The 55915-nt window shown below is 69.6% G+C and carries 51 protein-coding genes; 22 read left to right on the top strand and 29 right to left on the bottom strand.

Going from position 1 to position 55915, the window contains the following annotated elements:
* Positions 1–115: 115 nt before the first annotated feature.
* From Q0R13_RS01190 to Q0R13_RS01205, 4 genes are all read right to left on the bottom strand, one after another.
* Positions 116–1702, bottom strand: a complete 1587-nt coding sequence (locus Q0R13_RS01190; protein WP_293898227.1) for an AMP-binding protein — start codon at positions 1700–1702, stop codon at positions 116–118.
* A 145-nt stretch (positions 1703–1847) separates the two neighbouring features.
* Positions 1848–2258 (bottom strand): DUF2177 family protein, encoded by a 411-nt coding sequence (locus tag Q0R13_RS01195; RefSeq protein WP_293898230.1) that lies wholly within the window; start codon positions 2256–2258, stop codon positions 1848–1850.
* Between the two features lie 175 nt (positions 2259–2433).
* The gene (locus Q0R13_RS01200; protein ID WP_293898233.1) at positions 2434–3474 is read right to left on the bottom strand and encodes a cyclopropane-fatty-acyl-phospholipid synthase family protein; all 1041 of its coding nucleotides are present in this window, start codon (positions 3472–3474) and stop codon (positions 2434–2436) included.
* Positions 3475–3483: 9 nt separating this feature from the next.
* Positions 3484–4299, bottom strand: a complete 816-nt coding sequence (locus Q0R13_RS01205; RefSeq protein ID WP_293898236.1) for a DUF1295 domain-containing protein — start codon at positions 4297–4299, stop codon at positions 3484–3486.
* A gap of 135 nt (positions 4300–4434) precedes the next feature.
* Between Q0R13_RS01205 and Q0R13_RS01210 the strand changes: the two genes are divergently transcribed.
* From Q0R13_RS01210 to Q0R13_RS22575, 9 genes are all read left to right on the top strand, one after another.
* Complete coding sequence (locus Q0R13_RS01210; protein WP_293898239.1) at positions 4435–5781, top strand: FAD-dependent oxidoreductase; 1347 nt, start codon at positions 4435–4437, stop codon at positions 5779–5781.
* Entirely contained in the window at positions 5781–6575 is a 795-nt protein-coding gene (locus tag Q0R13_RS01215) for a DUF1365 family protein (RefSeq protein WP_293898241.1), read from the top strand. Before Q0R13_RS01210 ends, Q0R13_RS01215 begins: the two co-directional genes overlap by 1 nt.
* 133 nt (positions 6576–6708) lie before the next feature.
* Positions 6709–7350: a LemA family protein gene (locus Q0R13_RS01220; RefSeq protein WP_293898244.1), complete on the top strand. Its 642-nt coding sequence runs from the start codon at positions 6709–6711 to the stop codon at positions 7348–7350.
* A 4-nt stretch (positions 7351–7354) separates the two neighbouring features.
* Positions 7355–8143, top strand: coding sequence for a YgcG family protein (locus Q0R13_RS01225; RefSeq protein ID WP_293898247.1), 789 nt, complete (start codon positions 7355–7357; stop codon positions 8141–8143).
* A gap of 1 nt (position 8144) precedes the next feature.
* Complete coding sequence (locus Q0R13_RS01230; RefSeq protein WP_293898250.1) at positions 8145–8858, top strand: TPM domain-containing protein; 714 nt, start codon at positions 8145–8147, stop codon at positions 8856–8858.
* 374 nt (positions 8859–9232) lie between these two features.
* Positions 9233–9700: a (2Fe-2S)-binding protein gene (locus Q0R13_RS01235; RefSeq protein ID WP_293898253.1), complete on the top strand. Its 468-nt coding sequence runs from the start codon at positions 9233–9235 to the stop codon at positions 9698–9700.
* A 2-nt stretch (positions 9701–9702) separates the two neighbouring features.
* On the top strand, positions 9703–11910 hold the full coding sequence (locus Q0R13_RS01240) for a xanthine dehydrogenase family protein molybdopterin-binding subunit (protein ID WP_293898256.1): 2208 nt from the start codon (positions 9703–9705) through the stop codon (positions 11908–11910).
* 133 nt (positions 11911–12043) lie between these two features.
* Positions 12044–12286, top strand: a complete 243-nt coding sequence (locus tag Q0R13_RS01245) for a DUF2442 domain-containing protein (RefSeq protein WP_293898259.1) — start codon at positions 12044–12046, stop codon at positions 12284–12286.
* Positions 12287–12405: 119 nt separating this feature from the next.
* On the top strand, positions 12406–12828 hold the full coding sequence (locus tag Q0R13_RS22575) for a biotin carboxylase N-terminal domain-containing protein (protein ID WP_366852183.1): 423 nt from the start codon (positions 12406–12408) through the stop codon (positions 12826–12828).
* 15 nt (positions 12829–12843) lie between these two features.
* On the opposite strand, the gene Q0R13_RS01255 is transcribed toward Q0R13_RS22575, so the two are convergent.
* A complete protein-coding gene (locus Q0R13_RS01255; RefSeq protein WP_293898262.1) occupies positions 12844–13377 on the bottom strand; it encodes a carboxymuconolactone decarboxylase family protein in 534 nt (177 codons plus the stop codon).
* 180 nt (positions 13378–13557) lie between these two features.
* On the opposite strand from Q0R13_RS01255, the gene Q0R13_RS01260 reads away from it, so the two are divergent.
* Together Q0R13_RS01260 and Q0R13_RS01265 are read left to right on the top strand one after the other, a co-directional pair.
* Positions 13558–14331, top strand: coding sequence for an EthD domain-containing protein (locus tag Q0R13_RS01260; protein ID WP_293898265.1), 774 nt, complete (start codon positions 13558–13560; stop codon positions 14329–14331).
* 91 nt (positions 14332–14422) lie between these two features.
* The gene (locus Q0R13_RS01265; protein ID WP_293898268.1) at positions 14423–15484 is read left to right on the top strand and encodes an NAD-dependent epimerase/dehydratase family protein; all 1062 of its coding nucleotides are present in this window, start codon (positions 14423–14425) and stop codon (positions 15482–15484) included.
* A gap of 194 nt (positions 15485–15678) precedes the next feature.
* On the opposite strand, the gene Q0R13_RS01270 is transcribed toward Q0R13_RS01265, so the two are convergent.
* Entirely contained in the window at positions 15679–16833 is a 1155-nt protein-coding gene (locus tag Q0R13_RS01270) for a hypothetical protein (protein ID WP_293898271.1), read from the bottom strand.
* 153 nt (positions 16834–16986) lie between these two features.
* On the opposite strand from Q0R13_RS01270, the gene Q0R13_RS01275 reads away from it, so the two are divergent.
* The 3 genes from Q0R13_RS01275 (at position 16987) to Q0R13_RS01285 (ending at position 21136) form a co-directional block, all read left to right on the top strand.
* The gene (locus Q0R13_RS01275) at positions 16987–17916 is read left to right on the top strand and encodes a proline iminopeptidase-family hydrolase (protein WP_293898274.1); all 930 of its coding nucleotides are present in this window, start codon (positions 16987–16989) and stop codon (positions 17914–17916) included.
* A gap of 140 nt (positions 17917–18056) precedes the next feature.
* Entirely contained in the window at positions 18057–19547 is a 1491-nt protein-coding gene (locus tag Q0R13_RS01280) for an MFS transporter (protein WP_293898277.1), read from the top strand.
* 95 nt (positions 19548–19642) lie between these two features.
* Entirely contained in the window at positions 19643–21136 is a 1494-nt protein-coding gene (locus tag Q0R13_RS01285; RefSeq protein WP_293898280.1) for an MFS transporter, read from the top strand.
* On the opposite strand, the gene Q0R13_RS01290 is transcribed toward Q0R13_RS01285, so the two are convergent.
* The 4 genes from Q0R13_RS01290 to Q0R13_RS01305 all read right to left on the bottom strand — a co-directional run bounded on the left by Q0R13_RS01290 (position 21133) and on the right by Q0R13_RS01305 (position 26569).
* Positions 21133–22497, bottom strand: a complete 1365-nt coding sequence (locus Q0R13_RS01290; RefSeq protein WP_293898283.1) for a VWA domain-containing protein — start codon at positions 22495–22497, stop codon at positions 21133–21135. The two genes, Q0R13_RS01285 and Q0R13_RS01290, sit on opposite strands and share 4 nt — an antisense overlap.
* 226 nt (positions 22498–22723) lie before the next feature.
* Positions 22724–23671, bottom strand: coding sequence for a MoxR family ATPase (locus Q0R13_RS01295; protein ID WP_293898286.1), 948 nt, complete (start codon positions 23669–23671; stop codon positions 22724–22726).
* Between the two features lie 249 nt (positions 23672–23920).
* Positions 23921–25444 carry an aldehyde dehydrogenase family protein gene (locus Q0R13_RS01300; protein ID WP_293898289.1) on the bottom strand — a complete coding sequence of 508 codons (1524 nt, stop codon included), beginning with the start codon at positions 25442–25444 and terminating at the stop codon, positions 23921–23923.
* Between the two features lie 18 nt (positions 25445–25462).
* Positions 25463–26569, bottom strand: a complete 1107-nt coding sequence (locus Q0R13_RS01305; RefSeq protein ID WP_293898291.1) for a saccharopine dehydrogenase family protein — start codon at positions 26567–26569, stop codon at positions 25463–25465.
* A gap of 121 nt (positions 26570–26690) precedes the next feature.
* On the opposite strand from Q0R13_RS01305, the gene Q0R13_RS01310 reads away from it, so the two are divergent.
* Complete coding sequence (locus Q0R13_RS01310) at positions 26691–27116, top strand: Lrp/AsnC family transcriptional regulator (RefSeq protein ID WP_293898294.1); 426 nt, start codon at positions 26691–26693, stop codon at positions 27114–27116.
* A gap of 170 nt (positions 27117–27286) precedes the next feature.
* On the top strand, positions 27287–29791 hold the full coding sequence (locus Q0R13_RS01315; RefSeq protein WP_293898297.1) for an ATP-binding protein: 2505 nt from the start codon (positions 27287–27289) through the stop codon (positions 29789–29791).
* 7 nt (positions 29792–29798) lie between these two features.
* On the opposite strand, the gene Q0R13_RS01320 is transcribed toward Q0R13_RS01315, so the two are convergent.
* From Q0R13_RS01320 to Q0R13_RS01330, 3 genes are all read right to left on the bottom strand, one after another.
* On the bottom strand, positions 29799–31166 hold the full coding sequence (locus tag Q0R13_RS01320; protein ID WP_293898300.1) for a CehA/McbA family metallohydrolase: 1368 nt from the start codon (positions 31164–31166) through the stop codon (positions 29799–29801).
* Between the two features lie 194 nt (positions 31167–31360).
* Positions 31361–32503, bottom strand: a complete 1143-nt coding sequence (locus Q0R13_RS01325; RefSeq protein ID WP_293898303.1) for a thiolase domain-containing protein — start codon at positions 32501–32503, stop codon at positions 31361–31363.
* A 4-nt stretch (positions 32504–32507) separates the two neighbouring features.
* On the bottom strand, positions 32508–32903 hold the full coding sequence (locus Q0R13_RS01330) for an OB-fold domain-containing protein (RefSeq protein WP_293898306.1): 396 nt from the start codon (positions 32901–32903) through the stop codon (positions 32508–32510).
* Positions 32904–33019: 116 nt separating this feature from the next.
* Between Q0R13_RS01330 and Q0R13_RS01335 the strand changes: the two genes are divergently transcribed.
* Positions 33020–33475: a DUF1810 domain-containing protein gene (locus tag Q0R13_RS01335; protein ID WP_293898309.1), complete on the top strand. Its 456-nt coding sequence runs from the start codon at positions 33020–33022 to the stop codon at positions 33473–33475.
* Here the strand turns inward: Q0R13_RS01335 and Q0R13_RS01340 are convergent.
* A complete protein-coding gene (locus tag Q0R13_RS01340) occupies positions 33472–33867 on the bottom strand; it encodes a hypothetical protein (protein ID WP_293898312.1) in 396 nt (131 codons plus the stop codon). The two genes, Q0R13_RS01335 and Q0R13_RS01340, sit on opposite strands and share 4 nt — an antisense overlap.
* A 105-nt stretch (positions 33868–33972) precedes the next feature.
* Here Q0R13_RS01340 and Q0R13_RS01345 point away from each other — a divergent pair, with 105 nt between their 5' ends.
* Positions 33973–34287: a hypothetical protein gene (locus Q0R13_RS01345; RefSeq protein ID WP_293898315.1), complete on the top strand. Its 315-nt coding sequence runs from the start codon at positions 33973–33975 to the stop codon at positions 34285–34287.
* Between the two features lie 68 nt (positions 34288–34355).
* Here Q0R13_RS01345 and Q0R13_RS01350 read toward each other — a convergent pair whose 3' ends face one another.
* Positions 34356–35051, bottom strand: coding sequence for a helix-turn-helix transcriptional regulator (locus Q0R13_RS01350; RefSeq protein WP_293898318.1), 696 nt, complete (start codon positions 35049–35051; stop codon positions 34356–34358).
* Positions 35052–35265: 214 nt separating this feature from the next.
* Here Q0R13_RS01350 and Q0R13_RS01355 point away from each other — a divergent pair, with 214 nt between their 5' ends.
* On the top strand, positions 35266–35571 hold the full coding sequence (locus tag Q0R13_RS01355; protein WP_293898321.1) for an NIPSNAP family protein: 306 nt from the start codon (positions 35266–35268) through the stop codon (positions 35569–35571).
* Here Q0R13_RS01355 and Q0R13_RS01360 read toward each other — a convergent pair.
* The 4 genes from Q0R13_RS01360 to Q0R13_RS01375 form a co-directional block, all read right to left on the bottom strand.
* Positions 35568–35735, bottom strand: coding sequence for a hypothetical protein (locus Q0R13_RS01360; protein ID WP_293898324.1), 168 nt, complete (start codon positions 35733–35735; stop codon positions 35568–35570). The genes Q0R13_RS01355 and Q0R13_RS01360 overlap by 4 nt on opposite strands.
* 109 nt (positions 35736–35844) lie before the next feature.
* On the bottom strand, positions 35845–36228 hold the full coding sequence (locus Q0R13_RS01365; protein WP_293898327.1) for a hypothetical protein: 384 nt from the start codon (positions 36226–36228) through the stop codon (positions 35845–35847).
* Entirely contained in the window at positions 36225–37247 is a 1023-nt protein-coding gene (locus Q0R13_RS01370) for a phosphotransferase family protein (RefSeq protein ID WP_293898330.1), read from the bottom strand. The genes Q0R13_RS01365 and Q0R13_RS01370 overlap by 4 nt, the downstream gene beginning before the upstream one ends.
* Positions 37248–37254: 7 nt before the next feature.
* Positions 37255–38544 carry a cytochrome P450 gene (locus Q0R13_RS01375; RefSeq protein WP_293898333.1) on the bottom strand — a complete coding sequence of 430 codons (1290 nt, stop codon included), beginning with the start codon at positions 38542–38544 and terminating at the stop codon, positions 37255–37257.
* Between the two features lie 145 nt (positions 38545–38689).
* On the opposite strand from Q0R13_RS01375, the gene Q0R13_RS01380 reads away from it, so the two are divergent.
* Positions 38690–39763 (top strand): hypothetical protein, encoded by a 1074-nt coding sequence (locus Q0R13_RS01380; RefSeq protein WP_293898336.1) that lies wholly within the window; start codon positions 38690–38692, stop codon positions 39761–39763.
* A gap of 16 nt (positions 39764–39779) precedes the next feature.
* Here Q0R13_RS01380 and Q0R13_RS01385 read toward each other — a convergent pair whose 3' ends face one another.
* From Q0R13_RS01385 to cpaB, 7 genes are all read right to left on the bottom strand, one after another.
* Positions 39780–41078 (bottom strand): PLP-dependent transferase, encoded by a 1299-nt coding sequence (locus Q0R13_RS01385; protein ID WP_293898339.1) that lies wholly within the window; start codon positions 41076–41078, stop codon positions 39780–39782.
* Between the two features lie 138 nt (positions 41079–41216).
* Positions 41217–42179: a type II secretion system F family protein gene (locus tag Q0R13_RS01390; protein ID WP_293898342.1), complete on the bottom strand. Its 963-nt coding sequence runs from the start codon at positions 42177–42179 to the stop codon at positions 41217–41219.
* Between the two features lies 1 nt (position 42180).
* On the bottom strand, positions 42181–43149 hold the full coding sequence (locus tag Q0R13_RS01395) for a type II secretion system F family protein (protein WP_293898345.1): 969 nt from the start codon (positions 43147–43149) through the stop codon (positions 42181–42183).
* Positions 43149–44540 (bottom strand): CpaF family protein, encoded by a 1392-nt coding sequence (locus Q0R13_RS01400; protein WP_293898348.1) that lies wholly within the window; start codon positions 44538–44540, stop codon positions 43149–43151. Before Q0R13_RS01400 ends, Q0R13_RS01395 begins: the two co-directional genes overlap by 1 nt.
* Before the next feature lie 72 nt (positions 44541–44612).
* A complete protein-coding gene (locus Q0R13_RS01405) occupies positions 44613–45806 on the bottom strand; it encodes a cellulose synthase operon protein YhjQ/BcsQ (protein ID WP_293898351.1) in 1194 nt (397 codons plus the stop codon).
* 5 nt (positions 45807–45811) lie between these two features.
* Positions 45812–47158, bottom strand: coding sequence for a type II and III secretion system protein family protein (locus tag Q0R13_RS01410; RefSeq protein ID WP_293898354.1), 1347 nt, complete (start codon positions 47156–47158; stop codon positions 45812–45814).
* Between the two features lie 4 nt (positions 47159–47162).
* Positions 47163–48113, bottom strand: coding sequence for a Flp pilus assembly protein CpaB (cpaB, locus tag Q0R13_RS01415; protein WP_293898358.1), 951 nt, complete (start codon positions 48111–48113; stop codon positions 47163–47165).
* 182 nt (positions 48114–48295) lie between these two features.
* Here cpaB and Q0R13_RS01420 point away from each other — a divergent pair, with 182 nt between their 5' ends.
* A complete protein-coding gene (locus Q0R13_RS01420; RefSeq protein WP_293898361.1) occupies positions 48296–49225 on the top strand; it encodes an aldo/keto reductase in 930 nt (309 codons plus the stop codon).
* 154 nt (positions 49226–49379) lie between these two features.
* Positions 49380–50600 (top strand): CoA transferase, encoded by a 1221-nt coding sequence (locus Q0R13_RS01425; protein WP_293898364.1) that lies wholly within the window; start codon positions 49380–49382, stop codon positions 50598–50600.
* Here Q0R13_RS01425 and Q0R13_RS01430 read toward each other — a convergent pair.
* The 3 genes from Q0R13_RS01430 to Q0R13_RS01440 form a co-directional block, all read right to left on the bottom strand.
* Positions 50597–52474 carry an acetyl/propionyl/methylcrotonyl-CoA carboxylase subunit alpha gene (locus Q0R13_RS01430; protein WP_293898367.1) on the bottom strand — a complete coding sequence of 626 codons (1878 nt, stop codon included), beginning with the start codon at positions 52472–52474 and terminating at the stop codon, positions 50597–50599. The two genes, Q0R13_RS01425 and Q0R13_RS01430, sit on opposite strands and share 4 nt — an antisense overlap.
* A gap of 157 nt (positions 52475–52631) precedes the next feature.
* Positions 52632–54224 (bottom strand): carboxyl transferase domain-containing protein, encoded by a 1593-nt coding sequence (locus Q0R13_RS01435; RefSeq protein WP_293898370.1) that lies wholly within the window; start codon positions 54222–54224, stop codon positions 52632–52634.
* An 8-nt stretch (positions 54225–54232) separates the two neighbouring features.
* Complete coding sequence (locus tag Q0R13_RS01440) at positions 54233–55888, bottom strand: AMP-binding protein (protein WP_293898373.1); 1656 nt, start codon at positions 55886–55888, stop codon at positions 54233–54235.
* Positions 55889–55915: the final 27 nt, after the last annotated feature.

Here is a 55915-nt window from a genome sequence, read left to right on the forward strand (position 1 = left end):
GTCGTGCTTGCGCTGATTTGAGAGGTTCTTAGCCTCGTCCCACTCAAACCGGACGCCGGTCATGGCTTCAATGTAGTTATGAAATTGTAATTACACAACCTGGAATTCGAGGCCGCTAAATCTGCCGGGCCCGGCCTTCCCAGTAGGGGGCGCGGACCTTGTTGCGCTGGATCTTGCCGGCTTCGGAGCGGGGCAGGTCGGTGACGAAGTCGACGCTGCGCGGGACCTTGAAGGCCGGCAGGCTGGTCCGCGCATGGGCGAGGATTTCCTGGGCCAGGGCGTCCGAGGGCGCATAGCCTTCCTTCAGCAGGATCACCGCCTTCACCTGCTCGCCCCATTCATCGTGCGGGATGCCGACGGTGGAAGAGTCCGCCACGGCGTCGTGCTTGATCAGTTCGTTGTCGACTTCCTGCGGATAGATGTTCACCCCGCCGGAGATGATCGTCTCGGCGTTGCGGCCGGTGAGGAACAGGTAGCCGTCTTCGTCGAAGTAGCCGACGTCGCCCATGGTGAAATAGTCGCCGACCCGGTTGGCGTTGGTCTTGGCCTCGTCCTTGTAATAGGTGAAGCCGCCGCCGGGCGGCAGCTGGTGGTAGATGCCGCCGGGCACGCCGGTGGGCAGTTCGGCGCCCGCCTCGTCGAGGATCTTGGAGCCGAGCAGTGCGGGGCGCTTACCGACGCTGCCGGGCTTGGCGAGCCATTCCTCGGAGCTGATCACAAAGCCCGCGCCGCCCTCCGAGCCCGCGTAATATTCGCTGAGGACGGGGCCGAACCAGTCGATCATCGCGGCCTTCACCTCCGGCGGGCAGGGCGCGGCGCCGTGGACGATGTAGATGACGCTGGAGAGGTCGTACTTGGCCTTCACATCGTCCGGCAGGGCCAGCAGGCGCTGGAACATGATCGGCACCAGGTGCAGGTGACTGACCCGGCGGTCATGCATCAGGCGAAGGACGGTCTCGGAGTCCCACTTGTCCATGAACACCAGCTCGCAGCCGGCGCCCATGGCGCCGCGGACGTCGAAGGCCAGGGGGGCTGCGTGATAGGCCGGGCCCGCGCAGAGCTGGACGGAGGTCGCGTGATCGTAGCCGCGCATGGCGTAGAGGCCCTGCACCGCGACCACCGGCTGGGCGCGGTAGACGCCCTTGGGCCGCCCGGTCGTGCCGGAGGTGTACATCATGGCGTTGCCGAGGACCGGGTCGGCGATGTCGCCGCCATCCAGCGAGCCCAGCGCCGCGTCATAGTCCAGGAAGCCCGGGATCACGCCGCCGATGGCGACCTTGACCAGGACGTTCGGCGCCTGGGCGACCGCGGCGGCGGATGAGGCCACGCGCGCTTCGCAGAACACCGCCTTGGCCTCGCAGTCGTTGATGATGTAGGCGATCTCCTCGGCGTTCAGGTGCCAGTTGACCGGGGTGATCCGCAGGCCGGCGCGCTGGGTGGCGGCCAGCACCTCGACGAACTCGGACCGGTTGGAACAGACCAGGGCGACGGAGTCGCCGTCCTTCAGGCCGTTGGCCCGCAGCAGGCGGACGATCCGGTTGGCTGCGGCGTTGACCTCGCCGAAGCTGTGGGTCCTGCCGGAGGGGTCGTGGATGAACACCGCGTCGGGCTTCAGGTCGGCCCAGACGGCCAGGGTCATGCCGCTGACCGCCGCGGCTTCCAGCCGGTCGTCGAGGCTCACGCGGTCCTTCAGGTCGTCCATCAAATCCTCCCCGGCGCCTGACGCAAATCGGCGCGATCAATGACTATTGGAGGCCGCGGCGGGCGGGACGAAATGATCCCCGTCCCATGGTGTCGGCGGCCTCGCGGCCACCATCACATGAGACAAAGCGGGCGACAATTGGCAGCTATCCAAAGGTCTTTGAGGCCCAGCGCCAGGCCAGATACCCGGCGCTGGCGCCGAACGCGGTGAGCAAGGTTCCCCAAGAGATGTCGATCACGGTGATGCGGGTGGCCCAGACCTTCAGCGTCGCCTGGTTGGTCAGGTCGTAGGTGGCGTAGCACATGGCGCCGAGCAGAGCGCCGGCCAGCGCGGTCTTCGCCAGGCCGGCGTCGCGATTGGGCAGGACCGCCAGCAGAACGACGCCCAGCACATAGACCAGATAGAAGATCACCGCCGCGGGCAGGGCCGGCTTGTCGGCCAGGGCATAGTCCAGCGTCGGGCGATAGACCTTCTGGCCGGCCAGCGTCAGATAGACCGCGTCCAGCGCCGCGAACGCCAGGCCGGTCCCCAGGTAGGTGATCAGGTATTTGAGCATTTCGTGTTCCCTCCCCCATCCCTGTCATCCCGGCCGCAGCGAAGCCCCCGGGCTCGGCCGCAGGCCGACCCAAGGACAGGCTCCGATCCGGGACCCAGGAGGTTCATGCTGTGCGGTTGCTCCTGGGTCCCGGATCAGCCTGCGGCCGTCCGGGATGGCAGGATTGGTTGGGTCGCTACGCTGGTCTCAATCTGTAGTGGCTGACGCCCCACTCCTCGCCGCCACGGTGACCGAAGAGGCCGGCGGTAGCCAGGAAGAACAGCCGCCAGCGCCGGTGCCAAAGCACCGCCTGGTCGCCATAGACGGACTTCAGCACGGGGCGGATGGCGGCGACGTTGCGGTCGTAGTTGGCCAGCCAGTGCAGCGCGGTCTTGGCATAGTGGGCGCCGCTCCAGCGCCAGTCCTGCTCCACCGTAAACAGGTCGGGGAACTGGGCCATCAGGCCGTGGCTGGGCATCACGCCGCCGGCGAAGAAATGCTGGGCGATCCAGTCGGCCTCGTCCTCCACATCGAAGCGGTAGGGGCCGGTCTTGTGCGTGAAGATGTGAATGAACAGCCGGCCGTCGGGCTTCAGCCAGCCGCGCACGCGGGTGAGCAGGGCGCGCCAGTTGGCCATGTGCTCGAACATCTCCACGGAGACGACGCGGTCGAAGCCACCAGTCTTTAGCAAGGGGGCTGGCGGCTCGAAGTCGTTCATGTCGGCGGTCACGACGGTGAGGTTGGTCAGGCCCTCGGCGGCGGCGCGGCCGCGGATGAATTCGCCCTGGCTGGCGGAGTTGGACACCGACGTGATCTTCGCGTTCGGCAGGGTGCGGGCCATCCACAGCGACAGCGAGCCCCAGCCGCAGCCGAGCTCGAGGATCTGTTGCCCGTCCCGCAAGTCAGCGTGGGCGACGGTCTCGGTGAGCGCGCGGTCCTCGGCCTGGCCCAGGGTGTCGCCGGGCGCGTAGAGGCACGAGGAATATTTCAGGCGCGGGCCCAGGCAGTTGAGGAAGAACTCGGCGGGGACTTCGTAGTGCTGCTCGTTGGCCGCGTCGGTATGCTCGGCGATCGGCCGCTCGGCCATCTGGCGAGCGAAGGCGGCGTCGGCGTCGGGGCCGGCCTGGGCGGCCTGGCGGCGCGCGCCGGAGACCAGAATCTGGATCGCGGCCTTGCGGACCGGATCGGGCAGGGGCGCGCCTTCGAAGGCGGTCAGGGTGTTGGAGACGAGACTCATGCGGGTCCTTCAGGAGGCTTTTGGCGGGCCGGAGGTCTTGGGCGGAAACGGGAAGAAGGCGGAAACGCGCGCCTGATAGCGGCGATAGGCGTCGCCCTTGGAGGCGACCTGCGCGGTCTCCAGCGGCGGGATGCCGGAGATGCGGGTGAGCAACAGGTACATGACCACCGGGGCGGTCAGCGTCAGCAAGGTGATCGGCCGACCGGGATCGAGCCCGATCACCGGATAGGCCAGCCAGCTCAGCCATTCGAAGAAGTAGTTGGGGTGCCGCGACCAGCCCCAGAGGCCGATGTCGGCGACCTTGCCGGCATTGGCGGGGTCGGCCTTGAAACGCTTCATCTGAGCGTCGGCCAGGCCCTCGCCGAGGATCGCCAGCATCAGGACCGCGACGCCCAGCACATCGCGCAGCGCCAGATCATGGCCCGGCGTCCGCGCGGCAAGGAGCACCGACAGGCCGAGCAACGCCGCGGCCGGCGCCTGGGGCAGGCTGACGAACAGCATGTTGCGCGGGTAGTCCTTGCCCCACTCGGCGCGGAATTTGGCATAGCGCGCATCCTCGGCGTGGCGGCTGACGCGCGCGGCGATGTAGCCGCCCAGGCGCAGCGCCCAAAGCGCCACCAGGGCCGCCACCAGCCACTGGCGTGGCTGCGGTCCAGGGTAGGCTTCCAACGGGAACAGGGCCGCCGCCGCCAAGGTGGCGCCCGTGCCGAACGTCCAGAAGACGTCGGTCCAGCCACCGTTCCTGCGGGCCAGGCCAAACGCCCAGGCGCAGAGCATGACCAGCGTCATCGCCACGAGCACAACGAGACTCAGAACCCAGACCATGTTCGACGCACTTTCCACTGAAGCGATACGCAGTCATACCTTGGCTCGGATGCATCCGCTCGGGGAAGCCTTCCGTAGCTGCAAAGACGCCAAGCCGCCTTTCGCGGCCGGCGAGGAATTGACCAAGAGGTTGCGGTGTTCGATTCGGATGAGCGTCGTCTGCGGGTCGCGGTGGTCGGCGGCGGGATCGCGGGGCTCTCGGCGGCCTGGTTGCTGTCCAAACGCCATGACGTGGTGCTGTTCGAGGCCGACAACCGGCTAGGCGGCCACGCCAACACCACAGACGCGCCGCATCGCTCGGGCGGGGCGACGCCGGTCGATACCGGCTTCATCGTCTTCAACGAGCCCAACTATCCGAATTTCACGGCTCTGCTCGAGTACCTGCAGGTGCCCTCGATCCCCGCCGACATGTCGCTGTCGGTCAGCCTGGACGACGGCGGCTTCGAATATTCCAGCTTCGGCCTGGGCGGAGTGTTCGCCCAGAAGCGGAACATCTTCTCCGCGCGGTTCTGGGGAATGTTGCGCGACATCAGCCGCTTCTATCGCCACGGGCCGAAGGACCTGGCCGCGCTGGAAGCGCCGCTGACCTCGCTCGACGACTACCTGGCCCAGAAGGGCTACTGTCAGGCGTTCCGCGACGACCACCTGCTGCCGCAGGCCGCGGCCATCTGGTCGACGCCGCTGCAGGAGATCGGCCGCTACCCGGCGGCCTCGCTGATCCGCTTCTTCCTGAACCACGGGATGATGAGCATCGTCGGCCGCGGCCTGTGGCGCACCGTGGCGGGCGGCTCGCGGGCCTATGTGGAGAAGCTGTCGGCGGCCTACCGCGGCGAGGTCCGCAAGGGCGTCCGCGTGGCCGGCGTCCGCCGCGACGCCAATGGCGCGGAACTGCGCCTGGCCACCGGCGGCCGCGAACGCTTCGACGAGGTGGTGATCGCCACCCACGGCGACATGGCGCTAAGCCTGCTGGACGACGCCAGCCTCGAGGAGAAGCGCCTGCTGGGCTGCTTCCACTACAGCCGCAACCTGGTGGCCCTGCACACCGACACCTGCCTGATGCCCAAGCGTCGCCGCGCCTGGTGCAGTTGGAACCACATCGGCATGCGCGATGCGCCGGGCGAGGGCGCGGTCAGCTACTGGATGAACCGGCTGCAGAGCCTGAAGAACGCGCCCGACATCTTCGTCACGCTCAATCCCAACAAGGAGATCGCGGCGAACAAGCTGATCCGCACGGAGGTCTACGACCACCCGCTGTTCGACGCCGGCGCGGTCGCCGCCCAGCAGGAACTCTGGGATATCCAGGGCGTGCGGCGGACCTGGTTCTGCGGCTCCTATTTCGGCCACGGCTTCCACGAGGACGCCCTGCAGTCGGGCCTGGCGGTGGCCGAACAGCTGGGCGGCGTGCGCCGGCCCTGGACGGTCGACGGCGAGTCGAGCCGCATCCACGTGCGCGGCCCCGCGCTCACGGAGGTCGCCGCCTAGTGTTCGCGTCCGGGCTCTATCCCGGGGTGGTGACGCACACCCGGCTGAAGCCCCGGCGCCACGCGCTGCGCTACAACATCTTCATGCTGCTGCTGGACCTGGACGAGCTTCCCGCGCTCGACCGGGGCCTGAAGCTGTTCTCGCTGAAGGGCTTCAACCTGGTGGGCTTCGACCCCGCCCGGCACGGAGACGGGTCGGCCACGCCGCTGAAGGCCCAGGTGGAGGCCCAGCTCGCCGCCGCCGGCATCGCCCATGGTGGGCCGGTGCGCATCCTGGCCATGCCGCGCATCCTGGGCGCCGGCTTTAACCCGCTGACGGTGTTCTACTGCCACCGCCCGGACGGGGCGCTGAGCGCCATCCTGTACGAGGTCAACAACACCTTCGGCGAGCGGCACAGCTATCTCATCCCCGCGGACGACGCCCCGGTGCTGACGCAGGCCTGCGACAAGGGCTTCTACGTCTCGCCGTTCATGGACATGGACCTGAGCTACGCCTTCCGCATGCGGCCGCCGCGATCCCAGGCGGCGGGCGATCAGGTGCAGGTGCTCATCAACGTCGACGACGCCGAGGGCCGGGTGCTGGCGGCGGGATTCGCGGGCGGACGGCAGAACCTCTCCGACCGCAACCTGCTCCGCGCCTGGCTGACCCATCCCTGGATGACCGCCGGCGTGCTGGCGGCGATCCACTGGGAGGCGATCTTCATCTGGCTCAAGGGCGAGAAGATCCGTCAGCGCCCGCCGAAGCCGGCCTGCGCGGTCACGGTGGTGACGCCGGCGCTGCAGGCGGTGGCGTAGGCGCGAAACCGGCCGCCGGCCGCGCCCCGGCCGCCTGGGGTTCAATGAACCAAGCGGCGTCGTTGCGCCTTATCAAGGCGCACGCCACATTCCACGGCATCCTGGCCGTCGTGGTGCAAAGGACCCCTCTGAGATGAGCCCGATCCAACGCTTTTCGCGCCTGGCGCTGCTGCTGGTCATTCCGCTGGCCCTGGCCGCCTGTGGCGTCAACTCGATCCCGACCAAGGAAGAGCGGGCCAAGGCGCAATGGGCGGAGGTGCAGAACCAGTATCAGCGCCGCGCCGACCTGGTCCCCAACCTGGTGGCGACGGTGAAGGGCTATGCGGCCCAGGAGAGCTCGGTGCTGATCGGGGTCACTCAGGCCCGCGCCGGCGCCCTGCAGGTGAAATCCGACGCCAGCATCACCACCGACCCGGCGGCGTTCCAGCGCTATGCCGCCGCCCAGAACAGCCTGTCCCTGGCGCTGGCCCCGATGCGGGTGCTGCAGGAGAACTATCCGGACCTGAAGTCGAACGAGAACTTCATGGCCCTGCAGAGCCAGCTGGAAGGGACCGAGAACCGTATCGCGATCGCGCGCCGCGACTACAATGAGGCGGTGCGCGACTTCAACACCACGCTGCGGACCTTCCCGCAGGTGATCTGGGCCAAGACCCTGTACGGGTCGTCCAAGCCGATGGAACTGTTCCAGGCCACCGCCACCGCCCAGTCCGCCCCCACCGTGGACTTCGGCGCCCCGCCGGCCGGGGCGGCCCCCGGCTCCGCGCCGCCGAAGTAGTCGGGTGCGTATCTCCCGTTCATGGGCGGCGGCGCTCACCCTCCTCATCCTCCTCCCCGCCCTGGCCTTGGCCGCGCCGACGTTTCCGCCGCTGAGCGGACGGGTCGTCGACAACGCTCACCTGCTGTCGCCCCCGGCCCAGCAGAAACTGACCGAGGAACTGGCGGCGCTGGAGCAGCAAACCGGACATCAGGTGGTGGTGGCGACCCTGCCGGACCTCCAGGGCTACGAGATCGAGGGCTACGGCTACCAGCTGCTCCGCACCTGGGCCATCGGCCGCAAGGGCCAGAACGACGGCGTGATCCTGATCGTCGTCCCCAGCCTGAAGAAGGTGCGGATCGAGGTCGGCTACGGCCTGGAGCCGGTGATGACCGACGCGGTCTCCAGCCTGATCATCCAGCGCAAGATCCTGCCGGCCTTCAAGGCCGGCCGCTTCGATCAGGGCGTGGTCGAGGGGACCGAGGCGATCGTTCACCAGATCGGCCTGCCTGCGGACCAGGCCCAGGCCCAGGCCGCCCAGGCGGACCGACAATCCGCGCCCGCGCCATCCGGCGGCGGCTTTCCGATCCCGATCGTCTTTGTCGTCGTCATCGTGTTCTGGGTGCTGAGCGGCGTGCTGCGGATGTTCGGTGGGCGGCGGCGGTTCGGCGGCAGCGGCCTGTGGTGGCTGCTGCCCTTCTTCCTGTCGGGATCGAGCCGCGGCGGCGGCGGATGGGGCGGTGGTGGTGGCGGCGGCGGGTTCTCCGGCGGCGGCGGATCGGGCGGCGGCGGCGGCGCCTCGGGGAGCTGGTGAGATGAAGACGCCCCTGCTCAGTCCCGCCGACCTGGACGCCGTGGAGGCCGCGGTGCGCGCCGCCGAGGTCCGCACCACGGGCGAGATCTACTGCGTGGTGGCCGAGGAGAGCTCGGACTATCACGCCACGCCGCTGGCCTGGGCGGCGGGCGTGGCGCTGCTGGCGCCGGCGGTGCTGCTGCTGGCCGGGCTGCACGTCACCGCGCCGGACATGAGCCGCTTCGGCGGCTGGACGGCCGACCAGGTCGAGGGCATCGGCGAGGCCACGGCGCGGGCGGCCCTGGTCGGCACGCTGCTGCTGCAGGGTGTGCTGTTCGTGGTCACCCTGCTGGTGGTGTCCATCCACCCGATCCGGCGCGCCCTCACCCCACGCGGCATGAAGCGCGACCGCGTGCGGATGCGGGCCGAGGAGCAGTTCATCGCCAAGAACCTGCACGCCACCCGCGAGCGCACCGGGGTGCTGATCTACGTCTCGGCGGCCGAGCGGATGGCCGAGCTGATCGCCGACGAGGCCATCCACGCCCAGGCGCCGGACGGGACCTGGGACAAGGCGCTGGCAGCGCTCACCGCCGGCCTGCGGCGCGGCGAGGCGGCGGCCGGGTTCGCCGCGGCGATCGGCCAGTGCGCCGATGTCCTGGCCGAGCGCTTCCCCGCGCGGCCGGACGACAACCCCAACGAACTGCCCGACGCCGTGGTGGTCCTGCCGCGCCCCTGAGGCGGGTTGGGGCGCTCCTCCGCCTTTTCCCTACGGGTGTCATCCCGGTTTCGCCGCAGGCGAAGACCGGGACCCACGACCGGTCGCCGCGGCGGGACGGCCGCGGACTGCCGAGCCTGATCGTGGGTCCCGGTCTTTGGCGGCGCCAAAACCGGGACGACACAGTTGGGAGGAGTGGCGGCGGGCGTCTATGCGATGTCTGCCGCGCAGCGGCCGGCTGACCGACTGCCGTCTGCGTTATGTAGTGAAACTACTGCACGAAATCCGGGGCCGTCTCCGGACGCCGTTGGAATCCATGATGCTTTTCCGCCGCCCGTCGCTTTGCCGGATCGCCGCCACGGAGTAGCATACCGCAAAATCGGGAGACGCGGGCCATGGCCTATACCCTCAACGTCAATGGGCAGGCGCTGAACGCCGACGTGGACGGCGATACGCCGCTGCTGTGGACGCTGCGCGATACGCTGGGAATCGTCGGGCCGAAGTTCGGCTGCGGCGTCGCCGCCTGCGGGGCCTGCACCGTGCACATCGACGGTCAGCCGATGCGCTCGTGCCAGATCCCGACGGCCAGTGTGGGCGCCGCCAAGATCGCCACCATCGAGGGCATGGCGACCCACCCGGTGGGCAAGAAGGTGCAGGCGGCCTGGATGGAGCTGGACGTCGCCCAGTGCGGCTACTGCCAGCCCGGCCAGATCATGTCGGCCACCGCCCTGCTGGCCAAGACACCCAAGCCCAACGACGCCCAGATCGAGGCGGCGATGAGCGGCAACATCTGCCGCTGCGCCACCTACGTCCGCATCCGCGCCGCCATCAAGCACGCCTCCGGGCAGAAGGTGGAAGTCTAGCCATGACCTTCCAAGCCACCGGCGCGAACCGCCGCGAAATCCTGACCTCGGTCACCGCCGCCGGCCTGACCCTCAACTTCGCCCTGGCGCCCAAGGCCGGCGCGGCGGCGGCCGGGGTCGGCGCGCTGAACGCCTACGTCCGCGTCGCCCCCGACGGCATCGTCACCATCGTGGCCAAGAACCCGGAGATCTGTCAGGGCATCAAGACCAGCCTGCCGATGATGATCGCCGAGGAGCTGGACGTGGACTGGAAGAACGTCCGCATCGAGCAGGCCGACAACGATCCCAAGGCCTATGGCCGCCAGTTCGCCGGCGGTTCCATGGCGACGCCGCTGCACTGGGACGAGCTGCGCAAGGTGGGCGCGGTCGCCCGCCTGATGCTGATCCAGGCCGCCGCCCAGGCCTGGAACTGCGGTCCCGGCGACTGCACGACCACGCCGGGCACGGTGGTCAACACCAGGTCCGGCAAGAAGCGCACCTACGGGTCCCTGGCCCTGGCCTGCGCCAACATCCCGGCGCCGGACCCCAAGACGGTCGTCCTGAAGGACCCGATGGACTACCGGATCATCGGCAAGTCCATGCCGCAGTACGACACCGCCAGGATCGTCACCGGCCAGCCGCTGTTCGGCATCGACGTCCGGCGGCCGGGGATGCTGTACGCCACCTACGTCAAGGGCCCGGTGTTCGGGGCCAAGGTCGGCAGCGCCGACCTGGACGCCGCCCTGGCGGTGAAGGGCGTCAAGAAGGCCTTCGTGGTGCAGGGCGACTCCGCCGCCGTGATGCCGACCGGCGGCAATATCGGCTCCGGCCTCGTGCCGGGCGTCGCCGTGGTGGCCGACACCTGGTGGGCGGCGCGCAAGGGCCGGAATAAGCTGAAGGTGCAGTGGGCCGAGCACCCGACCTCGACACAGTCCAGCGCGGGCTTCGCGGCCAGGGCCAAGGAGTTGGCGGCCGGCCCGCCGCAGCGCAACGCCCGCAACGACGGCGACGTCGAGGCGGCGCTCAAGGGCGCGGCCAAGACGGTCGAGGCGGCCTACGCCTATCCCTTCCTGGCCCACTCCCCGCTGGAGCCGCAGAACTGCACCGCCGAGTACAAGGACGGCAAGCTGGAGATCTGGGCCCCGACCCAGTTCCCCGAGCCGGGCCGCCAGCTCTGCGCCAAGACCCTGGGCATCAAGCCCGAGGACATCACGGTCCACATGACCCGCTGCGGCGGCGGCTTCGGCCGGCGGCTGGGCAACGACTACATGGTCGAGGCGGCCTGGATCGCGCGGGAGACCGGCGCGCCGGTGAAGCTGCTGTGGAGCCGCGAGGACGATATCCAGCACGGCTTCTTCCGGCCCGGCGGCTTCCACTTCTTCCGCGGCGGCGTCGACGCAGCGGGGAACCTGAGCGCCTGGCATGACCACTTCGTCAGCTATGGCGAGGGCGCGGGCTTCGCGTCCAGCGCCGGCATGGCGACCACGGAATTCCCGTCGCGCTTCGTGCCGAACTACCGCCAGGACGTCAGCGTCATGCCGCTGGGCATGCCGACCGGGCCGATGCGGGCGCCGGGCTCGAATGCGCTGGCCTTCGTGCACCAGTCCTTCATCGACGAACTGGCCCACGCGGCCGGCGCCGATCCGCTGGCCTTCCAGATCAGGCTGCTGGGCGACAAGCCGGTGGTCGGCGAGGCGCCGGGCGCCTACGCCGCCGGGCGCATGGTGGGCGTTCTGAAGGCGGTGGGCGAGATGTCCGGCTGGGCGTCGCGGGGCAAGCTGCCCAAGGGCGAGGGCATGGGCGTGGCCTGCTACTACAGCCACATGGGCTATTTCGCCGAGGTGGCGCACGTGGCGGTCAGCCCGGTGGGCGAGGTGAAGGTGAAGAAGGTCTGGGTGGCCGCCGACGTGGGCCGCCAGATCGTCAATCCGATGGGCGCCATCAACCAGGTGCAGGGCTCGGTGCTGGAGGGCGTCAGCCACGCGCTGCACCAGCAGATCACCCTGGCGAACGGCCGCGTCGAGCAATCCAACTTCACCGACTATCCGCTGCTGCGCATCCACGAGGCGCCGGCCGTGGAGGTGAAGTTCGTGATTACCGACTACCCGCCCACCGGCCTGGGCGAACCCGCCCTGCCGCCCGCGATTCCCGCCGTGACCAACGCCATCTTCGCCGCGACCGGCAAGCGCGTCCGCACCCTGCCGATCACCAAGGACATGCTGAAGGCTTAGGGTCTGGCCCACGTCCGAAGTGGCGCCGATGGGGTTCGAGAGATCGGGAGAGGCCGCGCATGCCGACGGTGATGACGGTTTCGGGATCGCGCCTTGGTCATCGAACATCGCGTGGCGTTCAAGGAGGCCTGCAATGGGCATTTCGGTCCTGAAGCTCGATAGCGACGCCGTTGATGTTGAAACGACAGACCTGGCCCTACGCGTCGTGCTAGCCGACGGCCGCGAAGTGGCAGCGCCCCTGGAGTGGTTTCCGCGCCTCAGGGACGCCACACCCGGACAACGGAGCAATTGGCGGCTGATCGGCGGCGGACAGGGAATCCATTGGCCCGAAATCGACGAAGACATCGCTGTTGAGACGCTGCTTCGGTCAAGCTAGCGGCGCCGCCCGGACAGGCTGAAAGCATAGCAGCCCGGTAGACCGGTCCTTCAAGTCGCTTGGACTTGCCCACTGGGTTGGCATGATGCGTCCCAACAGATGTTTGAGGGACGCTCCACGTGAAGACGCTGCTGATCGCCAACCGGGGCGCGATCGCCGTGCGCATCGCGCGGACCGCCGCCGAGATGGGCCTGGCCACCGTGGCGGTGTTCTCGCGGGACGACGCCGCCTCGCTGCACACCCGCAAGACCGACCGGGCGGTGGGGCTGAAGGGCTCGGGTCCGGCGGCCTATCTGGACATCGACCAGGTGGTCGCCGCGGCCGTGGCGGCCGGCGCCGACGCGGTGCATCCGGGCTATGGCTTCCTGAGCGAGAACGCCGCCTTCGCCCGCGGCAAGGCGCTGAGCCAGGGGTCGAGCCCGGCCCTGGACGACGTCATCGACCCCGCCGACACCCGCCGCTGGATCCTGGGCGGCCTGGAGAGCATCCCGCCGATCCCGGTGCGCACCGGCAAGAAGCTGCGGTGGGTCGTCAGCCGGTAAAACAACGCGGCCAACCTAGATCGGGCAGCTCGCCACTTCGAGCTGCAGCATGGCCAGCACGCGGCCGAACCCGATGTACTGGCCCGTCATCATCGCCAGCTCCAGGAATTCGGCGTCGGTGAACAGGCAGCGCATGGCCTCGACGTCATCGTCGCCGATGTTGTGGTGGTCCAGCGCCATCTTCTCAGCGAAGTGGATCGCCGCCCGCTCGCGCGCCGAGAAGCCGGCGTCATCCGCGTGGTCGACGCCGGAGGCGGCTTCGTCCTCCGAGACGGTATCCGGCGCCATGCGGACGCTCTTGCAAAGGACACAGCCATTCAGCGTGGCGATGCGCAGGCGCACCAGTTCCTTCAGGCGCGGCTCGAGCACGCCGGCGGAGCCGGTGTGCCAGGGGTGGTAGAAGCTCTGGTAGGCCTGGACGAGCGCCTCGTTGGGCGCGAAGGCGCGGGCGAAGTGGCGGCCCAGCCAGTTTTCCTCCGGCGTCCCGTCATGGATCGCCTTCAGGTACGGCGGCAGGGCCTCGGGTTCGACGAGGGGCATGCGCGACATGGAGGCTTCTCCGTGATCCTGGGTTGGAGGGGTCTCAAATTGGACACGCGATGCCGCTGCGTCAGTCCACAAGATGGTCCGTCATGCGGCGTGAGGCGCGTGAGGTAGGGCTGGCCTTGCGGTGGCCGTGCATCGGGGGCTGTGTGATCCTGATCGCGAACGTCCATCGGGAGCCGCGCCATGATCAAGTTGGTCTATGTCATCGTCCGCCGGTCGGACCTCTCGAGCGAGGCGTTCACCGATCATTGGCTGACCCGCCACGGTCCGCTGGTGGCGTCCCACGCCGGCGCGCTGCGGCTCCGGAAATATGTCCAGAGCCATCTCTTCGACCACCCGTCCAACGAGGCCATGCGCGCGGCCCGCGGGATGCTGCCGCCCGTGGACGGCGTCACGGAGGTCTGGTGGGACTCGCTCGCCGACTTCCAGGCGGCCTATGCGACGCCGGAGGGCGCCGTCGCCGGCGCGGCCCTGGGGGCGGATGAGGCGACGTTCATCGACTTCGCTCGCTCGTGCGTCTTCCTCACCGAGGAGCATCCGATCTTCGACCGGACCGGTGGCGAAGGCCTGGGCGCGGAGGCGCTGAAGGTGACCTACCTGCTGGCGCGGCGGAACGATCTTGACCAGCCCGCCTGCCATGCCACCTGGCTCAAGGACCATGGGCCGCTGGTGACCGGCTTCGCGGAGGCGCTGCACATGGCGCGGTACGTGCAGAGCCACGCCATCGCCCCGGAGCTGAACGCCGGCTTCCAGGCCGGAAGGGGCTACGAGCCGCCCCTCGACGGGATCACCGAGGTCTGGGTCAGGTCGCTCGCCGACCTCGGGCGCGGTGGCGAAACCGAGGCAGGGCGCCGCGCCAGCGCCGCCCTGGTCGAGGACGAGCGGCGGTTCGTGCAGATGGACCGCTCGCGATGCTTCCTCACGCGAGAACACCTGATCTTCGACCACACCGGCTGATCCGCGGCGAAGGTCGCGGGGCCCCGACGCCCTGGGTTAGGGTGGCGCCGGACATGACCGGCCCAACGCGGCCCCACCGAGGAAACGATCCATGGCTCCCATCCCCAAGCGCGGCACGGTCGCGGTCACCGGCGCGGCCGGGTTCCTCGGGGGCTGGGTGGTGCGCGGCCTGCTGGACAAGGGCTATCGGGTGCGGGCCTGCGTGCGCAACGCCGAGGACCTGACGCGGACGGGGTTCCTTCAGGCGATGCCAGGGTTCGCCTCGGGCCGGCTGACCCTGCACAGCGCCGACCTGGACCAGGGCGGGGCGTTCGACGAGATCTTCAAGGGCTGCCATGGCGTCACGCACATCAGCCACGTCACCAACTATGACGACGCCGCCTACGTGAGCCGGGTCTGCGATCACATCATCGCCAGCGTGAACGGGTCAGGCTCCGTGAGCCGGGTGGTCGTCACCTCCAGCATCGCCGCGATCATCTCGGAGGCCGACATCCAGGAGGTGGCGCGCCGCCCGGTGTTCTACGAGGATCGCTATCCGGACGAGATGAGCCCCAAGCGTACGCCCGAACGCGGCCAGGGCTATTCCATCGGCAAGCTGATCGCCGAGCGGACCTTCGCCGAGGCCGCTCAGCTCAGCGGCGCGTGGGACGCCATCACCTGCTGTCCGGGCGACAACGTCGGCCCGATCCAGTCGGCGCACCAGAAGGACATGGGCCCCTGGCAGCACCTGATCGAGCTGATGCTGAAGGGCGAACTGGTCCAGACCGGCGCCTACCGCCCCTGGATGACGGTCGACGTCCGCGACGACGCCGAGGCCCACATCCGGCTCCTGGAAAGCGCCTCGGTTGCGAACGGCCAGCGCTACATCGCCTGGTCCACCGACGCCCGGAACGTCGAGGACATCTGTGCCGACATCGACCGGCTGCTGCCGGAACTGCGCCACGACACTCCGGCGGTGACCGACCCGTTTCCCGATCGCATCAAGGCCCGCGAGGCGGAACTGCGGGCCATCTGGGCGGGCGCCGACCTGCGCAACGACCGCATTCGCGCCGTCACCGGGATGAGCTTTCGGCCGCTGGATCAGTCCATCCGCGACTGCGTGGAGGCCCTGCTATCGGTGGCGAAGGTAGAGGTGAAGCGGCGGGCGCCATAGCGCTCCTCGCCCCCCGCGAAGCGGAGAGGGAGAGGATAAAGGAGAGGGCCGGCTGGGCCTCTCGGTTCGCGCCGGCGGTTCCGCGAGGATCAGCGGCGGCGACGGGCATGGGTCATGGCTGGACCAACGGCGGATCACCTCTGCCAGCGCCGGCCCTCTCCCTCTCGCTTCGCGGGGGAGAGGAAGGCTCTAGCTTAGTCCGCCCCACGCTTGCCCTTCGACGGCGCCGCGGTGGGTTCCGCCACGGGCGCGGCGGCCTTGGCGGCGGCGACTTCGGCGGCCTGCTGTTCCTGGTGGCGTGCGCCCGCCAGGATCGCCGGCAGGGCGTAGTTCCCTTCGTGGCACGCGTATTCGTAGATGATCCCCTTCAGCGGGGAGAAGTCGTACTCGCCGCCCCAGGGCTTGTCCCAGGTGTCGGCGTCGTCCAGCTGAAAGCGATAGTTGATCCGGGTGGGCGACACGCGGGTGAACCACTCGGTGACCTTCAGGGTCTTCCACGACCCCATGAAGCCCTCCCGCTGCGGGAAGTTGGTGGTCTCGACCACCAGGGTGTTCCCCTCGTAGTGGCCGACGCTGTCGCCCATCCAGGGGCGGACGCCGTCCGTGCGGTGTTGCGCGCCCAACCGGACGATCCGCGCCTCGTGGATCATCTCCACCTGGATGACGACCGAGTCCGGGGTCTGAACGATCTGGTAGTTGTTGTTGTAGAAGCCGTTGGGCAGCATCGGCGCGGTGGCGTTGCGGCCGAAGCCCATGATGCAGCGCTCGCCCAGCGCGCGGGTCTCATAGCTGTCGTAGAGGTCCCGGTACTGGCCATAGCTGCCCCCACCACTGCCGCTGCCCTTGCGGGCCGGGGGCTGGCCGTTGGGCGTGGTCAGGATCGAGGTCCGGAACTCGCCGTTGACCTCCATGATGTTGGCGCCCGGATCCAGCCAGAAGGCGTTGTAGCCGCCCACGTCGCCCCCGGCGGCCGCGAAGTCCGGCCGGATCGCCAGCAGCTTCGACTCGCTCGGCTTCTCCGCATAGGTCTGGGTGGACGCCTTTGGATCGGTGGGCGCGTCCGCCTCTTCCAGCGCCTTGGCCCAGCTCGCCGCCGTCGCGCGGGCCTCCGCGGGCGACAAGGTCACCTTGTCCGTCAGGCGCGGGTTGCGGGTGAGCGGCGTGAGGGTGGCGTTGCTCCAGTAGCCGGACAGGTCGGGCTGGCCCCAGGCCGTCTTCGGCGGCGCCCAGCCGGGCTGCGGGATCGTCGGGTCGACGATCGGCGGGCCGCCCTTGGCGGCGGGCCCGGCCTGCGCGAGGCCGGACGCCGCGAGGGTGGTTCCCAGGGCGAGAATGAGTGCGCGTCGCATGACAACACCTCCGATGGGCGCGAGCTGAACGTCGTGGCGTTCTATCACGAACTCGCGCTTCCGCCCGGTCAGTTCCGCTGCGGCGAGGCGGCGCTTGATCTGTGGCCACGGCGCGCGCCGTATCCTCGCCGCGAGATCGGGGAGGCGCCGCACATGGACTTCACGCGACGAGGCGCCATCGGCGCGGCGGCGGCGGCCGGGTTGGCCGGGTGCAGCAAGGCCGTGCCGGCGCCCAGCCAGGGCAAGGCCGCGGTCCCGGGCGGGGACATCTGGTGGAAGCGGGTGGGGACCGGCGGCAAGACGCCGATCCTGACCCTGCATGGCGGGCCCGGCGCGGCGCACAACTACCTGCATTCGCTCGAGGCGCTGGCCACCGACCGGCAGGTGATCTTCTACGACCAGCTCGGCTGCGGCCTGGCCGACAGCCCGGCCGACGAGAAGATCTATACGATCCAGCGCGCGGTCGACGAGGTTGACGCGGTCCGGAAGGCTCTGGGCCTGGAGAAGATCATCCTGTTCGGCCACTCCTGGGGTGGGATGCTGGCCATCGAGTATCTGTGCCAGGGCCGCGGCAAGGGCGTCGAGAAGCTGATCCTCGGCGGGGCGCTGGCCAGCGTGCCGCAGGCGGCGGCCGGGCAGCAGCGGCTGATCGACCAGCTGCCGGACGGCAAGGGCGCGCGGCTGCATGCGCTGGAAGCGGCGCACCAGGAGGCCAGCCCCGAGTACCAGGCGATCACCGAGCTCTTCTACAAGCTCCACGTCTGCCGCGTGCCGCCCGACCCGGAGGCGCAGACGTCGTTCGACGCCCTCGGCCGGTCGATCGCCTACCGGGTGATGAACGGGCTGAACGAGTTCACCATCACCGGGGTGATCAAGGACTGGGACCGCCGCGCCGACCTGGGGAAGATCAGGCTGCCGACCCTGATCACCACCGGCGAGTTCGACGAGGTCACCCTCGACTGCCACCAGACCATTCGCGACGCGATCCAGGGCTCGCGGCTGGAGGTGATGGCGGACTGCTCGCACATGACCATGGTGGAAAAGCCGGACGCCTATGCGGCGCTGCTGAAGGGCTTCGTCTGAACTTTCCCTGCCCTTCATGCGGTGGGACAGGATCGCCCCACCTGCATGTGCCTGGCGATGGCTGACGTTGGGTCATGGTTGCCAGGGTCTCCCCAGCGAATACCGTCCGTTCAAACAAGAACCGCTCGGGAGGAAACCAGTTGGCGGTCGCAGAGCAATTCACGGGCGCCGTGGCGCCTGAACTGTCGCCTGCCGCCGAGCTGAAGCCGCCTTGGGTGGTGAAGTTCCTCTACAGCTTCGGCCAGACCATCGAGTCCGGCTACATCGCCGTCGCCGCCTTCGTGTTCTTCTACTATACCGCCGTGCTCGGGCTTTCCGGCAGCCTGGTCGGCCTGGCCCTGGCGATCAGCATGGGCGTCGACGCCTTCGTCGACCCGCTGGTGGGCTCGCTCTCCGACAACGTGCGCTCGAAGTTCGGCCGGCGCCTGCCGCTGATGGTGATCGGCGCGCCGGTGATGGGGCTGTCGCTGGCCCTGCTGTTCGCGCCGCCGGCCGGATTGGCGGCCTTCGTGCTGTTCTTCTGGCTGACCCTGTCGAAGCTGGCGCTGCGCGGCTTCGCCTCGATGTTCAACCTGCCGTTCTTCGCGCTCGGGGCCGAGATGGCCGACGGCTATGTGGAGCGCTCCAGCGTCGTGGCCTACCGCACGGTGGCGGGCATCTTCACCGGCCTGGTGATCACCGTGCTGGCCTATTCGGTGTTCTTCGCCGGGACCGGCGGGCTGCAGAAGGCCGCGGCCTATCCGGCGTTCGGGGTCACCATGGGCGTGCTGTGCTTCGCCGGCGGGGCGGTCTGCTGCCTGAGCGTGTGGCGCTATGCATCGCGCCTGCCGCAGCCGACGACGCCGCCCAAGCCGCTGTTCCGGGCCCTGCTTCCGGAGGTGGCCGAGGTGTTCCGCAACTCCTCGTTCCGCACCCTCTTCTTCTCGGCCCTGATCGCCTATGTGGCGGCGGGCCTGAACGCGGCCTTCAACAACCACGCCTACGTCTTCGTCTGGCAGGTGAAGCCGCAATCGATCCAGCTGATCACCTATGGCTACCTCGTCGGGATCGCGCTGGGCGTGCCGCTGACGCCGGTCCTGCTGCGGTTCATGGAGAAGCGCTCGGCGGTGATCGTCGGCCTGGCCATGGTGCTGCTGGCGTGGAGCGTGCTGCCGGTGCTGCGGGTCGCGCGGCTGTTCACCCCGATCGGCGATGCGGCGGTGCCGTGGCTGGCCGCTAACGTGGCAATCGCCGGGGTGGGGATCGGCTTCATGGCCATCGCCTACCCCTCGATGATGGCCGACGCCGCCGACGAGCATGAGGTCCGCTTCGGCCACCGGCGCGAAGGCCTCTATTTCTCGGGGCTGGGCTTCGCCTCCAAGGCGGCGACCGGCCTGGGCCAACTGGTCGCCGGCGTGGCGCTGGACGTGATGCGGTTTCCCAAGGAGGCGGGTAAGCAGGTTGGCGTGATCCTGCCCGAGCCGCTGATGGACAAGATCATCATCGCCTGGGGACCGGTGGCGGCCGCGCTCGGCCTGGTCGCGCTGCTGCTGCTCATTCCCTACCGGATCAGCCGGGTGCGCCACGAGGACATCGCCACGGCCTTGAAGGCCAAGCGGCGCCTGGACGTCAGCGAGGGCCGCAGCTCCTGAGGCTTGCCCGGACCAAGTGACGCAAGGTCACAGTTGCCACGCTGGCGGGTGGGAATACCGTCCCTTCAAACAACAACGGTCCGGGGAGGATCGCCGTGGCGCTCGCTGAGAATTTCGCAGGCCCGCCTGACGTGGAGCCCGCGCCCGTCGGCGTCGAACTCAAGCCCAGCGTATCGGTCAAGGCGATCTATTCCTTCGGCCAGGCCATCGAGTCCGGCTACCTGGTCGTGGCCGGCTTCGTGTTCTTCTACTACACCGCCGTGCTCGGCCTCTCGGGGACCGCGGTGGGCGTGGCGCTGGGCCTCAGCATGTGCCTCGACGCAGTCATGGACCCGATGATCGGCTCGATCTCGGACAATGTGCGCTCGCGCTTCGGCCGCCGGCTGCCAATGATGGTGGCGGGCGCGCCGCTGACGGGGCTGGCGCTATGGATGCTGTTCTCGCCGCCGCTGGGCCTGCAGCCGATCCTGCTGTTCACTTGGCTGGTGGCGGCGAAGATGTCGCTGCGCGGCGTGGCCTCGCTCTACAACCTGCCTTTTGCGGCGCTGGGCGCGGAGATGGCCAGCGGCTATGGCGAACGCGCCAGCATCGCCGCCTACCGTGGCTTCTTCGGCGTGGCGATCAGCTTCGTCATGGTGATCGTGGCCTATTCGGTGTTCTTCTCCGGGGTGGGCGGCCTGCAAGTGCGCGCCCACTATCCGGCGTTCGGCCAGGCCATGGGGCTGCTGCTGTTCGCCTGCGGGGCCATCGGCATCCTGGGGGTCTGGCGCTATGCGCGGCGCCTGCCGCAACCGACCACGCCCGCGGCCCCGCTGCTGAGCGGCCTGGGGCGCGAGCTCTCCGAGGTGTTCCGCAACCGCTCGTTCCGCGCGCTGTTCGCCTCTGCCCTGCTGTTCTGGGTGGCGGCCGGCGTCAACGGCGCGCTCAACAACCATGCCTACATCTTCGTCTGGAAGCTGCAACCGCAGCAGATCCAGTTCGTGGCCATGGCCTTCTACATCGCGATCATGGCCGGCGTGCCGTTCGCGCGCCTGTTGCTGACCAGGGTGGAGAAGAAGACCGCCTGCATCCTGGGCCTGGCGGTGGTGGTCGTGTCCATGACCGTGGTTCACGGCCTGCGCGCCCTGGGCGTCATCGCCCCGACCGGCGACGCGGCCATGTGGATGCTGATCGTCAACGTGGCCATCGCCGGGTTCGGCATCTCGGCCCTGGTGGTGGGCTATCCGGCGATGATGGCCGACGCGGCCGACGAGCACGAGGTGCTGTTCGGCCATCGCCGCGAGGGGCTCTATTTCGCCGGCCTGGGCTTCGCCTCCAAGGCCGCGACCGGCCTGGGCCAGGTGGCGGCGGGGTTCGCACTGGACGCGCTCAACTTTCCGAAGGCCGCCGGCATGACCGTGAACGCCGTGGTGCCGGAGCACACCCTGCGCCTGCTCATCCTGGCCTGGGGCCCGTTCTCGGCCCTCTTCGCCATCGGCTCGGCCGTGGCGCTGATCTGGTACGGCGTCTCGCGCGAGCGGCACACGGAGATCGCGGCGAAGCTGACCCTCAAACGCGCCGACGACCTGCGGGCCGGGCTGACGACCTAGTGCGGGACGTAGCTCCGCAGCACGTCGTCGATTATGCGTTCCAGCTGCTCCAGGGTGCCGCACTGTTTGGCCACGTGGCAGAAGCGGGCGTAGCGGTGCATGACGCTGTCGCCCTGGGCCCAGTAGCTCTCGGGCTCGGGGTTCAGCCAGATGACGGCGCGGGCCCGGTCGTGGATCTGGCGCATGATGTCCAGGCGCGGGTCGGCGAAGTTGGAGCGGCCGTCGCCCAGGAAGATCACCGTGGTGCGGCGGTCCAAGCGGTCAAGGTGATTGTCGGCGAAGTCCTGTAGCGAGCGGCCGTAGTCGGTCTGCTGGAAGCCGATCTGCTGCAGCACCTTCAGGATCGCGCCCTCGACGCCGTTGTCGTCCAGGATGTCGTTCACGCTGATCAGCCGGCCTGAGAAGGCGAAGGCGTCCATGCGGTCGACCACCTCGTTCAGCGAATAGAGGAAGGTCAGCAGGAACTGGGCGGCCGCGGCCACCGACTTGCTCACGTCGCAGATGGCCACGATCGACGGCTTGTCGATCTTCTTGACCTTCCAGGCGATCTCGAAGGGGATACCCTCGTGGGCCATGGATTTGCGCAGGGTCTTGCGCACGTCCAGGTGGCCCTTACGGGCAGCGCGGCGGCGGCGCGAGTATTTGGCGGCCAGCCGCTTGGCCATCTTCTTCACCAGGGCGGCCATCAGCTGGTAGTCGACCGGGTCGACGCCGCCGTCGGCGTTCAGCGCCTTGCGGACCAGCCGCTCCTCGCGCAGTTCCTGGGCGGAGCCGGCGGCATAGAGGTCGTGCTGGCGGGCCACATAGGCCTGCGCCTCGGTGAACAGGTTGCGCCGCGCGGCGTCCAGGCGGTTGGCCAGCCCCTCGCCCTGGCCGTCCGGCATGCGCCGCGCATTGGCGATGATCCGCTCGATCTCCTCCAGCCCCATCTCCTCCAGCAGGCGGCGCGTGAGGCGCGAGCGCTGGGTGGTCAGGCGGATGTCGGCGACGCCGGCGCGGGCGGCGGCCTCCTCCATCGACTGCTGGACGGCGGTGGCGTCGCCGGTCAGGACCGCCTGGGCCAGCGGCGAGCCCGCCGTGGCGTCCAGGTCCTCCTGGCTGGGCTCGCCTTGGGGCGAACCCTCAGGCGGTGGGTTCAGGTTGATGGCGTCGCGGGCGAAGAAGGTCTCGAACACGGCGTCGAACCGCGTCACCTCCTCGGCCGACTTGGCCAGCGTCGCGCACAGGGCGTCCTTGAACAGCGGCCGGTCGCCATAGCCGGTGACCATCACCGCGCGCGAGGCGTCGATCGCCTCCGCCGGCGAAATCCGGACGTCGGCGGCGCGCAGCGCGCGGAAGAACTGTTCGAGGGTGTGCTGCATTACGCCTCCTCTCCCCCGGGCGAAGCCCGAGAGGGAGAGGGTAGGGAGAGGGTCGGCTCGTGCAGCGCGGATCCGCCTATGGTCCAGCCGTGACCCATGCACGCCGCCGTCGCGGGTCCTCGACCGACCAACGGGAGAGACTGAAAGGCCCAGCCGACCCTCTCTCTACCCTCTCCCTCTCCGCTTCGCGGGGAGAGAGGAGAGAACGCATATGCCGCCACCACCCTCACCGCCGGTGCAGCAGTTCCACCACCTGGGGCTCGACCGCGACGATGTCCTGCTCGAATTTCAGGATCACGTTCAGGGTGTCGCGGACCAGGTCGGGGCTCAGGCTGTCGGCGTGCAGGAGGACCAGGGCGCGTGCCCAGTCGACGGTCTCGGAGATCGACGGCGGCTTGCGCAGGTCCAGGGTCCGCAGCGACTGCACGAAGGCCACCAGATCCTTGGTCAGCTTGGCCTCGACGCCCGGCACCCGGGTGGCGACGATCCGCTCCTCCAGCGCCGCCTCGGGCAGCGGAATGTGCAGGTGCAGGCAGCGGCGCTTCAGCGCGTCGCCCAGGTCGCGGACATTGTTGGAGGTCAGGAACACCAGCGGCGGGGTCTTGGCGACGATCACGCCCAGTTCCGGGACCGAGACCTGGTAGGCGGAGAGCACCTCCAGCAGGAAGGCCTCGAACGCCTCGTCGGACTTGTCGACCTCGTCGATCAGCAGCACGCAGCCGTCATCCTGGCGCAGCGCCTGCATCAGCGGCCGGGGCTCGAGGAACGGCTCGGAGAAGAACAGGTCGCCCATGCCGTGCAGCCGCACCATGGCGGCGTCCATGTCGGGCGCGTCGGCCAGCGCGCTGCCCATCCGGTCCTTGAGGATCTGGGTGTAGAGCAGCTGCTTGCCGTACTTCCACTCGTACAGCGCCTTGGACTCGTCCAGGCCTTCGTAGCACTGCATGCGGATCAGCGGCAGGCCCAGCAGGTTGGCGGTGGAGAGCGCCAGCTCGGTCTTGCCGACGCCGGCCGAGCCCTCGACCAGGATCGGCTTCTGCAGGTTCACCGCCATGTAGAGCGCCGTGGCGATCCGGCGCGAGGCGATATAGCCCACCGAGCTCAGGCCCTCGATCAGGGCGTCGACCGAGGACAGATGGTCGGCGGCCGGAGGCTTCACCGCCGGTGGGGTCATGGTCAAAGTCTGATCTCTCGAAAACGGCGTACGCCGGAATGCGCCGATTGTGCCAAGCGCGCCCTACGTAAGCAAACATCCGTTTGGAATCCTCCGCTCCTCCCCTGCGAAGCGGGGGAGGTGGCGGCGAAGCCGACGGAGGGGGCGCGAGGCCTCAAGCTCGGAGTCAGCCGCCTTGCGCCCCCTCCGTCTCATGGCTTCGCGCTGCGCCACCTCCCCCGTCCTCTTCGGGACGGGGGAGGAGCGGTCTCAGACGTCGAAGGTCACGCCCTGCGCCAGGGGCAGGGTGCGGCCGTAGTTCATGGTGTTGGTGGCGCGGCGCATATAGGCTTTCCAGCTGTCGGAGCCGGCTTCGCGGCCGCCGCCGGTTTCCTTTTCGCCGCCGAACGCGCCGCCGATCTCGGCGCCCGAGGGGCCGATGTTGACGTTGGCGATGCCGCAGTCGGAGCCGCGGGCCGAGATGAACAGCTCGGCCTCCCGCATGTCGTTGGTGAAGATCGACGACGACAGGCCCTGCGGCACGTCGTTCTGCATCGCGATGGCCTCGCCGAGCTCGGCGTATTTCATCACGTAGAGGATGGGAGCGAAGGTCTCGCGCTTCACCACGTCGGCCTGGGTGGCCATCTCGACCAGGGCCGGGCGGGCGTAGAAGCCTTCGCCGATCTCGACGCGGTCGCCGCCGGTGACCGCGCCGCCGGCGGCGCGGGCGTCGGCCAGCGCCTGCTGCATGCCGTCGAACCCGGCCTGGTCGATCAGCGGGCCAACGAGGGTTCCGGCCTCGCGCGGGTCGCCGACCTTCACCGAGCCGTAGGCGGCCTTCAGGCGCGGCAGGAAGGCCTCGTACTGGCTCTCGTGGACGAACAGGCGGCGCAGCGTCGTGCAGCGCTGGCCCGCGGTGCCCATGGCGGCGAAGGCGACGCCGCGCAGGGTCAGGTCCAGGTCGGCGGTGGGCGTGACGATGGCGGCGTTGTTGCCGCCCAACTCCAGCAGCGACCGGGCGAAGCGCTGCGCCAGCCGCGGCCCGACCGCGCGGCCCATGGCCGTCGAGCCGGTGGCCGATACCAGCGCGACGTTCGGGTGGTCGACCAGGGCCTCGCCCACGTCGCGGCCGCCGATCACCACGGCCGACAGGCCGGCCGGGGCGTCGCCGAACCGGGCCAGGGCGCGCTCGAACAGCGCCTGGACGGCCAGGCCGGTCAGCGGGGTCTTCTCCGAGGGCTTCCAGACCACCGCGTCGCCGCAGACCACGGCCAGGGCGGCGTTCCACGACCACACCGCCACCGGGAAATTGAATGCCGAGATCACGCCCACCACGCCCAGCGGGTGCCAGGTCTCCATCATCCGGTGGTCGGGCCGCTCGGTGGCGATGGTCAGGCCGAACAGCTGGCGTGACAGGCCGACCGCATAGTCGCAGATATCGATCATCTCCTGGACCTCGCCCAGGGCCTCGGAGACCACCTTGCCGGCCTCCAGGGTGACCAGGGCGCCCAGGTCGGCCTTGGCGGCGCGCAGTTCCTCGCCGAACAGCCGGACCAGCTCGCCGCGGCGCGGCGCCGGGACGGTGCGCCAGGTCAGGAAGGCGGCTTGGGCGGCCGCGATGGCGGCGTCGACCTCGCCCTTCGAGGCGTCATGGACATGGGCCACGATCTCGCCGGTCACCGGGGAGCGGACGGGCCGGTCGCCGCCGGTCCACAGGGCCTCGGCCACGCCCAGGCGGCCCAGGACGGCGGCGGCTTCGGCCGCGGCGGAGGTGATCTTCGATTGCACGGTCATGGCTTACCAGATGTCTCGCTATTCGGCGGCGGCGCGGAAGGGGAGGTCGTCGGTTGCGTAGTAGCGGCCGAAGCGGTTGGCCAGGAACGCCGGCAGCGGGATGTCCTCCTGGCGGATGAAGCCGCTCTGGGGCAGGTCGCCGCTTGCCAGCATGTCCAGCACCGCGCAGATGGCGCCGGCGGTGGTGATCTGGATCGCCGACTTGACCTCGCCGCCCACCGGCTGGGCGAAGACCTTGTTGACGTAGGTCTCCTGCATCAGGTGCCCGGCCTTCATCCCCGAGACGGTGACGAACACGATCACCACGTCCTGCATGGTGGCCGGGACCGAGTTCTCCAGGATGTCCTTCAGCACGTCGCGGCGGTTGCGCAGGTTCAGGTCGTTGAGCAGCGCCTTCATGATCGCCGCGTGGCCGGGATAGCGGATGGTCTTGTAGTTCAGGTTCCGCACCTGGCCGTCCAGAGTCAGGCACAGGGTGCCCAGGCCGCCGGAGGTGTTGAACGCCTCGTAGGCCACGCCGTCGAGGGCGAACTCCTCGCACTCCTCCATGGCCGGGGTCTCGCGCAGCCGCCCGTTGACGATGGCCTCGCAGGGCTCGCAGTATTCGTTGATCACCCCGTCGGTGGACCACGTGAGGTTGTAGTTCAGCGCGTTGGACGGATAGCGAGGCAGGGCGCCGACCCGCAGCCGCACGTCGTGCAACTGGTCGAAGTGCTTGATCAGGTCCCAGGCGGCGATGGTGATGAAGCCCGGCGCCAGGCCGCACTGGGGGATGAAGGCGGTGGTGGCGTCGGCGGCCAGGTCGCGGACGATGCGGCTGGAGGCCACGTCCTCGGTCAGGTCCAGGTAGTGGGCCCCGGCCGCCTTGGCCGCCTGGGCGACGGCGATGGTCAGGTGGAAGGGCGCGCAGTTGACCACGGCGAACACGCCGGTCAGGCGCGCCAGCAGGGCGGCGGGATCGTCGATGGCCAGGGCGGCGGTGGTCACGTGCGGCCGGCCGGCAAACTCGGCCAGGGCCTCGGCGGACTGGTCGATCAGCACCGCCTCGTAACTGCCGGACGCGACCAGCAGGTCGACGACGGTGGAGCCGATCTTGCCGGCTCCGATGACAGCAACCGTGCGCATGATTTGGGCTCCCTTGGGTTCCGATGCAGAATCTCAGGCCCGGGCGCCGCTTTCAATTGGCGTCCCGTCGATTTGCGGCGTTAGATTGCGCGGATCGCCGAAGGGATTGTGCGGAACGCCGATGGACGACCTGGACGAGCACCTGCTGGCCAAACTCCGCGACAACGCCCGCGCGCCGGTGGCGGAGCTGGCCCGGGCGCTGGGCCTGTCGCGCACCACGGTGCAGAGCCGGCTGGCCAAGCTGGAACGCAACGGGACGATCGCCGGCTATGCCGTGAAGCTGGCCGGCGCCTATGAGGCCGGCCGCGTCCACGCGTTCATCATGCTGACCGTGGAGCCGAAGCAGGCCGGCGCGGTGACCGCGGCCCTGAAGCGGATGGCGGGCGTCCGTCGCCTGCAGTCGGTCAGCGGCCCCTTCGACATGATCGCCACGGTGGAAGCCGCCGGCGTCGCCGAGATGGACGCCACCATCGACGAGATCGGCGGCGTGAAGGGCGTGGAACGGACCAACTCCTCCATCGTGCTGTCGACCAAGTTCGACCGCTGACCTGAACGCTCCTCCCCCGAAGTGCTCCCTTCGGAGCAGGAGCGATGCGCGATCCCGGCGCGCGCCGCCCCCACAACCCGTTCATCCGTCTGTGAAATCTCGACCTTGGTTACCCGACCTAAACATAAGGCGTTCAGGACTGTCCGACGTTTGGGGATTCCGGTCGGACGATGAGATCTCTTTCGCGAAGGTTCCTGATCAGCGTCGGCGTGATGTCGCTGGTCGTGACCATCTTCAGCACGCTGGGTGCCTTCCTGGTCTTCCAGCGCGAGCTGGGGGACCGGCAGATCGCCTATCTGCAGGACTATGTCCGCGAGCGGTCCAGCAATGTCGACCGGCGCTTCTCCAACCTGACCGCCCTGCATAAGGCCGCCGGCGAGGAACTGGAGCGGCGGATGAAGCACCTGAGCGACGCCGAGGTCGACCGGCTGGCCGACCAGTACTTCCCGATGCAGCCCGACGGCACCCGCCGCAGCCGCGACGAATATTTCGACGGGGTGATGAAGGACGGGCGCTACATCTACGGCATGGGCTCGATCATCGGCCGCGCCCACGACCTGCCGCGCGACCAGAAGAAGGCCCTGGTGGCCGCCTTCGAGCTGGTCGCCAACTTCGGCCAGGCCGCGCACAAGGACTACGACAACTTCTACTTCTTCGTGCCGCCGCGGACGCGGCTGGTGCTGTTCGGGCCCGACCGGGCGGACAGGCTGATGTTCTATCGCCACACGGCCCCGGCCGACCTGGATATCTCCAAGGAGCAGATGTCCTCGATCACCAGCCGCGAGCTGGACCCGGAGGGCCTGACCCGCTGCACCAATCTCCAGCGGCTGATCCAGGATAACAAGGGCGACCGCCTGGCCACCGGCTGCCTGACGCCGGCCTATGCCAACGGCCGCTACGTGGGCTCGTTCGGCTCCTCGATCGAACTGACCGGGTTCCTGGCCAATGCGGTGAAGACCTCGCTGCCGGGCGCCCAGTCGCTGCTGGTCACCGGCAAGGGCGAGTTGATCGCCTATCCGGGCTACACCGTGCCGGGCAAGGCCTCGGAGCGGACGGTGGCCGACTACGAGCGGCGTCTCAGCCTCAAGACCCTGGTGGCGGCGGTCAAGAAGGACGGCCGGGCCAATGGTGTCATCACCAGCCCGGACGGCAAGCAGATCGTGGCCTTCGGCGCGCTGTTCGGTCCCGACTGGTACCTGATGCTGACCTATCCCAAGACCGCGGTGGCGGCCTCGGCGGCCAATTCGGCGTCCTGGGTGCTGGTTCTGGGGGCGATCGCCACGGCGCTGCAGACCCTGGCAGTGGTGTTCCTGGCCACCCGCACCATCGTCCAGCCCCTGCAACGGCTGGCGGCCTCCTGCGAGGCCGACGGGTCCGGGGAGAACGCGCGCGTGGACGTCAGCGCCGAGGAGCGGCGCGGCGACGAGATCGGGGTGCTGGCCAAGTCGCTGCGCGTCGAGCGGGAGAAGACCGAGGCGGTGCTGGCCTCGCTGGAGGACCGGGTGACCGAGCGCACGGCCCAGCTGGAACGCGCCAACACCGAGAAGTCCCGCTTCCTGGCCAATATGAGCCATGAGCTGCGCACGCCGCTGAACGGCGTGATCGCCGTCTCCGAGACCCTGTCGCGCGAACAGGCGACGCCCAGGGGCAAGGAGTTGGCCGAGCTGATCGTGTCCTCCGGCCGCCTGCTGGAGCGGGTGCTGACCGACATCCTCGACTTCTCGAAGATCGAGGCGGGGGAGATCAAGCTGTGCCGCGACGAGTTCGCGATGGCCACCCTGGTCAGCCGGATCGCCGAACTGCACCGCGCCTCGGCAGAGACCAAGGGCCTCGCGTTCGGCTGGACCGTGGCTCCCGACGTGAACCGCCGGTTCGCCGGCGACACGGTGCGCCTGACCCAGGTGCTGTCCAACCTGCTCTCCAACGCCGTGAAGTTCACCGAGGCCGGCGAGGTCCGCCTGGAGGTGATGCAGGTGGGCGAGGCCATCCTGTTCTCGGTCTCCGACACCGGCATCGGCTTCGACGAGGACGTGCGCCAGCGGCTGTTCCGCCGCTTCGAACAGGCCGACGCCTCGATCCGCCGCCGGTTCGGCGGCACCGGCCTGGGCCTGGCGATCAGCCGCTCGCTGATCGAGCTGATGGGCGGGATGATCGACGTGACCTCCGAGCCCGGCCGCGGCTCGACCTTCTCGGTCCTGGTGGCGCTGGAGGCGGTCGAGGGCGAGGCGCCCGAGGTGGACGACAATCCGTTCGAGGCCTTCGATATCTCCGGCGCCCGCGTGCTGCTGGCCGAGGACCACCCGACCAACCAGAAGGTCGTGCAGCTGGTGCTGGGCTCGGTCGGCGTCGAGCCGGTGATCGTCGAGAACGGCGCCCTGGCCCTCGAGGCCCTGCGCGCCGAACGCTTCGACGTGGTGCTGATGGACATGCAGATGCCCGAGCTGGACGGCCTCTCGGCCACCAGCCAGCTGCGCGCCTGGGAGCGCGAGCAGGGCCTGCCGCGCACCCCGGTGATCATGCTCACCGCCAATGCCATGGACGAGCATGTCCGCGCCGGCCAGGAGGCGGGCGCCGACGCCCACCTCTCCAAGCCGATCCGCGCCGATGCGCTGATCGAGGCCATCATCCACGCCATGGCGACCCGCGAAGAGTACCGCGACGAGGCGGCGGCTTAGGGGCGGCCTACGGCCGCGCCAGATAGATCGGATTCCCCAGCAGCCACAGCGCGCCGTCCGGACCGCGCACGTCCACGCGCAGCCAGCCGCGCGCCAGGGCGGGGACGTCGAAGGTCCGCCGCTCGTCGCCCTGCAACGGTTCGGCTGACGCCAACCCGGCGGCTCCGGGCCCCGCGAACGCCAGCCGCCCGCCCGCGCCGCCGGCGACATGGACGCTCAGCCGCACCGGCGCTCCGGCCTTCAGACCGTCGCCCATCTCCGCCGTCTGCCCGCCGGCCTCGGCGCGGACCTCCAGCAGGCGGTCGCGGGTTCCCTGGACATCCACGAACACATGGCCCGCCCGGATCGCCGCCAGCACGGCGTCCTGCGACAGCGCTTCGGCGTGCACGACGGTGGTGGGGACCCCGACCCCCCTGGCCGGTGGCAGCCCGGCGTCGTGGTTGTCCGAGCCGCCCACCGCGGTGATGTGCAGCCCGGCGTTCAGCCGCGCTTCCCAGAACGGAATGCCGGACAGCGGCCCGGCGCCGATCGTCCCGTTGACCGCCTCGACGGCCGGGATACGGGCGTAGTCCGTCGCCGCCGTCCAGCCGCAGCCCATGCAGGCTTCGCCCGACGGCAGGCCCGGGTGGTTGATGGAGACCAGGGCGTGGGCCGCTTCGGCCTGGTCAAGGATGTGGCCCAGCGTCGGCGCGCGCGGCCCGCCTAGCTGGAAGTCCAGCGGCGCGGTCATCCCCAGCACGCCCAGATGGCCCTGGAAGGTGGTGACCTCGCGGCCCGGGATCAGCAGCAGGTCGTCGTAGTACGGCTGCAGCTCCGCCAGGTCCTGGAAGTGGCTGGAGGTGTTGTGGTCGGTCACCGCCACGAAATCGAGGCCGCGCGCGGCGGCCGCCTCCAGGGTGCGGAACAGCGGGCAGGGAACCTTCTGGCCGGTGTGCGAGGCGCAGGCCCCGTCCGAATGCTCGGTGTGCAGGTGCAGGTCGCCGCGATACCAGCCGGGGCCGGCCCTCAGCGGCGCCTCGGCGAAGCCATGGAAGACCGGGCTGTGGTCCAGGGCGATCGTCGCGGTGTAGGTGGCGCGGCCGTCCTTGCGCAGGTTGGGCACACCCAGGATCAGCGTCCACGTTCCCGCCGGCAGCGGCCCCGGCAGGTACGACGACGTCGCCCAGGTCTCGGTGAGCGTGAAGCGCGCTTTGTTCCCGCCGCTCCAGCCGCGGAACCGCTGCGGGTCCCGCACGCCGATGTCGATCACCGCTTTCTGGTCCTTGCCGGCGTAGTTGAAGGCGACGCTCACCGACGTCGTACCCGCCCGCACCCGGAACGGGACCTCGCGATAGGTCTGGTGATCGGCGCCGGTCATCACGCCGGTCAGCGTCAAGGTCTCGGCAAGACCGGGCGTGGCGGCGAGCAGCAGGACGAAGGTCAGCGCGGCGCCAGCGCGCCCTCCACCCCTTCGGGGTCCCCCTCCCCCGCGTTGCGGGTGAGGCACTATGGCGCCTCTGTTCCTCACCCGTGCCAACGGGGGAGGGGGGACCGCGAAGCTATGCAGGGGGCGCTGCCGCCGCACCGAGATCAGGGCGCCTCGTTCGAGAAGATCACCGTGCCCGAGGCGGCGAACATGCCGCCCACGCCGTGGCAGACGCTGGTCCTGGCGCCCGGGACCTGGGCGGGGGCGATCCCGCGCAGCTGCCGCACGCTCTCCTGCAGGGCGTACATGCCGTACATGCCGGAGTGCATGTAGCTGAGGCCGCCGCCGTTGGTGTTGAGCGGCAGCTTGCCCCCTATCGCCGTGTTCCGCTCGCGGATGAACCCCGCCGCCTCGCCCGGCTTGCAGAAGCCCAGGTCCTCCAGGCCATACAGCGGCAGGTGGGCGAAGGCGTCGTAGATCATCAGGTGGTCGACGTCGGCGTGCGCCAGCCCCGACTCGTCGAACGCCTTCTTGCCGGAGACGCGGAACGCTTTCGACGAGGTGAAGTCCGCCATCTGGCTGACCAGCGGCGTCTCGACGCTCTCGCCCGTGCCCAGCACATAGACCGGCTTCTGCGGGAAGTCCTTGGCCCGCTCCGCCGAGGTCAGGATCAGCGCCCCGCCGCCGTCGGTGACCAGGCAGCACATCAGCTTGGTGAACGGCCAGGCGATCATGTCGGCGCCCAGCACGTCGTCGACGGTCAGCGGGTCCTTGAAGCTGGCGCGCGGGTTCTTGGCCGCCCACTCCCGCTGAATCACCGCCACCCACGCCAGGTCCTCGGCCGTCAGGCCATAGGTCTTCAGGTAGCGGAGCACGGGGATGGTGAACATGGTCGGCGGGCCGGCCACGCCATAGGGCATCTCGAACTGGCCCATCAGGCTGGAGGGCGCGCGGCCGAAGCCGCTGGAGCCCACCCGCGACCGGCCGCTCTCGCCGTGGGTGATCAGCACGGTGGTGCAGAGGCCTTCGTTGATCGCCGCCGCCGCGTGGCGCACGTGCAGCATGAACGAGCAGCCGCCCACCGACGTTCCGTCCGCGTAGGTCGGCGTGATGCCCATGTAGTGGGCCAGCTCCACCGGGCTGATCCCGGCGCAGGCGACGCCATCGATGTCGCTCGGCTTCAGCCCGGCGTCGGCCAGGGCGTTGAGCGCGGCGTCGGCGTGCAGGCCGATCACCGACACGTCCGGGATCTTGCCCATCTTGGTGGTCTCGGCGGCGCCGACGACGCCTACGGATTTCTGCTTCAAGCGACTAACCCTTCACCGGCGCGAACAGGGGCAGGGTGATGTCGTCGGTCTGCCTGGCGAACGAGACCTGCAGCGGCATGTCCAGCTGCAGCACCTCCGGCGTCTGCGGGCAGTCGACGATGTTGGTCATCATCTGCGGGCCCTCGGCCAGCTTCACCACCGCGATAGCGTAGGGCTCGGTCCCCATGTCCGGGCGCGGGCGCATGTTGATGACGTAGGACCACAGCACCCCCTTGCCGCTGGCCGGATAGACCTCGACGTCGCGGCTGGCGCACTTCGGGCAGAAGGCCCGCGGCGGGAAATAGCTCTCGTGGCAGGCGGTGCAGCGTTGGAGGCGAAGCTCGCCCGCCTTGCAGCCGTCCCAGAAATGGCGGGTCTCTGGCGTGGGTTCAGGCAACATGCGTGGCGGCATTCGAAAATCCATCCCTTAGAAAAATCGGTCTGTTCTAGTCCGCTAGTGGCGGGCGGCGCAGCAAAGACGAGACCGCGGCGCTTGTCACCTGTAGTGATGCGCCGATGATCGAAAGCCATGATCTGGAGCGGTTCATCAGGGCCCAGGACGCCGGCGTCGGCGCCGAGAGCGTCTATGATCGCGCGCTCACCGAACTGCGCGCCGGCCTCAAGCAATCCCACTGGATGTGGTTCGTCTTTCCGCAGTTCCAGGGCCTGGGCGAGAGCGAGATGTCCAAAACCTACGCCATCGCCAGCCTGGCCGAGGCCGCCGCCTACGTGGCCCACCCGGTGCTGGGGCCGCGCCTGCGCACCTGCCTCACCATCCTGAACGGGCTGCAGGACCGCACCGCCTTCCAGATCTTCGGGCGGCCCGACGACCGCAAGCTGCGCTCCAGCCTGACCCTCTTCGCCCACGCCACCGACGACAACACCGTCTTCATGCTGACCCTGGTGAAGTTCTTCCCCGGCGGCTTCGACAAGCGCACCCTGCGCGCCCTGGGCATCCAGGCGGCGACTTAACGTTTGTCCTTCGCGCGACCACGACCCTGCCGCCGCACCAGCGCGGCCACGGCCAGTCCCAGCAGGCCAGAGGCGATCAGCAGCCCTGTGCGTTTGTGGCGCGGCCCTGTGTGGACGACAAACCGGTGGAACTGCGTCTCGTCCGCCCCCCACCACGAGGACGAGGGCTTGTGGAAGCCGTGCCGCGGCATGGCCTCCGCCGCCTCGCGCGCCAGGTCGGCCGCTTCCGACGCCGTCAGCCCGATCACCAGGCTCAGCACCTCCGGGCGCACCGCCTGCGGATCGTCGCTCAGCCGCCAGGTTTCGCGGGTCACGTTCACCACCCGCCCCAGCGCCGCCTTCCGCGAGATCACGGTGGTATGGGTCAGGAAGCGATTCAGCCGGTCGGACATGCGACAGGAAGCCCCAAAACGCGGATTTGATCCAGGACTCGCATCCGCCCTCTCGACCGGCCGGCGCGGCCTGCTACGCCTATGACTTAAGCGCTTGGAATGGACATGAAAGACTTCATCGATTTTCAGGGCGCCTCGCGCGCCCGCTATCGCTTCCGGATCTGGGCCGAGGGCGCCGCCCACCTGCCCGTGGCCGGCAACTACGTCTACGTCCGCGAGGAGCCCGAGGGCTTCAAGGTCCTGACCGTGGGCCAGACCAACGACCTCTCTAAGGCCCGCGGCGAATGGACCAAGGCCACCCGCCGCGGCGCCACCCACGTCTTCACCCGCCTCAACGTCGCGCGCGCCGTGCGGATCGCCGAACACGAGGACATCGCCGGCCACTACAAGACCGCCCACGTCAGCGAGGCCGTGGACTGAGGCGGTGCGCCGGACGCGTCCGGCCTGAGGCGATGGCCAACACGGCCGGCCGGCCGCTGGCGGCTCGACTATCCCGCGGTCGCCGCGCGCAGCGGCTGGAACGTGCGCTCGAAGGCGTGCAGCCCCGGCGCGCTGAAGGCCACCAGCCGCGTGCCCTCCATCCGTCGCGCCCAGCCCAGGTCGTAGATCCTCTCCAGCAGGCCGACCCCGAAGACGCCGGCCAGGTGGCTGCGGCGCACGCTCCAGTCCAGGCAGGCCTTGCACAGCGGCCGCCGGCCACGGGCCTCGACGGCGACACCGAACGCGCGGGCGAAGGCGTGGCCGGCGGGGGTCAGCACCAGGGAGCCGGCCTCGTCGGCGATGCGGCCGGCGGCGATCAGGGCGTCCAGCATCGCCACCCCGGCGTCGCCCGCCAGGTGGTCGTAGCAGACCCGGGCGCGGCGCATGGCGGGGTCCCTGGGTCCCGTCCGGGTGCGCATATGACCGGTGCGCTCGGCCAGCAGGGCCAGCTGCTCCAGGGCCTCGGCGACGTCGTGGCTGGCCAGGGCGAAATAGTTGTGGCGGCCCTGGATGCGCCGGGTGATGAGCTCGCCCTGCTCCAGCCGGGCCAGGTGGGCGCTGCCGGTCTGCGGCGTCACCCCGGCCTCGCGGGCCAGTTCGCCGGCGGTCAGCGCCTGGCCGCCCATCAGCGCCGAGAGGATGTTGGCGCGGGCCGGGTCGCCCAGCAGGGCGGCGATGCGGGTGATGTCGGGGCCTAGCTTCATGGCCCCCACCCTAGAGCGCGTCAGGCGAAAGTGGATCCCGGTTTCGCCGCCCGACGCGCTCCAATTCAAAGAGTTAGAGCCTTTTTATCTGGTTCAAGTGAGTCCACTTGAACCAGATAGGCTCTAGCGACTGGAGCGCGACGACGCTTCGGCCGCGAGCGAAACGTGCCGGCCGCCCCGCCGCTAGAACGAGCGCCCGGACCCGGAGCCTCCCATGACCGTCACCTGCTGCATCCGTTATGTCATCGACCCGTTCCAGCGCGACGCCTTCGAGGCCTATGCGCGAAACTGGCTGAGTATCATCCCGGGCTGCGGAGGCGACCTGATCGGCTATTTCCTGCCGCACGAAGGGACCGACAACATCGCCCTGGCGCTGATCTCGTTTCCGAGCCTGGCGGCCTACGAAGCCTATCGCGCACGCCTGAAGACCGACCCCGCCGGTCGCGCCAACTTCGCGCTGGCCCAGGCGGAGCGGTTCATCCTCAGCGAGGAGCGCACCTGGCTGACGCCGGTGGTCTAGGAGCGCAGGGTGTTCTCGGCCCGCATCGCCGCGTGCGCGCGGCGCAGTTCCGCCGCCGCCGCCGTCATGTTAGCCTCGAACTCGGCCAGTTGCCGGTCGTATGTGCCGTCCAGCAGCTTCTCGACGACAGGGTCCTCTTCGACCTTCCGCTTGGTCGCAGCCATGTTGAAATCCCACCAGGTGTGTGGCGGACAGTGTGCGCCGGGCGCGGCTACGCTCCGATTAACGCGGGGGCGATTTCCTCCCCCGTTTCGCGGGAAAACAAGGGCGTTCTCACACCGGCGCGGTCGACAGCCTCCGGCGTTCGGTGGAGGCCACGAGTTCGGCCCAGATGGCGGCCTGGCGCGGGACGTCGCCGGCCGTCTCGGCCGCCGCCTGGGCGTGGATCAGGCCAGCTCGCAGGCGGTTGTTCTCCACCTGCAGGACGGAGAGGCGCAGGTCCTTGTCCTCGCCGGCCTCGTCCAGCAGGGCGCGGATCGCGCGGTTCTCATCGACCAGGACATGGGCCTGGCGGTCCCAGATCTCGCCGGCCACCAGCAGCAGCATGGCGGCCAGGCCCAGGTCGTTGGTGCGCTCGGCCGGGGCCACATCGGGCTGGGCGTTGCGGACCAGCAGGCCCGCGAGCTCCATCAGGACAGAGGGGACCTGCGGCGTCATAGGCGGCCCATCACCTGCAGCATCGCCCGGTCCTGGGCGTTGATCAGCCACCAGGCGGGATAGACCATGATCGGCGCCTTGTTGCCGCCGCTGGTGAAGGCCGCGGCCGAGCCCACCCAGATGCCCTGGCCCTTCACGCAGTTGAACAGGATCCACCAGTGCAGCGCGGCCGGGTCGGCGGTCAGCCCCGAGGCATGCTCCCAGATGGCGATCGCCTGCGCCTGGCTGCAGAGACCGCCGGCTAGGCCCGTGCGGCCGAACGTCCAGACTGGCTGCAGGCTCCAGCCCAGGTCCTCCAGCGGGTCGCCCAGGTGGGCCATCTCCCAGTCCAGGACCCCGTGGATGTCGCCCTTGGCGTCATAGAGGAAGTTGCCGGTCCGGTAGTCGCCGTGGACGATGCTGAGCTTCTGGGCCGGCGGCGGCGGGTTGGCGCGCAGCCAGCGGATCGCGGCCCGGGCGATTGGCAGCGGCTCGGTGGCGTCCTTGTCGATCAACCCTTCCCAGTGATCCAGCTCGCGGCGCCAGCAGGCGTCCAGCGCCGGGGTGGGCATCACCCGGGTCAGCCGCGCCTTTGGATCGGCCTTGGCGATGGCGCCCAGGATGGTCCATTTGCGCTCGGCCAGTCGGGCGAGGGCGTCGTCGAACGGGCCGGAGAACAGCATCTGCGGCGAGGCGTTGAAGCCGGTGATCTCCTCGGCGATGAAGAAGGGGTGGTCCAGCGCCTGGCAGCCCTCCTCCAGCCACAGCATCTCCGGCACCGGGACGTCGGAGTTGCGGAAGGCGCGGTAGGCCTCGAACTCCACCCGCCGTTCGGTGTCGATCAGGCTGGCCGGCGGGTCGCGGCGCAGGATCAGCTTGCGCACGTGGGCCGCGGCGCCCTCGGTCCAGGCCAGTTCGAAGCGATAGGTCTCGCGGCTGGCGCCGCCGGAGATGCGCTCGAGGCGCGAGACGGCCACGTCGGCCTCCGGCATCCGGGCGGCGATATAGGCTGCAAGTCTGGGCTCGAGCGGGTGACTCACGGGCGGCTCAGGCCATCTCGAAACGGATCGGCAGGCGCTTGGGCCCGTTGACGAAGACCCCTTCGCTCATCGCCGGCGTCCCGCCCAGCTCCACGGACTTCAGCCGCGGGATCAGTTCCTCCCACAGGATGCGCATTTCCATCTTGGCCAGGTGCTGGCCCAGGCACAGGTGCGCGCCGTAGCCGAAGGCCAGGTGCTTGTTGGGCTTGCGGTCGACCCGGAATTCATCGGGCGCCTCGAACACCGTCTCGTCGCGGTTGCCCGAGGCGTAGCAGAGCATCAGCCAGTCGTTCTGCTTCATCGACCGGCCGGCGAATTCGGTGTCGGCCGTGACCGTGCGCATGAAGGTCTTCACCGGGGTGGTCCAGCGGATCGATTCGTCCACCAGCCCCGGGATCAGCGACAGGTCGGCCTGCAGCTTGCGGAACTCCGCCGGCCGGTCGGCCAGCGCCCACATGGCGCCGGCGGTGGACGAGGAGGTGGTGTCGTGCCCGGCGGTGGCGACGATGATGTAATAGCTCATCGCCTCCAGGTCGGAGATCGGCTGGCCGTCGATCAGGCTGTTGGCGATCACCGAGGCCAGGTCGTCCGTCGGGTTCGCCCGCCGCGCCTCCGACAACGCCCGGAAATAGTTCGAGAAGTCGGCGATCACGCTGAAGTCGATGTTTTGCGCCGTCGCCTCGGCGACCGTGCGCGGCGCCCCCTCGCGGCTCAGTTCCGGATCGGATGCCCCGAACAGCTCCTGCGTGAGCTTCAGCATCCGCGGCTCGTCGCTCTCCGGCACCCCAAGGATGGTCATGATCACATGCAGCGGAAAGTGCAGCGCCACCTCGTTGACGAAGTCGCAGGTCCCTCCCGACGCCGCCATCCTGTCCACCGAGGCCCGTGCGATCACCCGGATCCGGTCCTCCAGTGTCTTCACGTTCTGCGGCATGAACCACGCCTGGGTCAGCGCCCGATATTTATGATGATCGGGGGCGTCCATGTGGATCAGGGTGCGCAGGAGGTGCGGGCTGCCGCCCATCATCGCGCGGACATGCTGGTCCACCGCCTGGCTGGTCAGGGTCGGCGAGCGGTCGCCGTTGTGGAACAGGTCGTTCTGGCGGCTGATCTCCAGGATGTCGGCGTGCTTCGTCGCGACCCAGAAGGGATCGATACCCGCGATCTTGGCGATCCCGAGCGGTTCGTTGGCGCGCAGCCAGCGATAGGTGTCGTGAATTCGTCCGTCGGCGTAGGCCGCGGGGGTCGCCAAATTGTCGGCGTGCGCCTGCGGTATGCGGTGGTCAGCGGCGGTCATCACGCTCATTGGCCAATTCGCCGCCCGGCTGACGCAAGGTCATACAAGACGGGCCCCTCCAATTGTTCCTATCGTGCGACTTGATACCCCCAACGTGACGCTCCGCAAGCAGGAACGCGCCACAACCAGAGGGAGTGATGCCGGCATGCTCACCAAGGGCGACGATTTCCCGATCCACCAGACGCCGGAGCCGATCGCCTACTCAGGGTCGGACCGGAATTTCTACGACCGCTATTTCTTCAACGCCTATGCGCCGGACGGCTCGGCCTTCGCGGCCGTCGCCTATGGGGTCTACCCGGCGCTGAACGTGGCCGACGCCCACATCGCCATCGTCAAGGACGGCAAGGAGCGCTGCCTGCACGCCTCGCGGATCCTGGGGCTGGAGCGGATGGACCTGAGCGTGGGGCCGATCGGCATCGAGGTGCTGGAACCGCTGCAGAAGCTGAAGGTGACCGTGGCGAAGACCGAGGGGATCGCCGGCGAGCTGACCTTTGAGGGTCGCGCCTTTCCGATCGAGGAGCCGCGGTTCGTCCGCCGCAACGGGCCGCGGCTGTTCATGGACTACACCCGCCTGACCCAGAACGTCCGGGTCTCGGGCTGGCTGGAGGTCGACGGCGAGCGGATCGAGGTGAAGGGCTGGGTCGGCACGCGCGACCGGTCATGGGGCATCCGGCCGGTCGGCGCCCCCGATCCGCAACCGACGCCGGGCGGCGGGATCGCCGGCTTCTTCTGGCAGTGGGCGCCGCTGAATTTCACCGACCGCAGCGTCTATTTCCACGTCAACGCCGATCCCGATGGCAAGCCCTGGAACACCCGCGCGGTGATCCTTCCCGATGGCGCCGGGCCCGAGGGCGGCTTCCACTGCGACGCGCCCAGCATGGAGGTGGAGCTGATCCCGGGCACGCGGCATGCGAAGTCGGCGGTACTGACCATCCCGTTGAACCAGGGCGCGGCGACGGTGAAGATCGAGCCCGGCCCCACCTTCCTGATGCGCGGCATCGGCTATGGCGGCGATTGGCGGCACGGCGGGCTGAGGGGCGAACTGGCCGTGGCCCGCGAGGACATCGACAGCGCCAATTTCGACCCCGCCGACCTGGGCAACCTGCACATCCAGGCGATCAGCAAGGTCACCCTGTCCACCCCGGGCGAGGACGACCAGGTCGGCGTCGGCGTGTTCGAGCAGCTGATCCTGGGGCCGTACCGGCCGCTGGGGCTGTAGCGGCGCGTGGCCAGGGTCAGGCCCCGGCCGCGGTCAGGGCCTGCTCCAGGTCGGCGATGATGTCGTCGACATGCTCGATGCCGATCGACAGACGCACATAGCCGGGCGTGACGCCGGTGGCGGCCTGCTCCTGCGGGGTGAGCTGGGAGTGCGTGGTCGAGCCCGGGTGGATGGCCAGGCTGCGGGCGTCGCCGATATTGGCCACGTGGTAGAACAGCTGCAGGGCGTTGATGAACCGCCGTCCGGCCTCGATCCCGCCGGCGAGCTCGAAACCCACCAGCCCGCCGTGGCCGCCGGCCAGGTAGCGGTCGGCGCGCGCCTTGGTCTCTCCGGACTGCTGGGACGGATGGATGACCCGGGTGACGCCGGCGCGGCCCGCCAGGCGCTTCGCCACGGCCGAGGCGTTGGCGCAGTGTCGCTCCATCCGCAGCGCCAGCGTTTCCATCCCCTGGAGAATCTGGAAGGCGTTGAACGGCGAAAGCGCCGCGCCCAGGTCGCGCAGCAGGATCACCCGCGCGCGCAGGATATAGGCGATCGGCCCCAGCGGCTTCACCGCCTGGGTCCAGACCGCACCGTGATAGGAGGCATCGGGCGTGTTCAGCAGGGGCTGGCGCTCGGCGTGCGCCTCCCAGTCGAAGTCGCCGCCGTCGACGATCAGGCCGCCGATCGAGGTGCCGTGGCCGCCGAGGTACTTGGTGGCCGAGTAGACGACGATGGCGGCGCCATGATCGAATGGCCGGCACAGCAGCGGTGCGGCGGTATTGTCCATGATCAGCGGAATGCCCAGTTCACGGCCGATAGTCGCCACGGGGGCGATGGGGAACACCTCCAGCTTCGGGTTGGGCAGGGTTTCGGCGTAGTAGGCTCGGGTGCGGTGGTCGGTGGCCCTGCGGAAGGCCTCCGGGTCGGTCGGGTCCACGAACCGAACCTCGATACCCTGGTCCTTCAGGGTATTGGCGAACAGGTTCCAGGTGCCGCCGTAGAGGTCGGTCGAGCTGACGATGTTGTCGCCGGCGCGCGCCAGGTTCTGCACCGCGAAGGCCGACGCCGCCTGTCCGGACGCCACCGCAAGCGCGCCGACCCCGCCCTCGATCGCGGCGATCCGCTTCTCCAGCACATCCGTCGTGGGGTTCATGATCCGGGTGTAGATGTTGCCCAGCTCGGCCAGGGCGAACAGCGCGGACGCATGCTCGGTGTCCCGGAACTGGTACGAGGTGGTCTGGTAGATCGGCACCGCCACCGCGCCTGTGCTTGGGTCGGCGCGCCAGCCCGCGTGGACGAGCAGGGTCTCGGGGCGCAGGGCGGCGGCGGACATCGGCGGCGTTCCTTGTTTCGATCTTTGCGGCGACACTAAACCGTCAACCGCTTGCGCCAAACAGCGGCTTCGGCCCAACGCAAGTAGTGTCGTGCCTACGGACTGCGCCGAACCGTCGTGACGCCGGACGCCAGCCTGCTAATGGGGCGTGCCGTGGCCGAAGACACGGACCAGGCGGGCCGCGGCCGGGAGCATCAGCGCGCCCAGCAGGGCCGGGAAGATGAACAGGATCAGCGGCACCGTCAGCTTGGCCGACAGGCCCAGGGCCTTCTCCTCCGCCCGCAGCATCCGCTTTGACCGCATGTCGGCGGAGAACACCGACAGGGTCTCGCCCAGGCTGGTGCCCATCTCCTCGGCCTGGCGCAGCATGGTGGCGAGCGCGCGGGCGTCGTCGATGCCCAGGCGGTCGGCGAAGGCGGACCAGGCGTCCTTGCGGGCCCGGCCGGCGCGCAGTTCCAGCACCAGGAAGCGCAGGTGGACGGTCAGGTTGGGGTAGCGGCGCTCCAGTTCCTCGGTGACCCGGGTCACGGCGGCGTCCAGCGACAGGCCGGCCTCCACCGAGGCGACCAGCAGGTCGAGCAGGTCGGGGAAGCCGTCGGAATATTCCCGCTCGCGGAAGCTCTTGCGGCGCTTCAGCACGACGTCGGGGCCGTAGAGGGCGACCAGGGACACGCCTACCGCGACGCCCAGGGCGACCATGTTGCCGCCCTTGTGGCTGATCATCGCCGGCAGGGTCAGGATCACGCCGACAGTGGCGACCGCCAGGGCCACGGCCTTGACGCCCAGGAAGATCACCGGCGCCTCGCGGGCGTAGAAGCCGGCCTGCATCAGGCGCGAGCGCAACTGGGAGACCTTGGCCGGATCGCGCACCGCGCTCTGCTGTCCCAGGCGGCGCACGGTGGAGAGCATCTGGCCGGAGAGCCCGCCGCCGGACTTGTCGGCCGTTCGCCCGCCCCCGGTGGCCACGCCGGCCAGGCGGCTGCGGCGCAGGGTGCGGACCCGCAGCTCCATCACCCCCATCCAGCTCAGCCCGCCCAGCGCGCCCACGGTGAGCACCAGGCCGGCGATGTAGATCACGGTTTCGAGGGAGAGCGCGCCCATCCTACAGCCTCATGTCGATCATGCGGCGCATGATCAGGTTACCGAGGAAGATCCAGAACCCCATGCCGGCCAGGCCGTACTTGACCAGCGGCTCGTTGATCACGTCGCCGTAGAAGTGCGGCGAGATCACCACGATCATGGTCACGGCCAGGAAGGGCGCGGAGGTCAGGATCATCGCCGAGGCGCGGCCTTCGGACGACGCCGCCTTGATCTTCAGCCGCATCTTGTGCCGCTCGCGGATGGTCGAGGCGTTGAGCTTCAGCAGGCCGGTGAGATTGCCGCCGGTCTTCTCCTGCAGGCGCACGGTGGCCGCGAACAGGTCCAGGTCGGGGTGGCGGCAGCGCTCGGCCATCCGCTCGACGGCCTGTTCCAGGGTGGCGCCATAGGCGATCTCGTCGGCGGCCATGCCGAACTCGGTGCCGACCGGATCGGCCATCTCGCGGCCCACCAGGGCCACGGCGCCGGGCACCGGGTGGCCGGCCTCCAGCGAGCGGACGATCACCTCCAGGGCCTGCGGCAGCTGCTGGCCCAGCGCGGCGGATCGCCGGCCGGCCTTGAACTTCAGCACGCCCAGGGGCAGCAGAATGCCGCCGAACACCGCGCCGCCGACGAAGCCCAGCGGCATGTGGCTGAGGATGCCCCCGCCGGCGCTGCCCAGGGCCGCCGCCGCGGCCACGTAGAACAGCCACTTCTTCTGGTCGTAGGGCAGGCCGGAGGCGATGATCAGGTCGGAGAGCCAGCGCAGCCGCCGCGCCCGCCCGCCGGACGCGGAAAGCCCGCGCTGCTTGCGCAGCTCCACCACCAGGGCCGAGATGCCCTCGACCTTGTTGGCCACCGTCAGGCGGCGGTTGACCTTCTTCTTCGTCGTGGCGACCGACAGCAGGCCGCTCAGTCCCTGGGCGGCCGCGAACACCGCGGCCCCGATCAGGATCATCACGATCAGCTTGGCGTCGATGGCGAGGCCGTACATCAGAGCGCTCTCGAGGGGTCGAAGTTGGCGGTGTCGTAGGGGATGCCCCGGCGGATCATCTCGTCCAGGCAGCGGGGCCGCAGGCCGGTGGCGCGGAACTCGCCGAACACCTCGCCATCGGGCCCGGTGTGGGTGCGGTTGAACAGGAAGATGTCCTGCATCTGCACGACATTGCCCTCCATGCCGGTGATCTCGGTGACGTGGGTCACCTTCCGTTTCCCGTCCGAGAGACGCATGACCTGCACGACGAGGCCGACGGCGGCGGCGATCTGGCCGCGCACGGCGTCGGCGCCGATCTGCAGGCCGCCCATGGCGACCATCTGTTCCAGGCGGCTGATGGCCTCGCGCGGGTTGTTGGAGTGTATGGTGGCCATCGAGCCTTCGTGGCCGGTGTTCATGGCCTGCAGCATGTCGAAGGCTTCTTCGGAGCGGACCTCGCCCAGAATCACCCGGTCGGGACGCATCCGCAGCGCATTCTTGACCAGCTCGCGCTGACGGATCTCGCCCTTGCCCTCGATGTTCGGCGGCCGGGTTTCCAGGCGCACGACGTGCGGCTGCTGCAATTGCAGCTCGGCGGCGTCCTCGATGGTGATCAGGCGCTCGCCGGGCGGGATCGCCGCGGACAGGGCGTTGAGCAGGGTGGTCTTGCCCGAGCCGGTGCCGCCGGAGATCACGGTGGAGACCCGGCTCCTGACGGCGCCAAACAGGAAGTCCGACATCGCCTGGGGCATGGCGCCGAACTCGACCAGCTTTTCCAGCGTCAGCGGCTTCTTGGAGAATTTGCGGATCGAGACCGAGCAGCCGTCGATGGCGATCGGCGGAATGGCGGCGTTGACCCGGCTGCCGTCCTGCAGGCGGGCGTCGACCATGGGCTGGCTCTCGTCGATCCGGCGGCCGACGCCGGCGACGATGCGATTGACGATCCGCAGCAGGTGGTCGTTATCGCGGAAGCGGATGGCGGTGAGCTCCAGCTCGCCGCGCCGCTCGATATAGACCTGGAAGGGGCCGTTGATCAGGATATCGTTGATCGAGTCATCCTTCAGCAGGGGCTCGATCGGCCCCAGCCCGACCATCTCGTCGTAGATCGAGGCGCCCAGCGCCTCCAGCTCTTTGGTGTTGAGCGCCATGCGCTCGTCACGGGCGAACTCGGTGACCTGCTGCAGGACCTGGCGGCGAAGTTCCGTCTCGTCCAGCTTGTCCAGCTTGGCCAGGTCCAGCTCGTCGATCAGCCGGGTGTGCAGGCGCAGGCGCAGGTCGAGGCTGGCGTCCCGGGCCGGTCCGGGCTTGGACTTGGTCTCGACCCGCGCGGCCGGCGTCGAGACGACGGCGGGGGCCGGGGCCGGCGCCTGCGGGGCTGGCGTCGCCGAGCGGGAGAGGCTGAAGCGGGCCATCCTACTCCGCGCCCTTCGTGAGCTTCGCAGGATTGGCGACGCGACCTGCGAGGCCTTGGCGCAGCGGGTCCATCAGGCGGCCTTCGGCGAGGCTTCGCGCCGCGGCGGCTGCGACGCCAGGCGCTCGACCAGCAGCTGGACGTCCTTGACGATCTTCGACTTCGGCCGGTGCTGGGCGATCGGGCCGCCCAGGTTCGCTGACGCCGCGGCGGCCTCCCAGTCGGAGCTGATCCCGGCCTCGGCCTTGCGCTGCAGCGCCTTCTCGGCCTCGACCATGGACGGCGCGGGGCCGAACATGCGGGCCGCCAGCCGGTTCAGCACGATGCGCGGGCGCAGGCCGGTGCCCAGGCCCTGCTCGATCTCGTCGGAATAGGCGCGGGCGGCCAGCAGAGCCGGGACGGTGAGCTCGGAGATCACCACCACCTCGTCGCAGCCGGCCAGCACCTCCAGGGTCCACGGCCGGCGGTGGCGCGGCACGTCCAGGATCACCCAGTCGTAGCACTCGCAGGTCACCTCCAGCAGGCGCAGCACCGCGTCGCGCCCGACGGCGTCGAAGGCGCTCGGATCGCGGACGCCGGCCATCAGGTCGAGGCCCTTGGACACCGGGGTCACGAAGGCCTGCAGCATGGCCGCGTCGATGCGGTCGGCGGCGGCCCCGAAGTCGGCCAGCCTCAGGGTGGGCGTGGCGCCGAGGTAGGCGGCCGCCGCGCCATCGGCCAGGTTCAGGTCCACCAGGCAGACGCTGTGGTCCTTGCCGGAGGCCGAGGCCAGGGCATGGGCGATCTCGATGGTGATGGTCGTGGCGCCCGCGCCGCCGACCGCGCCGGTGACGGCCCAGCAGCGCGACGCGCCTGCGGCCTCCTGCGCGGTCGCCGGCAGCGCCTCGGCCAGCAGGGCCTGGACGGCGGCCACCAGCTGCTCCGGCGCGAACGGCGCCTCGAGGATGTCGGCGGCCTCCAGCCGCAGCACATTGCGCACCAGGCCAGGCGTGAGATTAGCCCCCAGCACCAGCAGCGGCGGCGCGGGATTGAGCGCCGCCAGCGCCTTGACTGCGGCGGCCACGGCGGCCGCCTCCAGGGCGTCGGCGTCGACGATGACCAGGTCGCAGGCGCCCGGGACCAGCTGCTCCACCTGCGCGACCGCCCCCATCTCCATCGCCACGCCCAACAGGGGGCCTTCGCCGAGCGCGCCCAGGGCCGAGCCCAGGGCCAGGACGCGGCATCCCTTCAAGGAGACAGGCGGCGACGCCGGCTTGGTACGCGACATACTGACTACCTCTTCGACGCCGGAATGGGGTCGCCGGGCTTGATGTTCTTGTCGAGCGCCTTGCCGAACAGAAGGAAGTCCTTGGTGCTCGGCTCCTTGCCGGGGATGGCGTCGAGCTTGGGCGTGTCGCGGTCGGCGGCGGTGGCCAGCCGTGGCGTGACGATGATCAGCAACTCGCTCTCCGAGCGCTTCCAGCGAGCGGAGCGGAACAGGGCCCCCAGCACCGGCAGGTCGCCGGCCCAGGGCGTCTGGTCGGCGTCGGTCTGGAAGCCGCGCTGGAACAGGCCCGCCATGGCGAAGGTGTCGCCGGGCTTCAGCTCCAGGGTCGTGGACGCGCGGCGCACGATCAGCGCCGGCACGGTGACGCCAAGCACGGTCAGCGAGTTGTTCGGGTCGAGCTGGCTGACCTCGGGCTCGACGGCCAGGCGGATCCAGCCGTTGTCCTGCACGGTGGGCGTGAAGTTCAGCTTCACGCCATAGGGGCGGAACTGGATGGCGATGGTGTTGCGGTCCTGCGGCACCGGGAACGGGAACTCGCCGCCGGCCAGGAAACTGGCCTTCTCGCCCGAGATCGCCACCAGGTTCGGCCGCGCCAGGGTGCGGATCATGCCGCGGGTCTCCAGCGCGCCCAGGGCGGTGTCGATGGTGGTGTTGCCCGAGCCGCCGTGGGTGCTCAGCAGGCTGTTGGGCGGGGCAAGGCCGATCAGGCCCGAGCCACTGGCCAGGGACAGCGACCGGTTGAAGACGTTGAAGTTGAAGCCGATGTCCTGCAGCGCATTGCGGCTGGCCTCGACGATGCGGACCTCCAGGATCACCTGTTGGGAATTGCGCACGGTCAGGCGCGAGATCACCCCGTCCGGCGCATATTTGTTGGCGATCTTCTCCATGCCGGCCTGCACGCCGGTGTTGGAGACGTCGCCGCTCAGCATCAGCACCTCGCCCAGGTTCTTCACCTGCACCGGCTCGGTGGGATAGGCCGCGGTGAGGTCCTGCTGCAGGCCGTCGCTGTCGAAGCCGACGCGGACGTCGATCACTTCGGAGAGCTGGCCGCCCTTTCCGTAGACCAGCATGTTGGTGGAGCCGAACTCCATCCCCTGGACATAGAAGCTGGAGTCCGAGGTGGCGGTGACCTTGGCGATCTCCGGCTGGGCAATGACGATCTTGCCGGCCGGGCCCGGCAGGCGGAACGACAGCGACTTGTCGCGCGGCACATGGATCACCCGGCGGACCACCGGCTCGCTGGTCATGGTCTGGGCGCGGGCAGGGGCCGCGGGCGCCGTCAGGGCGGCGGCCATGCCAAGGACGAGCAGCGCGCTCAGCGCCGTGCGGGACATCGTGGACAGGATGCGCATGGGGTCAGCCGATCGCAGCGACGCCGGCCGCGGCGGGCAGGGTGGAGGCGGCGCCGGCCGCGGCGTTGATCTTCGGCGCGGCGATGAGCGGCGCGGCCGCCTGGCGGGCGCTGCCGTGCTTGGCCGAGGCGCCCTCGACGATGAGGATGGCGGAGTAGGTCCGCGCCGGGCCGCCCCGCACCACGGCGCGGATCGGGCCGGGGGCACGGACGCCGCCGCCCAGGAAATCGGCGGTGCGCATCGGCGGGGCGGCGCCGATCTCGGCGGCGCCGGACTTGCGCAGCGCCAGCGACAGGGTGCCGAGGGTGGAGGCCACCGACAGCTTCTGGGAGTCCTCCACCGAGACCTCGACGGTGGCGGTGTTGGGGCTGGCGGGCTTCTCGGAGGTGGGGTCGGCGTTCAGGTCGATGCCGAGCACGCGGGCGTTCTGGACCACGATGTAGGAGATGTAGCTGCGCTCGGGCCCTTGGGGCGTCAGGTCGCGCAGCAGCACCACGTCGACGCGGTCGCCGGGCAGGGCGTGGCCGCCGACCCCGGTGGCGTCCGTGACCTTGAAGGCATAGGCGCGCATCCCGTCGGCGATCTCGGCGGCGACGGTCGGCCGCGACCCGGGGCCGGAGATCTTGGTGGTCAGCACCGCCTCATGCTGGGCGAGCGGGACCAGCACCACGGGCGGGCCGCCGTGGTCGGCGCCCAGCAGCTGGCCGATGGCGGTGAAGGCCCCCTGGGGGATGGCGTTTTCGGGCGCCTTGATGACGCTGAGCATGCCCGGACCCAGCTTCTCGCCGTACTTGATCGGCCGTGAGGCGACGACCATCGGCGAGCCCGTCATCTGGCGCGGGGCCACGGCCGCCTTCGCGGCCGAGGCGTTCGGCAGGGCGATCTTGGCGACGAACAGCGCGCCAAGACCAAGCACCGCTGAGGCCGCAAGACTGACGATGGTGACGACGCGCATGAGCTGACCCGGCCAACAATTCTCTTGTTATCTCGGCACGTTAACGACGTCGGCCTTGCCACATCGCCAACAAGCTTGGTGAACGTGCGGGTAGTGATTGTGAAGATCGCGGCTATGGGCTGGCGCGAGGGTCCGCTCCGCGGCTAGGTTCGCGCCGAAAAACGCGAACGGGACACCGCGATATGAAGGTCAGACGCCTCGGAAATTCCGGCCTGAAGGTCAGCGTGGTGGGCCTGGGCTGCAACAACTTCGGCATGCGGATCGACGCCGCCCAGACCCAGGGCGTGGTCGACGCGGCCATCGACGCGGGCATCACCCTGTTCGACACCGCCGACATCTACGGCGGTACGAAGTCCGAGGAATTCCTGGGCCAGGTGCTGGGCAAGCGTCGCCACGAGATCGTGCTCGCCACCAAGTTCGGCATGGCGATCGGCGGCGATCCGAAGAAGCGCGGCGGGTCGCGAAAGTGGATCATGACCGCCGTCGAGGACAGCCTGCGCCGCCTGCAGACCGACTACATCGACCTCTACCAGCACCACCAGCCGGACGCCGACACCCCGGTCGACGAGACCCTGCGGGCGCTGGACGACCTGGTGACCCAGGGCAAGGTCCGCTACCTCGGCTGTTCGAACTATACGGGATGGCAGATCGCCGACGCCGACTGGACGGCCGCCGGGCAGAGCCGGTTCGTCTCCGCCCAGAACCTGTATTCGCTGCTGGAGCGTGGCGTTGAGGCCGAGGTGCTGCCGGCCTGCGACCATTTCGGCCTGGGCTTCCTGCCGTTCTTCCCCCTGGCGTCGGGCCTGCTCAGCGGCAAGTACAAGCGCGGCGAGCCGCCGCCCGAGGGCACCCGCCTGGCCGCCTGGGGCGCCCGCGGCGCCCAGGCGATGAGCGACGCCAACTTCGACAAGGTGGAGCCGTTGCAGGCCTGGGCCGCCGAGCGCGGTCACACCCTGCTGGACCTGGCCTTCGCCTGGCTGCTGGGCCACGCCGCAGTCAGCTCGGTGATCGCCGGGGCGACCACGCCGGAGCAGGTGAACACCAACGCCGCGACGGCCGCCTGGGCCCTGTCGCCCGAAGACGTGGACGAGGTCGGCAAGCTGGCGGCCTGACTTTCCCTCCCTTAATGGGGAGGGACAGACCGCGGAGCGGTCAGGGTGGGGGAGTCTGGATCAAGCTCCCACGCCCGGTTCCGGCCCACAGTTCCCCACCCTGCTCGCCTGCGGCGAGCTGTCCCTCCCCATTAAGGGAGGGAAGGAGTCTTGAATGTACGACCTTCTGAAGGGCCTGCGCGTGGTGGAGGGGTCGGCCTTCGTGGCCGCGCCGACCTGCGGCCTCTATCTGGCGCAGATGGGCGCCGAGGTGATCCGGTTCGACAACATCGGCGGCGGGCCCGACTTCCGCCGCTGGCCGTTGGCGGAGAACGGGGCGAGCCTCTACTGGGAGGGGCTGAACAAGGCCAAGAAGTCGGTGGCCATCGACCTGGGACGGCCGGAAGGGCGCGAGATCGCCCAGCGGCTGGCGGCGGCGCCGGGCGAGAATGGCGGCCTGTTCGTGACCAACTTCCCAGTCGAGGGGTTCCTGTCCTACGAGGCGCTGAGGAAGCTCCGCGACGACCTGATCTGCGTGCGGGTGATGGGCTGGGCCGACGGGTCGCAGGGCATGGACTACACGATCAACTCCGCCCTGGGCCTGCCGCTGATGACCGGGCCCGCCGACGACGCGCGGCCGGTGAACCATGTCCTGGCGGCCTGGGACCTGCTGACCGGCGCCTGGTGCGCCTTCGCCCTGGTGACGGCGCTGCTGGCGCGGATGCGCGGGCAGGGCGGACGTGAGATCCGCGCGCCGCTGTCCGATATCGGGGCGGCGACCATGGCCAACCTGGGCTTCGCCGCCGAGACCCTGTTCGCCGGCCATCAGCGGCCGCGCATGGGCAACGACATCTTCGGCGCCTTCGGCCGCGATTTCACGACCCGGGACGGCGAGAAGCTGATGCTGCTGGCGATCACGCCCAAGCAGTGGAGCAAGGCCCTGGAGGCGCTGGGCATCGCCGCACCAGTGGCGGCGGTCGAGGCCGAGCTCGGCGTCTCCTTCGCCACCGACGAGGGTCTGCGGTTCACCCATCGCCACCGGCTCTACCCGCTGTTCGAGCGCGCCTTCGCGGCCCGCACCGCCGCCGAACTCGGCCCCGCCTTCGACGCCGGCGGCGTCACCTGGGGGGCGTACCAGCCGCTGGAGGCGGCGCTGGACGACCCGCGCCTCTACAAGGACAATCCGGTGTTTCAGGCCATCCGCCACCCCAGCGGCCTGACCTATCCGGCGCCGGGGTCGATGGGCACCATCCCGCAGGACGTGCGCGGCGACGCCCGCCCGGCGCCCAGGCTGGGCCAGCACACCGACGAGGTGCTGGCGCAGGTGCTGGGGATGAGCGGCGCCGAGATCGCCAGGCTGCATGACGCAGGCGTGGTGGCGGGGGCCAACCCCTAGCTGGGCGTCAGCTTCACCAGCACCACGCCCTCGGTGACCTGGGCGCCCAGCTCGACCGACACGGTGTCCACCGTCCCTTCGAACGGCGCGGCCAGGGCATGCTCCATCTTCATGGCCTCCAGGGTCAGCAGAGGCTGGCCCTTAGCGACCTGGTCGCCCGCCGCCACCGACAGCTGGGTGACCTTGCCCGGCATCGGCGCGCGGATCGAGCCGTCGCCGGCCGCGCCGCCATCGCCGTCGGCGCTCGGCGGATGGTCGCGGAACACGAAGGCCTCGCCGCCCTCGAACACCACCACCTCATCGTCGGCGACCCTATGGATCATCCGCGTCGGCTCGTCGGCCAGTTCGACCTCGACGGCGGTGTCGCCCAGGAACAGGTGGGCGGTCCGGGCCGGCGGGGCGTTTAGTCGGAAGCCCTTCAGCTCCACCCACGGCGACGGGTCGAGGTCGGTGGCGATCGCCTCGCGGAAGGCCCAGCCGGCGGTGGCCCGGGCCTCGGGCGAGGGCTCTGCGGCGGCAGTCAGCGCGTCGAGGTCGCGGCCGATCAGGCCGGTGTCGACGGCGCCGGCGATGAAGTCGGGGGTCTCCAGGCAGCGGACCAGGAACCCGGCGTTGGTCTTCACCGGCCAGACCTCGACCTCGGCGCAGGCCTCGGCCAGGTCGGCGATCGCCTGCTCGCGGGTCGGCGCGTGGGCGATCAGCTTGGCGATCATCGGGTCGTAGAACGGGCTTATCGCGTCGCCCTCCTCGACGCCGGTGTCGGCGCGGACGTTCTCCGGCAGGCTGAAGTGGGTGAGCGGCCCGATCGAGGGCAGGAAGCCCGTGGCGGGGGTCTCGGCATAGAGCCGCGCCTCGACCGCGTGGCCGGTCAGGACGATCTGGTCCTGGCTCAGCGGCAGCGGCTCGCCGGCGGCGACGCGGAACTGCCATTCCACCAAATCAAGACCCGTGACCATCTCGGTCACGGGATGCTCCACCTGCAGCCGGGTGTTCATCTCCATGAACCAGATGCGGTCGCCGCGCAGGCCGGCCGAGGCGTCGGCGATGAACTCCACTGTGCCGGCCCCGACATAGCCCACGGCCTGGGCGGCCTTGACGGCGGCCGATGTGACGGCGGCGCGGGCCTCGTTGGTCATGCCTGGGGCGGGGGCCTCCTCGATCACCTTCTGGTGGCGGCGCTGCAGGGAGCAGTCGCGCTCGTAGAGGTGGACGACGTTCCCATGGCTGTCGCCGAACACCTGCACCTCGATGTGGCGCGGACGGGTGACATAGGTCTCCAGCAGCACCCGGTCGTCGCCGAATGACGCCGCGGCCTCGCGCCGGCACGACGCCAGGGCCGCGGCGAAGGCCTCCGGACTTTCCACGAGGCGCATGCCCTTGCCGCCGCCCCCGGCCACGGCCTTGATCAGCACCGGGAAGCCGATGCGGCCGGCCTCCGCCGCCACGGTCGCCTCGTCCTGCCGCTCGCCCAGATAGCCCGGCGTCACCGGCACGCCGGCCTTGGCCATCAGCGCCTTGGCGGCGTCCTTCAGGCCCATGGCGCGGATGGCGGCCGGCGGCGGGCCGATCCAGATCAGTCCGGCGGCGGCCACCGCCTCGGCGAAGTCGGCGTTTTCCGAGAGGAAGCCATAGCCCGGGTGGATCGCCTCCGCGCCGCTGGCCTGGGCGGCGGCGATGATCCTGGCCGGGACCAGGTAGCTCTCGCGCGCCGGGGCCGGGCCGATCGACACCGCCTTGTCGGCGTCGCGCACATGGGCGGCTTCGGCGTCGGCCTCGGAGAACACGGCGACGGTCTCGATGCCGAGCCGCCGCGCGGTGGCGAACACCCGCCGCGCGATCTCTCCACGATTGGCGACCAGGACGGAGCGGAACATCACAACCGCTCCCGCGCCGCAGGCGCTGTTTGTTGAACCGCAGAAAACGCAGAAGGGATGGCGCGAAGCCCGGGCGTCCGCCTCCCGCGTTCCTCTGCGTTTTCTGCGGTTGAATCTTGTTGGCGCAGACGCGCCAGGAGTCTGCCCATGACGCCGCTCACATCCGGAACACGCCGAAGCGTGTCTCCGGAATCGGCGCGTTCAGGGCGGCGGAGATGGAGAGGCCCAGGACATCGCGGGTCTGGGCCGGGTCGATGATGCCGTCGTCCCAGAGGCGCGCGGTGGCGAAGTAGGGGTTGCCTTCGTCCTCGTAGCGTTGGCGGACCGGGGCCTTGAAGGCCTCCTCTTCCGCCGGGGTCCACTTGTCGGCGTCGCGGTGTACGGTGGCCAGCACGCTGGCCGCCTGCTCTCCGCCCATCACGCTGATGCGGCTGTTGGGCCAGGTCCACAGGAAGCGCGGGGAATAGGCGCGGCCGCACATGCCGTAGTTGCCGGCCCCGAACGAGCCGCCGATCAGGACGGTGAACTTCGGGACCTCGGCCGAGGCGACGGCGGCGACCAGCTTGGCCCCGTCCTTGGCGATGCCGCCGGCCTCGTACTTGCCGCCGACCATGAAGCCGGAGATGTTCTGCAGGAACACCAGCGGGATCTTCCGCTGGCAGGCCAGCTCGATGAAGTGGGCTCCCTTCAGCGCGCTCTCCGAGAACAGCACCCCGTTGTTGGCCAGGATGGCGACCGGATAGCCCCAGATGCGCGCGAACCCGCAGACCAGGGTGGCGCCGTAGAGCGCCTTGAACTCGTCGAACCGCGAGCCGTCCACCACCCGGGCGATCACCTCGCGCACATCATAGGGCGCGCGCACGTCGGTGGGGACGACGCCGTAGAGCTCCTGCGGATCGAAGGCCGGCGGCTCGGGCTCGGCCATCGTCAGCTCGACGTGCTTGGTGGTGTTCAGGTTGGCCACGATGCGGCGCACGATGGTCAGCGCATGCTCGTCGTCCTCGGCCACATGGTCGACCACGCCTGAGCGGCGGCCGTGGGTGTCGGCCCCGCCCAGCTCCTCGGCGCTGATGATCTCGCCGGTGGCGGCCTTCACCAGCGGCGGACCGCCCAGGAAGATCGTCCCCTGGCCGCGCACGATTATGGTCTCGTCGCTCATCGCCGGCACGTAGGCGCCGCCGGCGGTGCAGGAGCCCATGACGCAGGCGATCTGGGCGATGCCCTGCCCGCTCATCCTGGCCTGGTTGTAGAAGATCCGCCCGAAGTGGTCGCGGTCGGGGAACACCTCGGCCTGGTGCGGCAGGTTCGCGCCGCCTGAGTCCACCAGATAGACGCAGGGTAGGCGGTTCTGCAGGGCGATCTCCTGGGCGCGGAGATGCTTCTTCACGGTCAGCGGAAAATAGGCCCCGCCCTTCACCGTGGCGTCGTTGGCGATGATCAGCACCTCGCGGCCAGACACCCGGCCGATGCCGGTGATCACCACGGCGGCCGGCGCCTCGTCGTCGTAGAGCCCGTTGGCGGTGAGCGACCCGACCTCCAGGAACGGCGCGCCGGGGTCCAGCAGCCGCATCACCCGGTCACGCGGCAGCAGCTTGCCGCGCGAAACATGCCGCTGGCGGCTGCCCTCCGGCCCGCCCAGGGCGGCCTGCCCGGCGCGCTCGCGCAGCTCATCGACCAGGGCGTGGTTGACCTTGGCATTGGCGGCGAAGGCGGCGCCCGACACGTCGAGCGCGCTGGAGAGTTTCCTCATGTCGCGGCCTAGGCCGTGGTTTCCAGGACGAGGTCAAGTTCGGCGATCATGGTCTCGCGCATGGCGAATTTCTGCACCTTTCCGGTAATGGTGGTGGGGAAGCCTTCCACGAAACGGATGTGCCGTGGAATCTTATAGTGGGCGATCTGGCCGCGGCAGAAGTCGCGGACCGCCTCGGCCTGCAGCCCCGCGCCCGACTTCAGCACGATCCAGGCGCAGAGCTCCTCGCCATATTTCGGGTCGGGCACGCCGATCACCTGCACGTCCTGGATGGCGGGGTGCCGGTAAAGGAACTCCTCGATCTCGCGCGGATAGACGTTCTCGCCGCCGCGGATGACCATGTCCTTGATCCGGCCGACGATGTTGCAGCAGCCGGCGTCGTCGATCACGCCCAGGTCGCCGGTGTGCATCCAGCCGGCGGGGTCCAGCGCCGCGGCAGTCCGCTCGGGATCGTCCCAGTAGCCCAGCATGACGGAATAGCCGCGGGTGCAGAGCTCGCCCGAGGCGCCGCGCGGCACGATGCGGCCGGCCTCGTCGACCACCTTCACCTCCAGGTGCGGCTGGATGCGCCCGACCGTGGCGACCCGGACCTCTAGGCTGTCGTCGGCGCCCGACTGGAAGCTGACCGGCGAGGTCTCGGTCATGCCGTAGGCGATGGTCACCTCGGGCATGTGCATGCGGTCGATCACCTGGCGCATCACCTCGACCGGACAGGGCGAGCCGGCCATGATCCCGCTGCGGAGCGAGGTCAGGTCGAAGCGGGCGAACTCGGCATGGGCCAGGATGGCGATGAACATCGTCGGCACCCCATAGAGCGCCTCGCAGGCCTCGTCCGACACCGCCTTGAGCACCGCCAGCGGGTCGAAGCCCTCGGACGGATAGACCATGGTCGCGCCATGGCTGACGCAACCCAGGTTGCCCATCACCATGCCGAAGCAGTGATACATCGGCACCGGGATGCAGACCTTCTCGCCGGCCTTGAGCCGGATGGCCTCGGCGACGAAGAAGCCGTTGTTGAGGATGTTGTGGTGGCTGAGCGTGGCGCCCTTCGGGAAGCCGGTGGTGCCGCTGGTGAACTGGATGTTGACCGGGTCGTCGAACTGCAGCGTCGGGCCGATCTCCACCAGGCGAGCGCGGTCGGCGCGCTTGGCGGTGTTGGAGATGTGCGGAAAGCTCTGGCAGCCGCGATGCGGGTCGTCGCCGATGGTGATCACCGCCTCCACGGTCGGCAGCCGTCCGGCCTCACGCAGCTCGCGGACCATGGCCAGGTATTCGCTGGACCGGTGCCGCACGGCGATCACCAGGGCTTTGCAGCCGACCTTGTTGATCGCGTAGTCGGCCTCCGACAGGCGATAGGCGGGGTTGATGTTGACCAGAATCAGCCCGGCCTTGGCGGTGGCGAACTGGGTGATCGCCCATTCGGCGCAGTTGGGCGCCCAGATGCCGAGCCGGTCCCCGGGCTCCAGGCCCAGCGCTAGCAGCCCGGCGGCGAAGGCGTCGACCCGGTCCTTCAGCTCGGCATAGGTCCAGCGGATGCCCTGGTGGCAGGATATCAGCGCCACCCGGCCGGCATGCTCGGCGCAGGTCCGGTCGAATAGGTCCCCGATGGTCAGGCCAAGCAGCGGCTGCGTACTGGCGCCATGCACATAGCTGAGCTCCGCCATTCTGCGCCTCCACGTGTTTTCCGCATG

The sequence above is a fragment of the Phenylobacterium sp. genome, from assembly GCF_025351295.1.
GTDB lineage: Bacteria > Pseudomonadota > Alphaproteobacteria > Caulobacterales > Caulobacteraceae > Phenylobacterium.

Excerpts from the sequence above, each read along its gene's own strand:
- Q0R13_RS01245 (WP_293898259.1), top strand. The coding sequence starts at position 12,044 with ATGGGCATTTCGGTCCTGAAGCTCGATAGCGACGCCGTTGATGTTGAA.
- Q0R13_RS01335 (WP_293898309.1), top strand. The coding sequence starts at position 33,020 with ATGATCGAAAGCCATGATCTGGAGCGGTTCATCAGGGCCCAGGACGCC.
- Q0R13_RS01390 (WP_293898342.1), bottom strand. The coding sequence starts at position 42,179 with ATGGGCGCGCTCTCCCTCGAAACCGTGATCTACATCGCCGGCCTGGTG.
- Q0R13_RS01315 (WP_293898297.1), top strand. The coding sequence starts at position 27,287 with ATGAGATCTCTTTCGCGAAGGTTCCTGATCAGCGTCGGCGTGATGTCG.
- Q0R13_RS01265 (WP_293898268.1), top strand. The coding sequence starts at position 14,423 with ATGGCTCCCATCCCCAAGCGCGGCACGGTCGCGGTCACCGGCGCGGCC.
- Q0R13_RS01385 (WP_293898339.1), bottom strand. The coding sequence starts at position 41,078 with ATGTCCGCCGCCGCCCTGCGCCCCGAGACCCTGCTCGTCCACGCGGGC.
- Q0R13_RS01195 (WP_293898230.1), bottom strand. The coding sequence starts at position 2,258 with ATGCTCAAATACCTGATCACCTACCTGGGGACCGGCCTGGCGTTCGCG.
- Q0R13_RS01275 (WP_293898274.1), top strand. The coding sequence starts at position 16,987 with ATGGACTTCACGCGACGAGGCGCCATCGGCGCGGCGGCGGCGGCCGGG.
- Q0R13_RS01380 (WP_293898336.1), top strand. The coding sequence starts at position 38,690 with ATGCTCACCAAGGGCGACGATTTCCCGATCCACCAGACGCCGGAGCCG.
- Q0R13_RS01240 (WP_293898256.1), top strand. The coding sequence starts at position 9,703 with ATGACCTTCCAAGCCACCGGCGCGAACCGCCGCGAAATCCTGACCTCG.
- Q0R13_RS01310 (WP_293898294.1), top strand. The coding sequence starts at position 26,691 with ATGGACGACCTGGACGAGCACCTGCTGGCCAAACTCCGCGACAACGCC.
- Q0R13_RS01330 (WP_293898306.1), bottom strand. The coding sequence starts at position 32,903 with ATGTTGCCTGAACCCACGCCAGAGACCCGCCATTTCTGGGACGGCTGC.
- Q0R13_RS01190 (WP_293898227.1), bottom strand. The coding sequence starts at position 1,702 with ATGGACGACCTGAAGGACCGCGTGAGCCTCGACGACCGGCTGGAAGCC.
- Q0R13_RS01235 (WP_293898253.1), top strand. The coding sequence starts at position 9,233 with ATGGCCTATACCCTCAACGTCAATGGGCAGGCGCTGAACGCCGACGTG.
- Q0R13_RS01270 (WP_293898271.1), bottom strand. The coding sequence starts at position 16,833 with ATGCGACGCGCACTCATTCTCGCCCTGGGAACCACCCTCGCGGCGTCC.
- Q0R13_RS01200 (WP_293898233.1), bottom strand. The coding sequence starts at position 3,474 with ATGAGTCTCGTCTCCAACACCCTGACCGCCTTCGAAGGCGCGCCCCTG.
- Q0R13_RS01350 (WP_293898318.1), bottom strand. The coding sequence starts at position 35,051 with ATGAAGCTAGGCCCCGACATCACCCGCATCGCCGCCCTGCTGGGCGAC.
- Q0R13_RS01400 (WP_293898348.1), bottom strand. The coding sequence starts at position 44,540 with ATGGCCCGCTTCAGCCTCTCCCGCTCGGCGACGCCAGCCCCGCAGGCG.
- Q0R13_RS01360 (WP_293898324.1), bottom strand. The coding sequence starts at position 35,735 with ATGGCTGCGACCAAGCGGAAGGTCGAAGAGGACCCTGTCGTCGAGAAG.
- cpaB (WP_293898358.1), bottom strand. The coding sequence starts at position 48,113 with ATGCGCGTCGTCACCATCGTCAGTCTTGCGGCCTCAGCGGTGCTTGGT.
- Q0R13_RS01430 (WP_293898367.1), bottom strand. The coding sequence starts at position 52,474 with ATGTTCCGCTCCGTCCTGGTCGCCAATCGTGGAGAGATCGCGCGGCGG.
- Q0R13_RS01420 (WP_293898361.1), top strand. The coding sequence starts at position 48,296 with ATGAAGGTCAGACGCCTCGGAAATTCCGGCCTGAAGGTCAGCGTGGTG.
- Q0R13_RS01230 (WP_293898250.1), top strand. The coding sequence starts at position 8,145 with ATGAAGACGCCCCTGCTCAGTCCCGCCGACCTGGACGCCGTGGAGGCC.
- Q0R13_RS01290 (WP_293898283.1), bottom strand. The coding sequence starts at position 22,497 with ATGCAGCACACCCTCGAACAGTTCTTCCGCGCGCTGCGCGCCGCCGAC.
- Q0R13_RS01300 (WP_293898289.1), bottom strand. The coding sequence starts at position 25,444 with ATGACCGTGCAATCGAAGATCACCTCCGCCGCGGCCGAAGCCGCCGCC.
- Q0R13_RS01260 (WP_293898265.1), top strand. The coding sequence starts at position 13,558 with ATGATCAAGTTGGTCTATGTCATCGTCCGCCGGTCGGACCTCTCGAGC.
- Q0R13_RS01440 (WP_293898373.1), bottom strand. The coding sequence starts at position 55,888 with ATGGCGGAGCTCAGCTATGTGCATGGCGCCAGTACGCAGCCGCTGCTT.
- Q0R13_RS01305 (WP_293898291.1), bottom strand. The coding sequence starts at position 26,569 with ATGCGCACGGTTGCTGTCATCGGAGCCGGCAAGATCGGCTCCACCGTC.
- Q0R13_RS01255 (WP_293898262.1), bottom strand. The coding sequence starts at position 13,377 with ATGTCGCGCATGCCCCTCGTCGAACCCGAGGCCCTGCCGCCGTACCTG.
- Q0R13_RS01295 (WP_293898286.1), bottom strand. The coding sequence starts at position 23,671 with ATGACCCCACCGGCGGTGAAGCCTCCGGCCGCCGACCATCTGTCCTCG.
- Q0R13_RS01345 (WP_293898315.1), top strand. The coding sequence starts at position 33,973 with ATGAAAGACTTCATCGATTTTCAGGGCGCCTCGCGCGCCCGCTATCGC.
- Q0R13_RS01435 (WP_293898370.1), bottom strand. The coding sequence starts at position 54,224 with ATGAGGAAACTCTCCAGCGCGCTCGACGTGTCGGGCGCCGCCTTCGCC.
- Q0R13_RS01405 (WP_293898351.1), bottom strand. The coding sequence starts at position 45,806 with ATGTCGCGTACCAAGCCGGCGTCGCCGCCTGTCTCCTTGAAGGGATGC.
- Q0R13_RS01355 (WP_293898321.1), top strand. The coding sequence starts at position 35,266 with ATGACCGTCACCTGCTGCATCCGTTATGTCATCGACCCGTTCCAGCGC.
- Q0R13_RS01205 (WP_293898236.1), bottom strand. The coding sequence starts at position 4,299 with ATGGTCTGGGTTCTGAGTCTCGTTGTGCTCGTGGCGATGACGCTGGTC.
- Q0R13_RS01220 (WP_293898244.1), top strand. The coding sequence starts at position 6,709 with ATGAGCCCGATCCAACGCTTTTCGCGCCTGGCGCTGCTGCTGGTCATT.
- Q0R13_RS01425 (WP_293898364.1), top strand. The coding sequence starts at position 49,380 with ATGTACGACCTTCTGAAGGGCCTGCGCGTGGTGGAGGGGTCGGCCTTC.
- Q0R13_RS01340 (WP_293898312.1), bottom strand. The coding sequence starts at position 33,867 with ATGTCCGACCGGCTGAATCGCTTCCTGACCCATACCACCGTGATCTCG.
- Q0R13_RS01395 (WP_293898345.1), bottom strand. The coding sequence starts at position 43,149 with ATGTACGGCCTCGCCATCGACGCCAAGCTGATCGTGATGATCCTGATC.
- Q0R13_RS01410 (WP_293898354.1), bottom strand. The coding sequence starts at position 47,158 with ATGCGCATCCTGTCCACGATGTCCCGCACGGCGCTGAGCGCGCTGCTC.
- Q0R13_RS01365 (WP_293898327.1), bottom strand. The coding sequence starts at position 36,228 with ATGACGCCGCAGGTCCCCTCTGTCCTGATGGAGCTCGCGGGCCTGCTG.
- Q0R13_RS01375 (WP_293898333.1), bottom strand. The coding sequence starts at position 38,544 with ATGACCGCCGCTGACCACCGCATACCGCAGGCGCACGCCGACAATTTG.